The 50,314-nt window shown below is 58.1% G+C and carries 79 protein-coding genes, 3 tRNA genes and 1 pseudogene (1 of these 83 cut by a window edge); 10 read left to right on the plus strand and 73 right to left on the minus strand.

Going from position 1 to position 50,314, the window contains the following annotated elements:
* Positions 1–1,296 precede the first annotated feature (1,296 nt).
* The 16 genes and pseudogenes from NO887_RS18575 to NO887_RS08415 form a co-directional block, all read right to left on the minus strand.
* Positions 1,297–1,785: pseudogene (locus NO887_RS18575) on the minus strand (archaellin/type IV pilin N-terminal domain-containing protein); the annotation flags it as partial.
* Positions 1,786–1,787: 2 nt separating this feature from the next.
* Positions 1,788–2,378: an archaellin/type IV pilin N-terminal domain-containing protein gene (locus NO887_RS08345; RefSeq protein ID WP_256397120.1), complete on the minus strand. Its 591-nt coding sequence runs from the start codon at positions 2,376–2,378 to the stop codon at positions 1,788–1,790.
* A 106-nt stretch (positions 2,379–2,484) separates the two neighbouring features.
* Positions 2,485–2,602, minus strand: a tRNA-OTHER gene (locus NO887_RS08350).
* A 162-nt stretch (positions 2,603–2,764) separates the two neighbouring features.
* Positions 2,765–3,718, minus strand: a complete 954-nt coding sequence (locus tag NO887_RS08355) for a hypothetical protein (protein ID WP_256397119.1) — start codon at positions 3,716–3,718, stop codon at positions 2,765–2,767.
* A 54-nt stretch (positions 3,719–3,772) separates the two neighbouring features.
* A complete protein-coding gene (locus NO887_RS08360; protein ID WP_256397118.1) occupies positions 3,773–4,180 on the minus strand; it encodes a hypothetical protein in 408 nt (135 codons plus the stop codon).
* 44 nt (positions 4,181–4,224) lie between these two features.
* Positions 4,225–4,641: a hypothetical protein gene (locus NO887_RS08365; RefSeq protein ID WP_256397117.1), complete on the minus strand. Its 417-nt coding sequence runs from the start codon at positions 4,639–4,641 to the stop codon at positions 4,225–4,227.
* Positions 4,638–5,048: a hypothetical protein gene (locus tag NO887_RS08370; RefSeq protein WP_256397116.1), complete on the minus strand. Its 411-nt coding sequence runs from the start codon at positions 5,046–5,048 to the stop codon at positions 4,638–4,640. The genes NO887_RS08365 and NO887_RS08370 overlap by 4 nt, the downstream gene beginning before the upstream one ends.
* A gap of 20 nt (positions 5,049–5,068) precedes the next feature.
* Positions 5,069–5,437, minus strand: coding sequence for a hypothetical protein (locus tag NO887_RS08375; protein WP_256397115.1), 369 nt, complete (start codon positions 5,435–5,437; stop codon positions 5,069–5,071).
* Between the two features lie 268 nt (positions 5,438–5,705).
* Positions 5,706–6,527, minus strand: a complete 822-nt coding sequence (locus tag NO887_RS08380) for a hypothetical protein (RefSeq protein ID WP_256418023.1) — start codon at positions 6,525–6,527, stop codon at positions 5,706–5,708.
* A complete protein-coding gene (locus NO887_RS08385; RefSeq protein ID WP_256397113.1) occupies positions 6,524–7,264 on the minus strand; it encodes a hypothetical protein in 741 nt (246 codons plus the stop codon). The genes NO887_RS08380 and NO887_RS08385 overlap by 4 nt, the downstream gene beginning before the upstream one ends.
* 143 nt (positions 7,265–7,407) lie before the next feature.
* Positions 7,408–7,884: a DUF6884 domain-containing protein gene (locus NO887_RS08390; RefSeq protein WP_256397112.1), complete on the minus strand. Its 477-nt coding sequence runs from the start codon at positions 7,882–7,884 to the stop codon at positions 7,408–7,410.
* A 4-nt stretch (positions 7,885–7,888) separates the two neighbouring features.
* Complete coding sequence (locus tag NO887_RS08395) at positions 7,889–8,086, minus strand: hypothetical protein (RefSeq protein WP_256397111.1); 198 nt, start codon at positions 8,084–8,086, stop codon at positions 7,889–7,891.
* A complete protein-coding gene (locus NO887_RS08400; protein ID WP_256418024.1) occupies positions 8,086–9,327 on the minus strand; it encodes a hypothetical protein in 1,242 nt (413 codons plus the stop codon). The genes NO887_RS08395 and NO887_RS08400 overlap by 1 nt, the downstream gene beginning before the upstream one ends.
* Positions 9,320–9,733, minus strand: coding sequence for a hypothetical protein (locus NO887_RS08405; protein WP_256418025.1), 414 nt, complete (start codon positions 9,731–9,733; stop codon positions 9,320–9,322). The genes NO887_RS08400 and NO887_RS08405 overlap by 8 nt, the downstream gene beginning before the upstream one ends.
* A gap of 67 nt (positions 9,734–9,800) precedes the next feature.
* The gene (locus tag NO887_RS08410) at positions 9,801–10,286 is read right to left on the minus strand and encodes a hypothetical protein (RefSeq protein ID WP_256397108.1); all 486 of its coding nucleotides are present in this window, start codon (positions 10,284–10,286) and stop codon (positions 9,801–9,803) included.
* A gap of 49 nt (positions 10,287–10,335) precedes the next feature.
* Positions 10,336–11,013 carry a hypothetical protein gene (locus tag NO887_RS08415; RefSeq protein WP_256397107.1) on the minus strand — a complete coding sequence of 226 codons (678 nt, stop codon included), beginning with the start codon at positions 11,011–11,013 and terminating at the stop codon, positions 10,336–10,338.
* 140 nt (positions 11,014–11,153) lie between these two features.
* Between NO887_RS08415 and NO887_RS08420 the strand changes: the two genes are divergently transcribed.
* Positions 11,154–11,732, plus strand: coding sequence for a DUF192 domain-containing protein (locus NO887_RS08420; protein ID WP_256397106.1), 579 nt, complete (start codon positions 11,154–11,156; stop codon positions 11,730–11,732).
* 1 nt (position 11,733) lies between these two features.
* Here NO887_RS08420 and NO887_RS08425 read toward each other — a convergent pair whose 3' ends face one another.
* The 5 genes from NO887_RS08425 to NO887_RS08445 are packed head-to-tail and all read right to left on the minus strand — an operon-like array spanning position 11,734 to position 14,055.
* A complete protein-coding gene (locus NO887_RS08425) occupies positions 11,734–12,429 on the minus strand; it encodes a hypothetical protein (protein ID WP_256397105.1) in 696 nt (231 codons plus the stop codon).
* 26 nt (positions 12,430–12,455) lie between these two features.
* Positions 12,456–12,752 (minus strand): hypothetical protein, encoded by a 297-nt coding sequence (locus NO887_RS08430; protein WP_256397104.1) that lies wholly within the window; start codon positions 12,750–12,752, stop codon positions 12,456–12,458.
* Positions 12,749–13,375: a hypothetical protein gene (locus NO887_RS08435; protein ID WP_256418026.1), complete on the minus strand. Its 627-nt coding sequence runs from the start codon at positions 13,373–13,375 to the stop codon at positions 12,749–12,751. Before NO887_RS08435 ends, NO887_RS08430 begins: the two co-directional genes overlap by 4 nt.
* A gap of 6 nt (positions 13,376–13,381) precedes the next feature.
* A complete protein-coding gene (locus NO887_RS08440) occupies positions 13,382–13,675 on the minus strand; it encodes a hypothetical protein (RefSeq protein WP_256397102.1) in 294 nt (97 codons plus the stop codon).
* Positions 13,672–14,055 (minus strand): hypothetical protein, encoded by a 384-nt coding sequence (locus NO887_RS08445; RefSeq protein WP_256397101.1) that lies wholly within the window; start codon positions 14,053–14,055, stop codon positions 13,672–13,674. The genes NO887_RS08440 and NO887_RS08445 overlap by 4 nt, the downstream gene beginning before the upstream one ends.
* A gap of 172 nt (positions 14,056–14,227) precedes the next feature.
* Here NO887_RS08445 and NO887_RS08450 point away from each other — a divergent pair, with 172 nt between their 5' ends.
* Positions 14,228–14,929, plus strand: a complete 702-nt coding sequence (locus tag NO887_RS08450) for a S26 family signal peptidase (RefSeq protein ID WP_256397100.1) — start codon at positions 14,228–14,230, stop codon at positions 14,927–14,929.
* A gap of 3 nt (positions 14,930–14,932) precedes the next feature.
* Here the strand turns inward: NO887_RS08450 and NO887_RS08455 are convergent, their stop codons facing one another.
* The 7 genes from NO887_RS08455 to NO887_RS08485 all read right to left on the minus strand — a co-directional run bounded on the left by NO887_RS08455 (position 14,933) and on the right by NO887_RS08485 (position 18,537).
* Positions 14,933–15,055, minus strand: a complete 123-nt coding sequence (locus NO887_RS08455; protein ID WP_256418027.1) for a hypothetical protein — start codon at positions 15,053–15,055, stop codon at positions 14,933–14,935.
* Positions 15,056–15,067: 12 nt separating this feature from the next.
* Positions 15,068–15,394 (minus strand): hypothetical protein, encoded by a 327-nt coding sequence (locus NO887_RS08460; RefSeq protein WP_256397099.1) that lies wholly within the window; start codon positions 15,392–15,394, stop codon positions 15,068–15,070.
* Positions 15,395–15,398: 4 nt separating this feature from the next.
* A complete protein-coding gene (locus NO887_RS08465) occupies positions 15,399–15,869 on the minus strand; it encodes a hypothetical protein (RefSeq protein ID WP_256397098.1) in 471 nt (156 codons plus the stop codon).
* Complete coding sequence (locus NO887_RS08470) at positions 15,866–16,186, minus strand: hypothetical protein (RefSeq protein WP_256397097.1); 321 nt, start codon at positions 16,184–16,186, stop codon at positions 15,866–15,868. Before NO887_RS08470 ends, NO887_RS08465 begins: the two co-directional genes overlap by 4 nt.
* Positions 16,187–16,268: 82 nt before the next feature.
* Positions 16,269–16,976: a hypothetical protein gene (locus NO887_RS08475; protein ID WP_256418028.1), complete on the minus strand. Its 708-nt coding sequence runs from the start codon at positions 16,974–16,976 to the stop codon at positions 16,269–16,271.
* Between the two features lie 116 nt (positions 16,977–17,092).
* Positions 17,093–17,473 (minus strand): hypothetical protein, encoded by a 381-nt coding sequence (locus tag NO887_RS08480; RefSeq protein ID WP_256397095.1) that lies wholly within the window; start codon positions 17,471–17,473, stop codon positions 17,093–17,095.
* Positions 17,470–18,537 (minus strand): transcription initiation factor IIB, encoded by a 1,068-nt coding sequence (locus NO887_RS08485; RefSeq protein ID WP_256397094.1) that lies wholly within the window; start codon positions 18,535–18,537, stop codon positions 17,470–17,472. Before NO887_RS08485 ends, NO887_RS08480 begins: the two co-directional genes overlap by 4 nt.
* Positions 18,538–18,746: 209 nt before the next feature.
* On the opposite strand from NO887_RS08485, the gene NO887_RS08490 reads away from it, so the two are divergent.
* Positions 18,747–18,914: a DUF1931 domain-containing protein gene (locus tag NO887_RS08490; protein WP_256397093.1), complete on the plus strand. Its 168-nt coding sequence runs from the start codon at positions 18,747–18,749 to the stop codon at positions 18,912–18,914.
* Between the two features lie 39 nt (positions 18,915–18,953).
* Here the strand turns inward: NO887_RS08490 and NO887_RS08495 are convergent, their stop codons facing one another.
* From NO887_RS08495 to NO887_RS08560, 14 genes are all read right to left on the minus strand, one after another.
* Entirely contained in the window at positions 18,954–19,475 is a 522-nt protein-coding gene (locus tag NO887_RS08495; protein WP_256418029.1) for a hypothetical protein, read from the minus strand.
* Positions 19,476–19,658: 183 nt separating this feature from the next.
* Positions 19,659–19,949, minus strand: coding sequence for a hypothetical protein (locus NO887_RS08500; protein WP_256397091.1), 291 nt, complete (start codon positions 19,947–19,949; stop codon positions 19,659–19,661).
* A gap of 31 nt (positions 19,950–19,980) precedes the next feature.
* The gene (locus tag NO887_RS08505) at positions 19,981–21,294 is read right to left on the minus strand and encodes a hypothetical protein (protein WP_256397090.1); all 1,314 of its coding nucleotides are present in this window, start codon (positions 21,292–21,294) and stop codon (positions 19,981–19,983) included.
* Complete coding sequence (locus tag NO887_RS08510) at positions 21,291–21,617, minus strand: hypothetical protein (protein ID WP_256397089.1); 327 nt, start codon at positions 21,615–21,617, stop codon at positions 21,291–21,293. The genes NO887_RS08505 and NO887_RS08510 overlap by 4 nt, the downstream gene beginning before the upstream one ends.
* Before the next feature lie 5 nt (positions 21,618–21,622).
* A complete protein-coding gene (locus NO887_RS08515; RefSeq protein WP_256397088.1) occupies positions 21,623–21,964 on the minus strand; it encodes a hypothetical protein in 342 nt (113 codons plus the stop codon).
* Positions 21,965–21,969: 5 nt separating this feature from the next.
* A complete protein-coding gene (locus tag NO887_RS08520; RefSeq protein ID WP_256397087.1) occupies positions 21,970–22,329 on the minus strand; it encodes a hypothetical protein in 360 nt (119 codons plus the stop codon).
* Between the two features lie 41 nt (positions 22,330–22,370).
* A complete protein-coding gene (locus tag NO887_RS08525) occupies positions 22,371–22,940 on the minus strand; it encodes a hypothetical protein (RefSeq protein WP_256418030.1) in 570 nt (189 codons plus the stop codon).
* 7 nt (positions 22,941–22,947) lie between these two features.
* Positions 22,948–23,874 (minus strand): hypothetical protein, encoded by a 927-nt coding sequence (locus tag NO887_RS08530; RefSeq protein ID WP_256397085.1) that lies wholly within the window; start codon positions 23,872–23,874, stop codon positions 22,948–22,950.
* 25 nt (positions 23,875–23,899) lie between these two features.
* Entirely contained in the window at positions 23,900–24,232 is a 333-nt protein-coding gene (locus NO887_RS08535) for a hypothetical protein (RefSeq protein ID WP_256397084.1), read from the minus strand.
* Positions 24,233–24,262: 30 nt separating this feature from the next.
* Positions 24,263–25,393, minus strand: coding sequence for a hypothetical protein (locus tag NO887_RS08540; RefSeq protein ID WP_256397083.1), 1,131 nt, complete (start codon positions 25,391–25,393; stop codon positions 24,263–24,265).
* 46 nt (positions 25,394–25,439) lie between these two features.
* Positions 25,440–25,841: a hypothetical protein gene (locus NO887_RS08545; protein WP_256397082.1), complete on the minus strand. Its 402-nt coding sequence runs from the start codon at positions 25,839–25,841 to the stop codon at positions 25,440–25,442.
* A 28-nt stretch (positions 25,842–25,869) separates the two neighbouring features.
* A complete protein-coding gene (locus NO887_RS08550; protein WP_256397081.1) occupies positions 25,870–26,211 on the minus strand; it encodes a hypothetical protein in 342 nt (113 codons plus the stop codon).
* 170 nt (positions 26,212–26,381) lie between these two features.
* Positions 26,382–26,915, minus strand: coding sequence for a Lar family restriction alleviation protein (locus NO887_RS08555; protein ID WP_256397080.1), 534 nt, complete (start codon positions 26,913–26,915; stop codon positions 26,382–26,384).
* Positions 26,912–27,571 carry a hypothetical protein gene (locus tag NO887_RS08560; RefSeq protein WP_256418031.1) on the minus strand — a complete coding sequence of 220 codons (660 nt, stop codon included), beginning with the start codon at positions 27,569–27,571 and terminating at the stop codon, positions 26,912–26,914. The genes NO887_RS08555 and NO887_RS08560 overlap by 4 nt, the downstream gene beginning before the upstream one ends.
* A gap of 112 nt (positions 27,572–27,683) precedes the next feature.
* Between NO887_RS08560 and NO887_RS08565 the strand changes: the two genes are divergently transcribed.
* A complete protein-coding gene (locus tag NO887_RS08565; protein ID WP_256397078.1) occupies positions 27,684–27,848 on the plus strand; it encodes a DUF5786 family protein in 165 nt (54 codons plus the stop codon).
* Between the two features lie 37 nt (positions 27,849–27,885).
* On the opposite strand, the gene NO887_RS08570 is transcribed toward NO887_RS08565, so the two are convergent.
* The 9 genes from NO887_RS08570 to NO887_RS08610 form a co-directional block, all read right to left on the minus strand.
* Entirely contained in the window at positions 27,886–28,431 is a 546-nt protein-coding gene (locus NO887_RS08570) for a response regulator (protein WP_256418032.1), read from the minus strand.
* A gap of 71 nt (positions 28,432–28,502) precedes the next feature.
* A tRNA-Ser gene (locus NO887_RS08575) sits at positions 28,503–28,586 on the minus strand.
* Between the two features lie 74 nt (positions 28,587–28,660).
* Positions 28,661–28,987 (minus strand): DUF7964 domain-containing protein, encoded by a 327-nt coding sequence (locus NO887_RS08580; protein WP_256397076.1) that lies wholly within the window; start codon positions 28,985–28,987, stop codon positions 28,661–28,663.
* Between the two features lie 9 nt (positions 28,988–28,996).
* The gene (locus NO887_RS08585) at positions 28,997–29,314 is read right to left on the minus strand and encodes a hypothetical protein (protein ID WP_256397075.1); all 318 of its coding nucleotides are present in this window, start codon (positions 29,312–29,314) and stop codon (positions 28,997–28,999) included.
* 161 nt (positions 29,315–29,475) lie between these two features.
* Positions 29,476–29,580, minus strand: a tRNA-Gln gene (locus tag NO887_RS08590).
* Between the two features lie 107 nt (positions 29,581–29,687).
* Positions 29,688–29,966 (minus strand): hypothetical protein, encoded by a 279-nt coding sequence (locus tag NO887_RS08595; protein ID WP_256397074.1) that lies wholly within the window; start codon positions 29,964–29,966, stop codon positions 29,688–29,690.
* A 2-nt stretch (positions 29,967–29,968) separates the two neighbouring features.
* Positions 29,969–30,646 carry a DNA-binding protein gene (locus NO887_RS08600; protein WP_256397073.1) on the minus strand — a complete coding sequence of 226 codons (678 nt, stop codon included), beginning with the start codon at positions 30,644–30,646 and terminating at the stop codon, positions 29,969–29,971.
* Positions 30,647–30,681: 35 nt separating this feature from the next.
* On the minus strand, positions 30,682–31,692 hold the full coding sequence (locus tag NO887_RS08605; RefSeq protein ID WP_256397072.1) for a replication factor A: 1,011 nt from the start codon (positions 31,690–31,692) through the stop codon (positions 30,682–30,684).
* A gap of 189 nt (positions 31,693–31,881) precedes the next feature.
* Positions 31,882–32,379, minus strand: a complete 498-nt coding sequence (locus NO887_RS08610; RefSeq protein ID WP_256397071.1) for a hypothetical protein — start codon at positions 32,377–32,379, stop codon at positions 31,882–31,884.
* A gap of 139 nt (positions 32,380–32,518) precedes the next feature.
* Between NO887_RS08610 and NO887_RS08615 the strand changes: the two genes are divergently transcribed.
* Together NO887_RS08615 and NO887_RS08620 are read left to right on the plus strand one after the other, a co-directional pair.
* Positions 32,519–33,013 (plus strand): PPC domain-containing DNA-binding protein, encoded by a 495-nt coding sequence (locus NO887_RS08615; RefSeq protein WP_256418033.1) that lies wholly within the window; start codon positions 32,519–32,521, stop codon positions 33,011–33,013.
* A complete protein-coding gene (locus tag NO887_RS08620; protein WP_256418034.1) occupies positions 33,006–33,278 on the plus strand; it encodes a hypothetical protein in 273 nt (90 codons plus the stop codon). Before NO887_RS08615 ends, NO887_RS08620 begins: the two co-directional genes overlap by 8 nt.
* A gap of 4 nt (positions 33,279–33,282) precedes the next feature.
* On the opposite strand, the gene NO887_RS08625 is transcribed toward NO887_RS08620, so the two are convergent.
* The 6 genes from NO887_RS08625 to NO887_RS08650 form a co-directional block, all read right to left on the minus strand.
* The gene (locus NO887_RS08625; RefSeq protein WP_256397068.1) at positions 33,283–34,668 is read right to left on the minus strand and encodes a DNA methyltransferase; all 1,386 of its coding nucleotides are present in this window, start codon (positions 34,666–34,668) and stop codon (positions 33,283–33,285) included.
* Between the two features lie 2 nt (positions 34,669–34,670).
* On the minus strand, positions 34,671–34,889 hold the full coding sequence (locus tag NO887_RS08630; protein ID WP_256397067.1) for a hypothetical protein: 219 nt from the start codon (positions 34,887–34,889) through the stop codon (positions 34,671–34,673).
* Positions 34,886–35,725, minus strand: coding sequence for a GP88 family protein (locus NO887_RS08635; RefSeq protein WP_256397066.1), 840 nt, complete (start codon positions 35,723–35,725; stop codon positions 34,886–34,888). The genes NO887_RS08630 and NO887_RS08635 overlap by 4 nt, the downstream gene beginning before the upstream one ends.
* Before the next feature lie 18 nt (positions 35,726–35,743).
* Positions 35,744–36,013, minus strand: a complete 270-nt coding sequence (locus NO887_RS08640; protein ID WP_256397065.1) for a hypothetical protein — start codon at positions 36,011–36,013, stop codon at positions 35,744–35,746.
* 68 nt (positions 36,014–36,081) lie between these two features.
* Positions 36,082–36,699 (minus strand): hypothetical protein, encoded by a 618-nt coding sequence (locus tag NO887_RS08645; RefSeq protein WP_256418035.1) that lies wholly within the window; start codon positions 36,697–36,699, stop codon positions 36,082–36,084.
* A gap of 8 nt (positions 36,700–36,707) precedes the next feature.
* Complete coding sequence (locus tag NO887_RS08650; protein WP_256397063.1) at positions 36,708–36,983, minus strand: hypothetical protein; 276 nt, start codon at positions 36,981–36,983, stop codon at positions 36,708–36,710.
* On the opposite strand from NO887_RS08650, the gene NO887_RS08655 reads away from it, so the two are divergent.
* Entirely contained in the window at positions 36,983–37,210 is a 228-nt protein-coding gene (locus NO887_RS08655) for a hypothetical protein (RefSeq protein ID WP_256418036.1), read from the plus strand. The two genes, NO887_RS08650 and NO887_RS08655, sit on opposite strands and share 1 nt — an antisense overlap.
* Positions 37,211–37,600: 390 nt before the next feature.
* Here the strand turns inward: NO887_RS08655 and NO887_RS08660 are convergent, their stop codons facing one another.
* The 4 genes from NO887_RS08660 to NO887_RS08675 all read right to left on the minus strand — a co-directional run bounded on the left by NO887_RS08660 (position 37,601) and on the right by NO887_RS08675 (position 39,312).
* Complete coding sequence (locus NO887_RS08660; protein WP_256397061.1) at positions 37,601–37,879, minus strand: hypothetical protein; 279 nt, start codon at positions 37,877–37,879, stop codon at positions 37,601–37,603.
* Positions 37,880–38,001: 122 nt separating this feature from the next.
* Positions 38,002–38,379, minus strand: coding sequence for a hypothetical protein (locus tag NO887_RS08665; RefSeq protein ID WP_256418037.1), 378 nt, complete (start codon positions 38,377–38,379; stop codon positions 38,002–38,004).
* A 62-nt stretch (positions 38,380–38,441) separates the two neighbouring features.
* On the minus strand, positions 38,442–38,930 hold the full coding sequence (locus tag NO887_RS08670; protein WP_256397059.1) for a hypothetical protein: 489 nt from the start codon (positions 38,928–38,930) through the stop codon (positions 38,442–38,444).
* A 136-nt stretch (positions 38,931–39,066) separates the two neighbouring features.
* Positions 39,067–39,312, minus strand: a complete 246-nt coding sequence (locus tag NO887_RS08675) for a hypothetical protein (protein ID WP_256397058.1) — start codon at positions 39,310–39,312, stop codon at positions 39,067–39,069.
* A gap of 110 nt (positions 39,313–39,422) precedes the next feature.
* Here NO887_RS08675 and NO887_RS08680 point away from each other — a divergent pair, with 110 nt between their 5' ends.
* Positions 39,423–39,725: a hypothetical protein gene (locus NO887_RS08680; RefSeq protein ID WP_256397057.1), complete on the plus strand. Its 303-nt coding sequence runs from the start codon at positions 39,423–39,425 to the stop codon at positions 39,723–39,725.
* Here NO887_RS08680 and NO887_RS08685 read toward each other — a convergent pair.
* From NO887_RS08685 to NO887_RS08725, 9 genes are all read right to left on the minus strand, one after another.
* Entirely contained in the window at positions 39,722–41,092 is a 1,371-nt protein-coding gene (locus NO887_RS08685; protein WP_256418038.1) for a hypothetical protein, read from the minus strand. The two genes, NO887_RS08680 and NO887_RS08685, sit on opposite strands and share 4 nt — an antisense overlap.
* Positions 41,089–41,415 carry a hypothetical protein gene (locus tag NO887_RS08690; protein ID WP_256397055.1) on the minus strand — a complete coding sequence of 109 codons (327 nt, stop codon included), beginning with the start codon at positions 41,413–41,415 and terminating at the stop codon, positions 41,089–41,091. The genes NO887_RS08685 and NO887_RS08690 overlap by 4 nt, the downstream gene beginning before the upstream one ends.
* An 85-nt stretch (positions 41,416–41,500) precedes the next feature.
* A complete protein-coding gene (locus NO887_RS08695; protein WP_256397054.1) occupies positions 41,501–42,370 on the minus strand; it encodes a DNA adenine methylase in 870 nt (289 codons plus the stop codon).
* 38 nt (positions 42,371–42,408) lie between these two features.
* A complete protein-coding gene (locus NO887_RS08700) occupies positions 42,409–42,966 on the minus strand; it encodes a hypothetical protein (RefSeq protein WP_256397053.1) in 558 nt (185 codons plus the stop codon).
* Between the two features lie 13 nt (positions 42,967–42,979).
* On the minus strand, positions 42,980–43,348 hold the full coding sequence (locus NO887_RS08705; RefSeq protein ID WP_256397052.1) for a hypothetical protein: 369 nt from the start codon (positions 43,346–43,348) through the stop codon (positions 42,980–42,982).
* A complete protein-coding gene (locus tag NO887_RS08710; protein WP_048075977.1) occupies positions 43,341–43,607 on the minus strand; it encodes a hypothetical protein in 267 nt (88 codons plus the stop codon). Before NO887_RS08710 ends, NO887_RS08705 begins: the two co-directional genes overlap by 8 nt.
* The gene (locus NO887_RS08715) at positions 43,604–43,963 is read right to left on the minus strand and encodes a hypothetical protein (RefSeq protein WP_256397051.1); all 360 of its coding nucleotides are present in this window, start codon (positions 43,961–43,963) and stop codon (positions 43,604–43,606) included. Before NO887_RS08715 ends, NO887_RS08710 begins: the two co-directional genes overlap by 4 nt.
* A gap of 2 nt (positions 43,964–43,965) precedes the next feature.
* Entirely contained in the window at positions 43,966–44,433 is a 468-nt protein-coding gene (locus NO887_RS08720; RefSeq protein WP_256397050.1) for a hypothetical protein, read from the minus strand.
* A 79-nt stretch (positions 44,434–44,512) separates the two neighbouring features.
* Complete coding sequence (locus tag NO887_RS08725; protein ID WP_256397049.1) at positions 44,513–45,973, minus strand: DUF6610 family protein; 1,461 nt, start codon at positions 45,971–45,973, stop codon at positions 44,513–44,515.
* 173 nt (positions 45,974–46,146) lie between these two features.
* Between NO887_RS08725 and NO887_RS08730 the strand changes: the two genes are divergently transcribed.
* Both NO887_RS08730 and NO887_RS08735 read left to right on the plus strand, forming a co-directional pair.
* A complete protein-coding gene (locus tag NO887_RS08730; protein ID WP_128904732.1) occupies positions 46,147–47,421 on the plus strand; it encodes an IS4 family transposase in 1,275 nt (424 codons plus the stop codon).
* A 55-nt stretch (positions 47,422–47,476) separates the two neighbouring features.
* Positions 47,477–48,007, plus strand: coding sequence for a dihydrofolate reductase (locus tag NO887_RS08735; RefSeq protein ID WP_256397047.1), 531 nt, complete (start codon positions 47,477–47,479; stop codon positions 48,005–48,007).
* A gap of 12 nt (positions 48,008–48,019) precedes the next feature.
* On the opposite strand, the gene tmk is transcribed toward NO887_RS08735, so the two are convergent.
* The 3 genes in view from tmk to NO887_RS08750 are tightly spaced (at most 2 nt apart) and all read right to left on the minus strand, a layout consistent with a single transcriptional unit that may run on beyond the window.
* Positions 48,020–48,649, minus strand: coding sequence for a dTMP kinase (gene tmk / locus NO887_RS08740; RefSeq protein ID WP_256397046.1), 630 nt, complete (start codon positions 48,647–48,649; stop codon positions 48,020–48,022).
* A gap of 2 nt (positions 48,650–48,651) precedes the next feature.
* A complete protein-coding gene (locus NO887_RS08745) occupies positions 48,652–49,878 on the minus strand; it encodes a hypothetical protein (RefSeq protein ID WP_256418039.1) in 1,227 nt (408 codons plus the stop codon).
* A protein-coding gene (locus NO887_RS08750; RefSeq protein ID WP_256418040.1) for a class I SAM-dependent methyltransferase crosses the window boundary here: on the minus strand, positions 49,875–50,314 show its 3' portion. The gene runs 394 nt beyond the window's last position; only the last 440 of its 834 coding nucleotides appear in the window; its start codon lies off the right edge, out of view — the gene reads right to left on this strand; it ends in the stop codon at positions 49,875–49,877. Before NO887_RS08750 ends, NO887_RS08745 begins: the two co-directional genes overlap by 4 nt.

Here is a 50,314-nt window from a genome sequence, read left to right on the forward strand (position 1 = left end):
CAGTGTCGGATTGTGTTGGTGTCATACTTCCAATCCGGCTTTTAGTCTAGTGAAAGTGACTATTTCGCTCCGTTAGTGATAGATGCCGGATACGTCTGAACTGATTTTGAAACCGTGCAACGGGCTACTTGAAAGTAGACTCTCAGACTTCGAACACATAGTCGTGAGATGGGAGCTGGACACATTTGTTCAAAATTTGGGGAAGTTAGGATACAATCCTGCGGCGTACATCTGTAACAACCCTAATTGCGAGAAATTCGACTATGAGAGTCGAGTAGCAGGAGAAACCGCTTGCGGGATGTATCTGTCTCAGAATTACCCGCTATCTGGCACGGAACAAGAGGAGTTACTGGAGAAGGGAATGGAGGCAGTGGATGTCTCCCTCCATTCTGTTTCGGTCCCGCTTGAGACAATCGAGATTGTCGTCGGACCAGAAGATCTTTCGGAGGAGTTCAAGATTCTGGGGTGGTATTGTAGCACCGAATGTGCCCGTACAAGTGATACTCCGAGTGGTTATTTTGCGGTGACTTGTTCTGTATATGTTCTCCATCCCCCAGATATCAAGCGAACGTCTGTCGCCCCTGATATCCACCGAGTCTTAGGCCCCACGCCAGACCGGCCTCGGCATCGGGTTGCGGATTTTTTGGCTGGTATTGAAACTCACCATTAGAACGCCGGCACGACCTCGTACGATGATGTATGATTGTTCGGTTGTACGAGACGCCCCTGTGGTCGAAAAAACTGTTCCGCAAACGTTGGGTCTCGGTGCTAGATAGCTCGTTAGAGCCGGACCGCTTCGCCGTTTTTGCTGAAGAGGTCCGGGGCACGGAGTTCGACCTGCGTCGTCGCGCCTGCGGGCGACACGATGTCGAGGGTTGCCTCCTGACCCTGGCTGAAGGCCGTTCCGTCGTCGAACGCGCCCGCGGCGGGGTTGATCAGGATAGTGTAGTCATCCTGGTCGTTGAGGACAGGTGACGACTCAAAGTCTCCGTCTTCACCGACAGCGAACTCGTTCGCTCCGAGGTCAGTGACACTGCTTCCCCCCGTAGTCGTGGTACTCTCGGCTGCGCTGCCGGAGTCCACAGTCTGGGTGACCTGTGTGTCGAGAACGGAACTGTCGCTGGTGTCTTGGAGGTCAACAACGAATTCGTCTCCAGCCGAGAGCGACCCTCCGGTGTTGATCTCGTTGTCTCCACTACCGGCCGAGTCGAAGGTGAACGACTGACCGTCAAGGTCGGCTCCTGTCACCGTCGTGGTGTCGTCCGCAGTGGCGGAAACACCGCCAGCGTGGTACTCGAGAACCAGATCCTGATCGGTGTCGGCTGCGTCAAGACCGTCGATGTTGTTGTAGCTGATGGAGATGGAGACACTGGTGTCACTTGCACCGATGGCCGGAGCGGACAACTGAGTCACCTGCGAACCGCCGGATGTAGAGTCAACGAAAACCAGATTCTCCTGCCCACCCGGCCCGACGGCTTGGATGGTGGTTTCAGAGAGATCGATCTGACCCGCACCGGGAGCGCCCGTGACTCCGAGGCGAATCTCGTCGAGCGTGCCTGTACTACTGTCGCCGACAACACCAACCTCGCTGTTCACGTTGACACGCTCTGAGACGAGGTCCGTGCTTTCTTCGCCCGTTGCTTCGGCCTGCGTCTGAAGGAAGCCGGCCGTGTTGATGAGCACGCCTGCGGCGATCGCAGCGACGAGAACCATCGCGATGAACACGATGAGCGTGCCGATACCGACCTGGCCTCGGTCCTCTGTGTTAGTGATGAACTCGAACATCGTTACAGCCTCACCGAATTTTCGACGACGGTACTCGGGATACGGATCTCCGTGGTGGTTGACGCCCCCGAAGCCGTTGTGAACGAAACGGAGAGGGAGTCACCCTCTGCGAGCACGTAGCCCAGTTCGTCCCCGTCAGCGACTCCGATGTCGTTGTCGGTGGTGAGCGCGATGGAGACCTCTGCTCGGTCACCATTATCGGTCAGCACGTTGTTGCTGCCCCCAGTGAAAATGTCGATCGAGGCGGAGCTATCGTCAAGCTGAATGGTTTCTTGTCCGTCTGCCCCAATCAACTCTGCCGATACTTCGTCCAAGTCGATGTTACTGGCACCTGGCGACTGGGCGACCACGAACTGCAAGTGATCGACGTCACCGGCACTCGGGTCGTCGAGGTACCCCGACTGACTCACGATCTGGAGCCGGTCGCTGACCTGCTGTGTACTCTCTTCGCCCGTTGCTTCGGCCTGCGTCTGAAGGAAGCCGGCCGTGTTGATGAGCACGCCTGCGGCGATCGCGGCGACGAGAACCATCGCGATGAACACGATGAGTGTGCCGATACCTACCTGCCCTCTGTCTGTGTCTTGTGTCGTCATGTTGTTGTCATTGTGCCCGTCCGTTGAACGGGTGGTTCACTACCATCTGCCGTAGTGGGCTAGTCATGATCTGCCACTCCGGAGTGCGTCGCTGTCTGGCTACATAGGGGGTCGCTGGGGTTCGAACCCAGAGCTGCCTCGCGTGAGTTGGAAAGGCCGGACGATTGTACAATGTTCGAAGTTGTCTCACAGCTAAGGTGTTCTGCCGTTTGAACTACGGCCCCTGTTGCGGTTGCCCGAGGTGATCGGGCGTCTTCTATCTATTTGATTCCCACACCCCAAACGGGATATATAAATAAAATCTAGAGGCGGCCTCTCTACCCAGTCCGGTCTACTTCGATCCGATTTGGAACGCCCTTAGGCCGTTTCATATCTGCGGGTTGGAATTATTCGAAGAGGTCCGCAAGGGCGATTCCTGAAACTCGGTGGAGGGCCTCCCAGTAGGTTTCCGGCTCTGTGCTTACTCGCTTGAACGTAATCCGCATATCTGCGCTGTAGCCCTTCGCGTTTTTCCACTGGATATGGAGTCGGTCTTGGCCCCACCGGTTGTCGTCTTTGATCCTGACGAAACCGTACGGGTCGCCAACCATCTTCGGATTAATGAAGTCGGCTACCTCTTGAGCACTGTAGATACCTTCGTCGCGAGCGGTGTTGGTGTCGATGGGGAACTTGAAATCGTCCTGGCGGTCGCACTTGAAGCGTCCCGACACGGTGTGTGGGTTGAGCGTGTCCGTCTTGTCGTCGTATGTCAGGACTGTTGCCCGGTCTGGTTCAGGGGTCTCTCGAACGAATCGGAAGGGCTGAGAGCAGTCTGTGTTGAGACATCGCTTGATTTCGATCGTCTTGGTTCCCTGCTCTTCGATGCGGATCGGTTTCCCCGTTCCATCGTGCGTACAGCTGGGACAGGACCGAGTGTCTGTGTCTGGGAGATACGAGTGAAGCATCTCCAAGCCGTTCGTTTTCAGCTTGTAGATATCCCCGAACTCGCCGAGGAGGTGTGCTTTTCGAACGCCGCCTGTTTCACAGTCTGCGAGTGTGTCGACCCACGCGACGCCACCGGCTGAGCCATCGGTCATTCCTGCTGCGAGCTTCCCATGCGTACCGTCTTCGCCGACGACGATGAGGGGGTTCTTCCCGAGGATGGTGAATGACTCGTCGACGACGACGTACTCCGTCCCGGCGATCCAGAGGACGTCCCCTTGCTCACAGTTGAAGACTTGTTCGGGAGTGGTGATTGTTTCTTCAACCGCCGATTCGTCTACTTCAGGGGCGGCGATGGTCGTATAGTCGATATCTGAGAGCGTTACAGCACCGCTTGATTGGGTTGTTGATCCGGTCATATCTCTTCTCACCTATTCCGAACTCCGCATCACTCGATCTGGTGGATAAAAACTTCAGGTCCAGTGGTTCAGATCGCTTTGTCCGTCGCCGGAGTCTGAGTCTGTTTCTGTGTCTTCATCGTCCGACTCCGGTTCGGGGTTGTCCGTCGGGTCTGCGTCTTGGTCGCCGCCTGCCTTCCTGACGTGGGTGATCTGCTCGCCGTTGTTCTTTGCGGTGATCTCGTCAATCGCGGTGGAGAGTGCGTCCTCGAGTGTGGCGTTGTCTGTGAAGACTGGGCGGAATGGCTCGTAGTTCGCGAGGCCCATCACGGTCCATCCTGAATGGGTGGTTGCTGGATTCGTCGGGTAGATCGCGATCGAGTAGCGCGTTTCCCCTTCCGCACGGAGCAGCGAGATGTGCTCCTCGATGTTCGTGGAGACCACCCAGCCAGACGGAAGATCGGGAATGTCGTGGTGGGCCATGTTGTTATCGGGAAACTGGTGTCTGAGGGTTTGACCTTATTGCTCTATATCTCCCCGAGGACGCACACGAGGTGATTCGCTGCGGGGGTATCGCTGTTGTGGATGTGGAGTGAATTCATGTTGTCCACCCAGGCGTACTCTGCGAGTGCCTTGAGAACTGGGAGTAGTACCGTGTAGGCGTCGAGCTCAACGAATTCGGTCGTGATGAACGATGTTCGGTTGCCGACCTCGGCTATTGCTGGCTCGAATGGGGTCTCGTCGAACAGGTCGGTTGGGAACTGTTCTAAGCCCCCTCGGTTGACGATGATGCTCAGCTTTGTATTGCGAGTGGGGTTCGAGACGTGCTTGAAGTTAACCGACACAGCTTCCGGCTCGTGAGTGATCGTGACGCTCTGCTCGGTCTCTTCGTAGGTGAATTTCCGGTTCTCGTTGTCGGAGTATGGGTAGGTGGTCATGGTCATGGGATGATCGTCGCGACGACGTGGGAGTGATGGTCCGATTCGACCGTCTGGACGTTGAGCCAGCAACCACCGGGATACTCCCAAGCGTAGTTCGCGACTGTCGAGAGGATGTCGACCAGTTCTTCGTACGAATCCACGTTGTGGAGTTCGGTCGTGAGGAAGAAGTGAGCGGAATCCTCGTGGACCGTGTCGATCTCGAAGTCGGTCTCGGCGAACGGCCCGACGAGGTGGTCTGCGATCAGGTGTTCGTATGCGACGACGCTGAACTTGGTCGGGGCGTCTTCATACGCCTTATCGAACGTCACCTCTAGCGGCTCATCTCGGTGTGAGAGCCGGACTGAGTGTTCGGTTTCGGTGTAGTCGATACAGGTCTCGGTGCTTGTTGCTGGGTGGTGTGCTGAACTCATGAGAATTGATTCGGTGCGGGCTACAGATCGACGCTGGTCTCGTTGATGGCCTCGACCAGGTCGTCATGGATCCGGTCTGTGAGATCGAGTTCGTCCGCTTCGAACCGATCCAAAGCGTCGAGTGCGATGTCGGCTTCGTCGGAGCTGGTGATCATGATGGTCGGGTTCTGTTGAGACCGACCTTCCCAGAGTCGCTTGAAATTCGACACCTGCTCGGCGTTGCCGTACTCTCCGCCGATCGCCTCTTTGAGGAGGCTGCTGAGTGCGTCGTCGACGTCGACAGCCTCCTTTCGGGTGACTTCGACCTCGATGTATGCCTCCGCGTCGGTGCTGACCTCAGCTACGTTTCTGTCGAGTGTCTCGAACGCTTCGACGGTGATTGTATCCATGTGTGGTGTCTCCTTAGACTCCCCTACATCTCCTTTCGGGGGCTACAAACTCTCTGAGGTATCCAACTGGCTCTTCTCGGCCACCGTGGTCAAGTCCTCGGTCAGTATCGCACTCGCAGCGGGAATTGACGAAACGGTGGTGTACGCAGACTTCGACTCGAGCCACTCGGTGAGATCGTCCGGGTGGCTGGGATCGACGAGAGGGGCTGTCGCCTTATCCTTCTGTGGCAACGAATCGCTTGAATCGGATGCGGTTAGTCTGAGTTGGTTATGCGACAGTCCGAGCTTCAGACTTTCCTTGGGGACGCAGTCGGGCGCGTCTGTGGCCCAATTGCCACTCACCAGATCGTGTCTGACCAGATCCCACGGCGTGTCTTTCTGTGTCGGGGAGGTAGTTCCGAATCGGGACTGGTAGGTGGTGGAGGAGAGAGATGAGGTCGATAAGGCCGTCTCTCGGGTCTACGTACTTGCGTTTTGTTCCGCCGAGAACGGAGAAGTCACCGGGATTGTCCCCGACACTGTGGCCGCGAATCCCGAGCATTGGCGACTCGTCGTCCGGGGTGTATGACCGTATCTTCTCCCCGTTGGTGTAACCGACGACTTTCTCGGTTCGGAGGTGGTACTTGTCGTCTCGATTGGCCCCGCGATCGTTTAGCGAGAGCTTGAATCTGACCAGCGAGCCGCCTTTGCCGTACTCCGCATCGTAGGCGGGTCCGTCTGCGAGATAGCTCACGTGAGTGGCATCGTGGGTGACGAGCTTCCACTGGCCAATTGTGTCCGGAAGCGCATCAACGCCGTCTGGGATTCTGTTCGTTCGGTATCGCCTTTCCTCCGGGTTGAGGGGCGTGACGATCGATTGCTCTCGAAGAAATGCTGGGTAGTGTTCGATGATGTGCGACTCGACATCTTCGTACAGGTCTGCGAGGGGGGTCTTGGACTGAGACGCCGTGGTCGGTGTAGGTGTAGTTCTCTTTCCCGCGTTGGACTGTTCGGACTGTTCGTCCGTTTCGTTCTGTTTCTGTGGTGTATTCTGTGATGACGGGGTGTCTGTTGTCGAAAACGCCGAGAGAGACTCTTGTGTGTCGGTCATTCACCCTCTCCGGTGATGTCGTGGTGCGTGGCGAATGCGAAGAGGAGTTCTCTGAACGCCTCCGGGCTCACATTGTGATGGTCGAGCTTGGATTTCTGGTCGATCGTGTTCGAGAACTGGGTGAGGATGCCACCTGCATCGATGGGATACCGGCCAAGCGCGTGTTCGACTCGGGGAAGTCGGAGCAGCTGCCGGTCAAAGGCGAGCTCGGTGTCGAGGTCGTCCCGCATGAACTCGGCCATCCGCCTCACGGCTTGGCCCCACTCTGGGTAGGTCGTATCACCCCGCCCGTTCACCCAGTCTGAGTCAGTGATCTCGGTACGGATGTACGGTAACAGTTTGTCTAGCCGGTCCGTTCGGTCGTGATCGGTGACGTCGAGCGTCTCGACAGGGGCGACCTCGGTGGGTTCATCGGGGCCGTCGCCGGCAGGGACGAATCCGACTCGGTCGGGGATGTCGTCGCTGTAAGAGTGCGAGTGGGCGAGGACCCCGGCGAACTGAAGGCCGTGGTCTGCTGAAGGTCCGTGGTAGAGCCGGTATGATTCGGTGTGGCCGTCCGTCTTTGCGCCGACTAACAGCGGCTCGTCCATCTCGTTGATGGTAACGGCCGTTCCCCACGAACTGAGGGCGGTGAACGCCTCCAGTACGTGAGCGGACGCTGATTCGCTGATCTGCTCTACCGAGGTGGGGACCCCGGCTAACTCGAAGTCGCCGATCGTGGTGCTGGATTCACTCATGAGTATTCTATCTCTGATGGGCTCTTTTCGAACCCCTCCACCTCTAATCCGGGGGAGAAAAACTCACCCCCGGCGTGGTGGGTGGGTGTCTCTTGTCAATTGCGTCCGCTATCAGATTGTAACGATTGACAAGACCGGTTCTGCTACTCGTTGTCGAGTTCCGCGAATGTGGTCTGCCCAGTCGGATCGGTTCCGTCTGCTAACTCCTTGAGTTTCCCGCGCTGGTCGAATAGTTGGACCCCCTCAAGCGGGTCCCAGATCGTCACACTGGCGTCGAGGGCGTCTTTCAACTTCTCTGCGTAGTCTCGCCCCATCAGGATGAGAACCTTGTCTGCGTGGCCCACGTTGCCTGCGACCTCCTCGGCCAACTCCCACTGTTCGTCTTCGGGGAGTTCTGAGATCTGCTGGTCGTACCACGGGAGCTTTTCGTCGGGTTCGACGTAGCCGAACTTCCCAGAGAAGATCGCCCACTCATCGCAGTTCGCTTCGAGGGCGTCTCTCCGGGAGTCGAACAGCCAAGAGTCGTAGAGGTGTTGTGCCTCGATCTTGCCTTGGAAATCGTCGTCGACGCTCTTCGACTTGCTACACGCCGTTATTCCGACTACTGTTTGGTCTGACATGGTGTTAGTCCTTCTTTCGGCCGAGGAGGAGGAGTCCGAAGAGCGTCCCCCACGCGAGGATCTGTCCAGAAGTGCCAGCTACTCCGAAGATGACTGGTAGAAACAGAAAGAACAGGATTGCGATGCTGATCGCTTTCAGCCAGTCGGCGTCTCCCGACCGAGCGGCGTGATAGACGACGGCGAAGAGGGGCCAGGGAGCCATTATTCTGGAGTGTACTTCTGAAGCTGGTCATATATCTGTTCGTGTTTTGGCAGGGACTTGAGGATCTTCTCGATCTCTCGTTGTGACCCGGTGTGTGTCTCTCCGTCTCCGAAGAGCGTCCATGCGAGTGTGTCGGCGGTCACCCGCTCGTCAGCGAGACGCTGGATCTTCCGGCTGGTCTTCTCGCCGATTCCGTCGAGGGATTGGAGGGTCGTTTGGAGCCGCGGTTCGGGGAGTGGTGATTCGAGGACCGTCCTGTCTGGTTCGATGACCGTTGGGTCCGGTGGGTGGTCGATCGTCGTGATCTCGATGTCCGAACAGCCGAACCTCACGTCGCGAGTGAACGCTGTATTCGGGGTGGGCGGTGTCTTTTTCGACCCGCTCATGTAGCACGTGGGACCGTCTCGGTACCGCGAGTTGGAATTCGGATTCATCCCGATCTGATAGTAGCCGCCTCGCGGATTTGCGACGACGACTGCGGTCACTGGAACTGTCTTCTCTCCGAGCGTCCCTCGCGGGATGACCGCGTGTGTTTCGTATGGCTCGGAGATGACGTCGAGCCGGGTCGCGTACTCCGGCGTCTCGATCTTGTCGCCGGGAGAGAGGCTGTCGAACGCTTCTTGATGTTGTTCTTTGGCCTTCTCTTGCGCCCGTTTTTCGGGATTCAGATGTTCGAGTTCGCCGGCTTCCCAGTGGGTCAGCGCCTTCGCTGCGCGTTGGCTGTCGTGGTCCGTTTTGGGGACGAATACCTGATACGAGCCGAGTCGCTTCGTCTCGGTGGTGTCTCGGCTGTGCTTGGCGTGTCGGAAGAGCTCTCGATACTCCACCTCGACGGTCGCGTCGACGGTCCTGGTGTCTGTGAGGCGTCCAAGGACGAATCCGCACCCCATCGGTGTGTTCATTCCCCCACCGGTCACGAGAAGTGGGTGACCGTTGAGCTGGTCCAGTAGTCCTGCTACCTCGTTGCGGTTGTCGATCTCCGCGGTTGGCCCCATACCGCCCGACCCGGCGAGGTGAGTGAACGTTACTGAAACTGTCCCCTCTGGGATACACAACGAGACGCTGATCGTTGATCCGTCGGTGAGCGCGCCGATCTGGCTGTCGGGATACTCGCCCTCGGTAGATTCGAACTGGCTGTGGCTGGGGACACTGATCGGTTCGGGCGGTGTATCTGCGGGCTCTGGCTTCGTTCGGGCTGTCTTCCCGTCGAACTCCGAGAGCGCGGGTTGGGAGTCACTCATTGAAGAGTGGGGGGTATTCGACGGGGCCATCAGTGACGATACCCTCCGGGGTGAGCTTCGCTGGCGGCCCTCGGAAGTACAACTCGGCGGTGTGGCCTACCTCCTGGGCGATACTGAGCGTCGTGATGATGTTGTGGTCGTCGACGTCGTTCGCGACTGTCCACTCGGAGGCAGGCGCGGTCAGCGTGATCCCTCGCTCTGACCCCCTCGCGGGAATCGACTCGACGATGATGACGGGCTCGTCCTGCGCTTTGAAGCAGAGAGTGATCTCACCAGTCGTGTCGGCGTAGTACGGCTCCATCTGGTACTTGACTTGGGAGTCGCCTCCAATGTCCGTGTCTACCTGCTCGCCAACTGTTTCTCCGATCGCGACGAATTCCTCCCGGCTGAGCCCGGTCTGGCTCATCGGTGGCTTCCGCTGTGCTTGGGCATTATTACACATCTTCTACTACCACTCGGAGGCTAAAAACAGACTACTCCGCTGCTGAAAACCGGCTCAACTGCTGATTGTTCTGCTGTCGCCGCTCGATCTGTCTGGCTTCCGAGCAGGGGATACAGAGGTATTCGCCAGCGAGTTCGGTGTCGTCCGGAACTTCCGTGTACTCGTCGATATCTGCGACGTCTTCCCAGCAGTCGACACAGACATCGCGAAACTTGAGGTCGGATGTGAACTCCGGAGAGAGTGGGTACACTCCGGTGGTCGCGATCACGTCGTAGGCCGTGATGTAGTGGGCTTCCTTGAACACACCGTAGAGGTCGCCTTCGATGTGCTCTTCGTGGTAGGCCTCTGCGTCGAATTGGGTGTACACTTCCGCGAGAACAGCTCGGTGCTGTCTGTTCCAGTGTGTAGCGATCGCTTTCGCCATCTCGGGGATGCTAGCCTCGGGAAAACTCACCCCACAGTGAGCGCAGGAGCAGCTTTCGAGCGGGAAGTTGATCTCTGATAGTCTCTCAGTCATGGGTGGCGAATCGGGGTAGTGGTTGTATTGAACGTTGGACCCGCTCTATTTAGCTCTCGGTGTTCGGCGATTCTGCCTCTGTCTCATGAGGCTCCTGGAAGAGCTCGGTTGGTTCCTCCTCTTCGTTGATCATCAGCGTGTCGAGGTCCGTAATCGCTGAGAAGCGGTCCATCGCCGCTGCCGGGGTGAGCTCTTCGTAACAGGAGTGGAGGGCTTCCCACTCGTCTTCGATACAGTGCCGGGTGTGGACGTGGTAGCTGTAGTGGTTCGGGATCGACTCCCCCTGCTTGCTGGGGGCTTCGATGAGGAACTCTTCGTTTGTCGGGTCGAACGGATTGGGGTGCTTCTTGACGATGTGGACCGGGAACTGGTCGCGATCGTCGATGAGTAGCCGACCGTGTTCTCCCGTGTCGATATACAGATCCTCAAGGCCGGTCTGAGGGCACGTCTTCGTCGCGACCGCCAGATCGAGAACGTCGGTGGCTTCTCTGACGATCTCCTTCAGATCAGTCCCAGTTGACTGGTGTTCCCACGGCTGTTCAGCCCCCGCTCGGTGTTCCATTTCGAACTCCTGATCTGACGGGACCACCCTCACGAACTGCCCCGTCTCGGTGTTGTACAGTTTGAGGTTCGCGGGTGAGAGTTCCGCAAGACAGATGAGGTACTCTGGACTGGGAGCGAGCACGGCGGCATCGGTGTCGTCTGGGTGTGAGTGGTTAGAATCCATAGATGGAGACTCCTTTAACAACAGGACACACACAACGTGTGGTATAAACTCTATCCCCCGTCTGTGTTTTACCCTCAACACTTTTGATGGGGTGGTGTGAATCGGTGGGTAAGAGACAGCGGCCAGCCGCTGTATCAACAATGAGTGACGAACACACGAATTCGAACGGAGAAGTGGATAGTGACGACGCTGCTGAGCCGGAGGAAGCGGTGGAGTCTGAAGATGGACACCCCTCCTTAGTGCTCGTTCTAGCGGGGGTCGCGGGATTCGGCATCCTCATCGGAACTGGCGCTCTCATTGGGGTTGAAGCGTACACCGTGGATTGGGATGGTGAAGTCGAGCTGGTCTCGGAGGGCGAGACTGTTGAGACGTTCTCTGTCGTTCACGCGGACACGCAGTCGGAGAAAGAGTCCGGGCTCGGTGGTGTCTCAGAACTTGAAGCAGGTACGGGAATGCTGTTCCTCCATGACGAGATGCGGACGTTTACCTACGCGATGCCACGGATGGAGTTCGACATCGATATTCTATTCATCGATGATTCGTGTGTCATCCAGGCGGTTCACGAGGCGGACGCGCCGACCGGAAACGAGACCGGGGTCGAGCCGCATCATCAGTACCGAGGTGTTGGGAAATACGTTCTAGAAGTCCCCAAAGGGGCCGCTTCTGGTGTTGTTGAACCGGGCGATTCCGTGCGGATCGACGGCGGTTGTGAGGCATAACTCACGCTGACGAACGCGGTGAATCGTCGAACGCCGGCTTCGTTGTCCCGGTGATCTCTTTGTTCCATCTGTTGAGCCGGTTCTGGAAGATACAACCACGGGGGGCAGAACGTTTCTCGGGGGCCAGTTGTTCGGCCCACCAGACGCCGTCGACATCGAGGTCGCTGGCGTACCAAATCGGCAGTAGCCCTTCTATCAGGACTGGTGAAGCGTGTTCCGGCGCTTGTCTGAACGCTTTGTTCCAGTAGTCCACTCCTTTCGCGGCAAGTGTGAGGATTGGTTCCTCAGCGTATCTCGACTGTCTGGATGCCGCTTCTTCCTGAGCAGTACCTTCGTCTTTGACTTTCAGATACCGCTCGTCGCCGTTTTCGTCGGTGAAGGTCACACGATAGCCGGTGACCTCGGTGATGTATTCCGCATCGAGACACCAGGCCCGTTCGGCTTCTAACTCGGCAGTTGGGTCGACGTAGTAGAACTCCGCTTGTCCGTTTGAGAGCTCGTAGGTATGGAGGGTTTCGTGGGTTGCTGTGCCGTCTCCTCGGATGATCCCTTCCCACACGTCTGGGTGGACTGAGATAGAGAGTTCACCCCCTTCCTGTGAGGTGTATGGGACGGCTCGCTCTTCATCGAGGTTCCCGACATGGTAGACTGTCGGTAAGGAAATCGTCTCACCGTGGGCTGCGTTTCTGTGATTCATTCTGTGGGTTCTGGGGCAGATCGGGGTTAGTACCCGAAGACCGGCGTTCCGGTTTCGGCTGTCTCTGGAGTGACCCGAAAATCGCGGACTTCCTCTTCTGTGAGGCTCTTCGTCTCGTCAAATCGCAGATCGGCCAATTTGAGTCTGTCTTGAAGATCTACCACAACCCACGCCTTCGGGTAGTGTTTGTCTCTGGGGTCAGGCGTGTAGACGAGCTGGTAGAGGTGGAACGTTGCTCCTCCGTAGGATGCTGATGTGGGGACGTTCTGATGCTCGGTCGTCTCTCGACAACGCTCTGTGCCTTCGCTAGCCTGTGTGGTCATTCCTCGGTCACGCCTGTCGTTTCGCGGGCGACTTTCTCTCGTGCTTCATTGAGAGTGTCGCAGGGTGTCGTGTCCACGGTCTCGTCGTCGTCTCCGTGGTGGTGTTCGACGAGGATGTCTGGGTGGTTGTCGTCGTCTTCGGAGGTCGTCCAGATGATGTACTGCTCGCCATCTTTGTTCTCGTACGCCTCGACGCAACTGGCGATCGTGCTGTCGGGCTTCTCCGGCATCTCGACCCAGCCGGTTTCGTTGAACTGTTTACACCGCCCGATCCACTGGCGCTGTGACTCAACGATTGCGTCGACGCCTTCTATAGCGGTTACTGCTGGGTGCTTGCTCACTTCTTTTGAAGCGGCTTCTACCGCAATGAGGGACTTGGAGAGGCCGAGCTGGGCTTCGACGCGGCGGAACTCTGCGGTGCCGTTGATGATCGAGAACAGGACGTCTGTCTCGTAGGGTTCCGCAATCCCCGGTGTGTAGAACTCGACGGTCAGCGTGATCGTCGACGGCGAGCCCAACTCACCGCCCGATGACTGATAACCAGTGATTTTTGGCGGGTCGGGGAGGTGGGTCGGCGGTGGTCCGGTCTGTTCTGTCTGCTTGAGGGTCGTGGTGTCGCTCATGTTGGATTACGCATGTCCGGCCGGCGTGTTCTCGATGCTGTCTAGGGTAGTCGTCTCGGTGCTCGTGTCCGGTAGGAGCTTGATTACCCCGAGCGCGAGTTGGTTCTGGAACTCTTGTGCGTCGATTTCGTCACACTGCCCATCTTCATCGACAGTGACGACGCTTCCAACGAGCTTTGGTTCCTCTCGCTTTCCACGGATGTCGATAGTGTGGATTCGTTTCTCTTCGCCGGTACGGGTGTGTTCGTACCGAGTAATGCTACTCCGCTTCAGTTCTTTCAGCGACTTGATGTTGGTCATTCGGTGGTTCTGTTTGGGAGGTTGAGCGCGATCGGGTAGATGTCCGGCCCCACTTCGTCTTCGACTTCTTCTGCGACCTTTCGGTGGGCGTTCATTACGGCGCGCTGGAGGGGTTGGTGACCGTATCCGAGTTCTCCTAATCCGATGGAGTGAGCGTCGTACGAAGTCTCGATCACGAAGCAGTCTGCGTAGGCTGCGTAGATTCGGATGTATCCTTCGTGGACGGATTCGAGGTGTCCTTCCAGCTCCTCATCGAGGAAGTAGGCCTGGTACTCACGGAGGAGAGACATGAAGACCTCGAGGTCCGGCTGGTCATCCTCCGTCTCGAAGGCGGCTTCGAGTGCCTGTTGTGCTTGGGCCTGCGTAACCGGCGTTTCCATCAATTCCATAACTCACCCCTCTCGGTTTCTAAAAATTCTCCCTTGGCGGCTTCTGTAGGTAGCTATCCCCCCGTCAGGGTGCCGCTCGGTCTGCTCACACCCTGTGTCTCTACTGAGGCGCGGCGGAAAGTTGAGCCAAAGATACTTGATAAGTGACTGAGTACGAGTTGTAATGAGCCAAGACGATGATGGGTCAGGGTTTGTCTATCCCGATCCGGATTCCGATTCGGAGTCTGAGGCGATAGAATATCCCGAAATGGAGTCGCCTACTGATGGGGGCGGTGGTAAGTCTACTATCGGGTTGTGGATCCGCGACGGAAGTCTCGGGTTCGGGATCGTGATTGTAGGGTTGCTTCTACTTACGGTGGCTGCTGGCGTTTGGCCGCCGATGACTGTAGTTGAAAGCGGGAGTATGGAGCCGAACATCAACCAAGGAGACATGACTATCGTGTCGGCTCCTGATCGGTTTGTGAACGAGAACGCTGACGAGAACGGCGTCGTCACTCACGACTTCGCCGTTCAGGAAGGGGTCGAGAACCTCGGCGGATACGGGACGGTGATCGTGTTTCAGGATCCACAAACGAACGGTCCAGCAACGATCCACCGTGCCATGTTCCACGTTGAGGAGGGTGAAGACTGGTTCGAGCGGGCGAATGAATCGTTCCTTCACGGGGCGACATCGTGTTCTGACCTCCGGAACTGCCCTGCTCCAAATGCTGGCTACATCACGAAGGGAGACAACAACCCGTACTATGACCAAGCTATCGGCCTGTCCCGGCCGATCGACGGTGACTGGATAAGCTCGGTTGCTCGCGCGGATGTCCCCTACGTAGGCTGGATCCGACTGATCTTCTCCGGTCGGCTCATCGTCTAGCTGCTAGGACTCACTATACTCGATTTCGAGACCGTCGTCTGTCCACTCGAAGTCGTGAATTGACGCATCGCTGGGGATGTCAGCGGCCTCGAGGAGCGATTCTATCGGGAGAGTAGTGGTTGTCATGGGTTGGGCGTGTTAATCGAAGTGGTAGCCGACCTGGGCGCTTCCGTCGTCGTTCTGTTCGATGTCCTCCGTACAGATACAGCTCCCACCGAGTTTCTCGATGAGGTCTGCGAACTCGTGGACTGACGAAACGTTGAAATCGGCTCCCGTCGGGTAAGGGAGGTCGTGGCGGTGGGAAGTGACGACCGTTAGTAGGTCGAATTCGTCGTTCATCTCGATCAGGGTTCCGATGGTCCGGTTCATCGGTGCGCCCTGTAAGTCGAGATCGCGGTGGATCTCGCTGGACTCGTCAACTGCCTCGGTGAATTCGTCGATGTCGGTGTATACTCCGTTGTGCATGGGTCTAGGGGGAACAGGATTCGATCTGGGTGCGGTCGTGTCGCTGCTTGATTTCGCTTGGGGATTCGTAGGTCTGTGCGATCGCGGTGATGATCGGTCGAATCACGTCTGTGTTCAGCCGTCGGTCTGTGCCTTCTAACGAGTAATCGCTGTCACTCGCTTGTCCGTCTTCAGGGGGGAGCGTCCACTCATCGACAGTCCACGCGAGCCACTCGCCGCCTTGGGGGTCTCGGATGTAGACACAGCCGTCGTCGACGACCGTCGCGAACAGCGGGAGTTCGTCCCGGTGATCAACGTCGCTCTCGTACCACTCGACGAGCTGGCGAATGAACGCCAGAACCTCGTTGGGGTCGGCGGTCTCGGTCAGGTCCTGCTCGACCTCTCCGTCATCGACGACGTGGACTGCCCGGTCTTCGGCGATGTGCGTATGCCGAGAATTCACCGAACGGTGTGGCGGGGTATCTCGGGCAGTCACGCTACTGCGTCCATGGTTGCCGGGTCGATTTTCCCCTGCCGCCAGTCCTGATACAGTCCAGTGATCGGAACGCTCCACTGGCCGCTTCGGGCATCTTGCGGGTGGTTCACCGTGGGGTCGGCGAGGACGAGCCGATCGACGGCTATGTCGATGGATTCGATCTGGTGGGCCTTTCCGTTCGCGAGGTAGACATCCCCGCTTTTCAGCCCCATCTCATCGATCAACGCTTGCGTGTAGTTGATCGGGTTGATGGCACTATGGATATCTTCGTCATACCAGTGGGTGAATCCCTCCTCTGGTGATTTTACCTTCTCCATCTCAACCCCATCGGTGGACAAAAACACCGGCGCTGCGGTCTCTGTAGTCGATCAGGTGGGTGCGATGAAGCAGCTGTGAATGCTACAGTGAAGGCGTCTTTGGTGTTAATGAGTCCGCTTCGAATTCCTCAGGTAGCCGTAGAACACCGTCTTGATCCTCAATTAGTGGGAGTGTGGTTTCGTCTGAATACTCATCAGACGCTACGTATTCCCGCACCTGATCGCTATAACGGCTATATATTTTATCAGAGATTGCTTCTCCAATTCCATTTACTCCTTGTAGCCGTTTTTTATCCGCAAGTATGATCGATTCAAATGAATCAAACTCAACACCTAGCTTCCTTCTAATACTCCGAGTTACCGGCAGTTGCGCCTTCGATTTGTCGATGATGGTCTTTAATTGACGGATATTAACGTCATCGACCACCTCCTTTTTGCCGTCATCGAGTGTGAAATACTTATGTGAGTAATTATTGTCGCCCTCTCCGGTTCTTAGCCTTACTGATTCAAAATCTTGAGCGACGTTCTGTAGCCAATCGGGAATCTTGTAGGTGTCAACCACGTTGTCGCGGTTGGGTAACTGTTCAGTTGATGTCGCTGTTCTATATTTAATAAGAACCAGAAAATGTTGTCTGAATGTGTTATGGATGCTCGCCAGATCTCCCGAGGTGAACCTGTCGATGGTCTCGTCTGAATAAGTATCTACTAGCTCGATTTCACAGTGGCCTGCACTATCTGGCTTTTTTGCCCGGAGTTCCTCTACGACCTCTTCTGCTTTTTTTGATTTCATATATGAACAGCACACCCTTCTAATGTATAAAACCACACTGCCCCTGTTAGAGTTGCTTGTGTCTGTTTCTCGGTATTCGTCGGGCGTGTTGTTGGCTGGCTGAAATTCTCAGCGGTTCAGGCGGGTGACTCGGTGCGAGTGAAGGAATCCTGTGACCGGGCCTGACTCTTTGCATCACCGGGGTCCATCTGTGTCACGCGGCCATCGACGATGACCCGGTCTGTGTAGATGAGAACCTCCTCTCCGCTATCTGTGACCCACGTTTCATCCGGACTGTCGTACTTCACGTGGGAGAGCTCCCAGCTATCCAGAGTCTCTTCGTCGGGGAGGTCGCTCACGTACGCATACCGGCTGTGATCCTCGGGATACTCGACGGCGTCTGCCGCGTTCGCGAGGGCCTTCTTCGCTCCATGCGGGAACGGTCTGTACGGCGAGTAGATCGTCTTGAATTCGTCTCGCTCAGGCGGGCTGTCGTCTAGGTTGTTGGCGTGTGTCATTTGTCGGTAGGGTCCGGGCTTAGTTTCGATTTGATTTCGGCGGAGTTCATCGATTCGAGCTCTTCGAGCGTGTACTCACAGGTGGGGTCGGCGTCGAGGAAGAGCTTGTAGGTGTTCCGGACCGTCACTTCGCTCGCTAGTCCGGATTCGTCGACGGTGTTCTGTGTCATCTGCGTTCCGAGGGTGATGCTGGCCGCATAGAGGGCGACAGCAGCGAGCGCACTCGGCTTCCGACCGGAGATGTGGTTCGTCTCCGAGAGATGGTTGGTCAGTCGCTTCGCTTCTGTGACGACTCGCTCTGAGGCATCCAGTTCGTTCGCGAATCGCGGGATGTAGACCTCGGGCGTCGTCGGCTTGATGGGGAGCTTCAGTTTCTTGTCGATCGCGGACTGGGCTCGTCTGATGGCTGCCCGTTCGACTCGTGAAACGTGAGCGAACTCGTCGAAGGTCCGGGGGATGCCCTCTAACTGCGCGGCTAAGTAAGTCGCACCCGTTGCGACGGCTTCGATGGATCGTCCGAGCAGGACTTTCTGCTCGGAGGCTTGCCGAAAGATGACTGCGCCCGTTTGTGCGATGTTAGTCGGTAGCCCCAGTGCAGAGGTCATCCGCTGGATCTCGGTGAAGCCCTTCTTGTTGTTGCGATCGCGGACGTCCTGCGTTCGGAATCGCTCGTCCCATTTCCGGAGTCGAGACATCCGCCTCCGCTTTCGCGTGGAGATCCGATTCCCGTTTGCGTCTCTGTCCTGCCAGCTGATCTGAGTCGAGAGGCCCTTATCGTGTAAGGCCTCGGAGACCGGTGCTCCGACTCGGCTGTTGTCCGTTTCGTGATCGAAATTCCGCCAGTCGGGGCCGTGGTCGATTCGGTTTTCCTCGACGACCATCCCACAGTCAGCACAGTGACGCTCCCCGGCGGCCTCGTCAGTGATGATTGTGCCCTCGCAGTCAGGGCAGGTGGTTTCGTCTTGGCGACTGCTTGCCGGCTCTTGGCGTGTTTCTTCGGGTGAAATGGCCGACGTGGTCGCGGCTTCTTGCGATGCGGTTACTACGGATGTTCGGTGAGTCATTAGTGGGTGATTGGAGTGATCTGTCTGGGATCTACGGTGGTGCTTCTAAGGAAACCCCTTCGCACAACTCCGGGGGACAAAAACAAGGAATCATATCTATTCTATCAGGAAGTTCCCCCGCTGTCGTCATTTGATATTCCGCCCGTTTCGGCCCCATCTATCTCCTATAAACAAGGTTTATATTGAGGGGCATCAGAGTATAATTCGCAATGTCTGACCTAATCGTCAAAGCGGCCGTAAAGGAAGCCCTGGATGACAGCAACGTGGCGGCGGACTTCTACGACGCACTCGATGCGGAAGTCGAGGAACTGATCTCCGACGCCGCGGCCCGAGCTGAGGCGAACGATCGGAAGACGGTCCAGCCGCGCGACCTGTAGATACCGGTCTACTACCCTCTTGTAGTTGCGGTTTCGGCGCTAGTATGGTGGTGAGTTGAGTCCAGCTCTGCTGTTTGAGGGCTCGGTGTACTTCGCGATCAGTTCGGCATCAGTGACCGTTCCGTCTTGGCCGATGGTCGTCTTGATGAAAAAGCCCTTGAGTAGAGTGCCGTCGCTATCACCCTCGATCTCCTCGTTGTCGTCGTCGTACCATCGCTGGCACGCAGTCACGATCGGGGCAGGCGGCGGTTGAAGATGGGAGACTGCCGGCGTGCGAATCGACCTGCTCGTGAGGGGGTCGATTAGCGTGTCTGTATCCGGAATGTGAAGATTCCAGTAAAGCGTCGTCTCGTCTTCTGGCCACTCTTCACAGAGGGCGGCCATGTCTGCGATAATTTCGTGTGTGGCTCGCTTGGTGTCTAACGGAGCAGTTGTCCGGTGGTGGATGGGGGCGATATTGACCCACCTGATGTTGACTCCGTCACTCGTCGCGTTCCTGAACGCTTCGAGGACAACTTCCTCTTCGACTGCGATTGTATATTCTGTTTTTGCGGGGTTCATACGTTTCCTATCCACGCTAAGCGGGGCGCAGGTCTTCGACTCGCACTGTACCTATCTGACTGGTTCTGTTCTTGGTGACTCACTAACAGGTATGTCACAGTATTATAGTTTCGCTCAAGTAGGGTCTTGGAATCTACTTCCAAGTATTTGTTGTTTCTATGAAAAGTCTTGGCCGACCGGTGACTATTGCTGGTTGGTCGGTTTGCGCTGTGGGAGACGGGGTTTGATCAGGCCGAACGTGTAGCGCCCGATGATGATGATGCTCACGAACATCGAGATGATGACGACTGTGGGGTCCTCGCCGCTCGCGATGAGGCCAACCGACGGGACGATGACGTACGTCCCCAAGATGATTCGGTGGGCGACGTCGTCCGCCCGCATCATGTAGTTCATCGAGTACGCAACGGTCCCCGCGACGGTCCCGGCGATCAGAATGCCGATTGCGAGAGTGAGAAGCGTTGTGAGTGGTGTCATGGGTGTGTTCTGCGTGGCTGTGGGTTTGAACTTATGGGTGTGCCCGCGTCGGGCCGTCTGCCGGAGATTCCGTGTTCGAGCGAACGAACTTCCGGAATCGTGAATGCGCCACGACTGGCGAGCAGTGTTCCGGCGTCGGGATAGACTCGGTGGTCTTCCGGCCGGTCTCCCCCACCTGCTCGATCCGTGTCACGCGAAAGTCCGTGCTTTTCGACGGCCCGGCGATCTCGATGAACACGTTTGTCTCTTCGTCTGAGGGCGTCTCTTTGCGGTAGCGGACGTGGAACTCGGTTCCATACCGAACGCCCGGTGACCGATCAAGGACCCACCCAGCCGGTGTTTCGAGCAGCTGCGCGTCGAACGCTGGGTGAGCCACGCCGCCGGGACTGTGCTGTCGCATCCAGCGGACGGCCTTGTCTCGAAGGTCGCTGGCCGAGGTGGTCGATTGGACCTTACCGTCAAATCCGTCCGGCACCATCGCGGCGTCTGCGCCTGAGACCCGGCTGTCGAACACCTTCAGAAACGAGTAGTCGCTGGGGTTGTGGTGGAGTTCGACTCGGCGTTCCGGCGTCGTCGTGCTTCGCCAGACCTCACGCGACAGCCTGGCGTGTGGATCGTACTCCCAGCCGTTGATCGCCATCGGAGCGCCCGGACAGAAGTCCCACGATGGGTCGAACGGTGACTCCGACTCCGGGTGGTACTCGACCGCGGCTGGCTCCCACGCAAGATACGGGTCGTCCGTGTCTTCGTGAGACTTCTCGAAGTAGAACTGCTTGAGGTGTGCGCTGCCCTGCGTGTGCCACCGCCCTTGGAGTATCCGGATGAGCTCGCTGGTCTCAGCGGTCTTCGTCGTCCACTCGTATCGCTCTGGGCGGTGAAGCACGATATCGAACTCTTTGTCACCGGCATGTCTCGCCCAAATCGCGTAGTCCCACTCCCACCCCGAGGGGTGTTCAGCAGGGCCGTCGCCGCTCGTCGCGTGGAGCACACGGTCGGCGTCGTACAGTGGCTCCAGTTGGGTCCACTCTGGTTGGGCTTTGAACCACGGCTCCTCGGTGGTGGCTTCTCCAAAGCTCGCGAGCCCGACTTGGTTCTCGAAGAGTGTGTCCAGCGTGATGCTGTTCGCGAAGTCCTCGTGAGCATCGATCGCGACCGTCTGTCGGGTCACCGGAGGGTTCTCGCCCGGCACGTTCCGTGGGTCGTCGATGCCGGCTTTCAGTTGGTCGATGGCCGCCTGTTTCGAGTCGGCCTCCCAATACTGGGCGTCGAGAAAGCGGGCTCGAACGATCGCCCAGCAGTCGTCTGCGAACGGCGGCCGGATCGAAATCGGCCACGTCGTGGTCATCGGCCCGTTGGGCGGCGTCGGCCCATCAGCTCGCGGGCCTGATCGAAGATTGCTTCTCGCTTTCCACGCCGGGACTCGCCAGTCGCCGTTACGGCGAGCGTGTACGGCTTCTCGTCGGCGTTGGGCAATCGGACCACGCGGATGGTCCCGCCGGCTGGGTGGCTCCATAGCGCCGTCTCTCGGCGTGGCGTGTCGGCTCCGCCGCCGACGAGGTGGGCGTCGAGGTTCCAGTCGTTCGGCGGTGTGCCGTTGATCGGGTCGAACCGTTCGCCGTCTTTCGGGTAGGGTCCCCCGCGGCCGTACTCGGTCTCTGTGGCTGGCATGGTCGCTACTCGTCGTCCTCGCGAAGGCCCCACGGATCCTCGTGAACACGCAGGTCGTACTCACTCAGGTCCTCCCGGAGGAATTCGCTCGGGTAGTACGTGTACCGTTCGTCGTCGAGGATCCACACCACGAGGCCGTGGTCGTACACTTCCAAGACGTATCTGACATCGGCGACCGTCCCGCCGTTGCGCGTGTTTCGGCGTTCGATAACGTCGCCGACGTTCACCGCGACCTCGGTCTCGTCGTCCGACTCGGTGTGCGGCTTCCGCTCTGGCGTCCCCGGCTTGGGGATGGTCGTCTGGTCGTATGCTTCTCGCAGATTTTCGGGGTTAATGGCTTCTGTCATGGATTTCACTTCGCCGTCTGCGCCGTGGCTGGTTCGTTCTTGTTGAAGGACTGTTCGTCGTGGAGATGGACGTTGATCAGCTCCTCGAGCGAGCGAAGCGCGACCGCTTCGAGAATCGAGTCCGCGTACTCTGCGTCGCGGTACTGTCGGTACGTTTCGAACTCGTCGCCACACAACGTGTGGATGGCTCGGATGTCCCGCAACAGTTCGAGGGCGTCGCGCTCGCCGTCGTCCATCACCACCAGCGATTCGTGCTGGTGGGCGATCTCGTGGGCGGCCCCTACTCGCGAGATGTCATCGTCCTCCTCCAAGTAGGCGGTCGCCTCGTCCAAGATTTCTCTGAGGTACTTTGGTATGTTTCCCATCCTTCACCTCATTCGGGGGCTACAAACACTCACAGGGGCAATTACGCGAAATCCAGGTCGGCGTCGGAAGTGTCGAAACCGTCGAGCGGTTCTTGGCTGTCGCTCGCGGTCGTGGGTCGTTCGTGTTCTTCGTCGAGTGTCTGTGCCGCGTCGATCAACTCCTCCTTTGTTGGATCTGTGATAGCTGGGACGTGACTGCGTCCTCTCTCCAGCGTTGCCTCCCGGTAGTCCCAGATATAGAGGTCGAACGTCTCGGCCGCTTCGTGTTCGGTGTAGGTCTCTTTGTCCACCACTTCGATATCGAGTGGATTCCCGCTATCGGCGATGATCCCGCTGAGTAGAGCGTCCGACAGACTGTGCTTGTCGTAGATGACGGCGTCTGCGATCGCATGGAGGTAGGCCTCGACAAGCTGTTCCGCAGATGGCGTCCCCGAGCCGACGAGGTAAAACCGGTTGATCTGCGTGTGTGGTGTGAACTGATCGGCGTGGTATCCTTCGTGGCGAACGTTGAGTGTGAACGTAGTTTCTGGGGAGTCGTCTGTCATGGGGTTCTGGTGTTTTGGGCCGTCTGTGTGGTGTATTCGGTCGTACGTGGCTGTGTCTGTCTTCACGGTGTCTTCACGAGAATGTCGACTGACGGTCGACTCCCGCAGCGTCCGGCTTCGGCGTTTCCGGCGCGAGCTCTGGGATACTTGACTCGGCGAGTGCGCTCGCCACCTGGTCATCGTCGATCAGGTCGCTCGTGAGTAGGCTCAGTTCGCCGGCCAACTGGACCAACGGACACGAGTCCGCTGTCAGATTCTCCGTGCCTTTCGCCGAGAGGTACGATGTCGACTCCGTGGTTGCGAGTCCCGCTGTGTCGTGGGGGAGCGTCACCGAGTTGATCAGCCCGTTGTGGTTGCGGACGATTCGAACGAGGTCGGCGCTGACGTGAGGCGCGTGGATGTTCAGATTGACACCGCCTTTGAGGACGTCCTCGATCGTCGTGAGGATCTCCTTGAACTGCTCGTAGCTCTGTGTTCGCGAGGAGAGCCCACGGACGGCGAAGTCGGTCGGATTGTTGATCGACCGGAGTCCGCTCGTGTGGTCAGTCTCGTACAGGAGATGCTTGATACAGGCTCCCGTCAGCTCGTACGGCGCAACAACCGGTACAAGCAGTGTCGGTTCCGTTCGGAAATCGTAGTTCGAGTAGAGCCGAACCGCGTCCGCGATCGCGTCCCTCGCCGTCCCGGAGTAACTCGCCGGAAGCACCTCGTCGACGTGGGCGTCGTCGGCCGTCTCGAAGAGTTCCATCGGGAAGTTGCTTCCCGGTGGTCGGTTGTCGACGAGTCGGAGTGTCTGTGTCCGGCGGCGCGTTCGTTCGACTGCCTTCGGCTGTTCACACGCTTGCTTGAGCGTGACTGACCGGTGGGGCCAATAGTCGCCCGCCAAGTCCGACACGTAGCGAGAGTCATCGAGCTTGGGCACGAAGACGTTGATATCGGAGCGCGACGCGATACGAGTCCGGTCGTCGTCGTCTGCGATATGTTGTGAAAGGCCGTTCATGGTGGATGTGTCGTTGAGCGGTGGCTCACCGGATCTCGGATTCGTCGATCGTGGCCGCCCAGAAGCCGGGGTTGACCGCGTATTCGGTTTCGACGCCGAATTTCTGCGGGAGCGCCGTGATCTCGAGTGTCGAACCGATGTGGCTGGTGACGAGCCAGGTGAGCTCGTCGGCGACCTTCGCATCGAGATAGACCGAGCCGCGTTCGACGGTGAAAAACTCTCTTGGGAGGCCCCAGAACAGCCCCGTCTCGGGGTCGATCTGACTTTCGAACAACGCGGGCTCGAGGATGCCTTCCACGCGGCCCTCAGTTCGGACTCGCGTTCTCACGCCGACTTCTTCGTTCTCTTTTGTCTCCATCTCACCTCCCCTTGGAGGCTATAAACCCCCTCAAGCGGAGCCGAGAGCCGCGTTGGCTCTACCGCCGAACGTCTCCTGATCGAGGTGGTCAGTCAGCTTGTCGCGAAAGTCCACAAGGAGGTCGGTGTCGATGTCGTCGGCGTCACTCGTCGCGAGCAGTTCGTCGAGAGAATTATAGCGCGACTCGAGCAACTCCCACTCGAAGTCAGGATTTGCGTCGAGGATGTTGTTTTCGAGCCGCTTGTGGTACTTCTCGAACTGGTCCCAACGGACGCGAACGTCCTCGTCGCTCGTCATCGTCGGCGAGAGCATCCGGGCGATGTCTACCAACTCGGCCGACATCAACTGTGCCGAGGTGCTGGCGCTGTCGGTCCCCTGTGCGGTCCCCACATAGATGGGGATTCGCGAGGTGCCGGCGATCCGGCCTGACGAAGCGTGGTGTTGTGGTGTCGAGAAGTCCACCGACTGGAGCAGCGCCGGGTCCTCTCGCAGGGCCTGAATGAGCACTCTCGAAGAGCCCACACCGAAAGCGTGGACGTACGGTGCGTATCCTGCGACTTCGCGGAAGGACTTGATACAGGCCACTTGCTCAGTCGGCGTGAGATTCTTCATCCCACCGAGCGCGAAATGTCCCCGTTTGGCCTGTCGGGGGTAGTTCTCAGCAAGATACGCGAAGTGGAGGGCGTGATTCGGCTGTAGAGGCACGATCACGGTCGCCGGGAAGGTGGTCTCATCGACGTGATCGAGAAACGCCGCAACCTTCTCGGCGGTCTCTTCGATTGCCGTTCGCATCTCGACGTTGGGCGTGTTCACCGTGTCGTTCGGGATGATATAGTCAGGTCGGCGCTCGTAGGCGGCGTCGACGAGCTCGTTGATCTTCGCTCCGGACAGCGACGGTTCACTGGCTGGCTCGGTTGTCGCGGTGGCCTCTCCGGTGAAATCACCGAGCGTGGCGTTGACGGGGGTGTCTGTGTTCGATTCCGCCTCCTGGAACCCGGAGTCGATAATGTACTTTGAGGAGCTGCGGCGGACGGTCGGGATCGACTCATCGACCGGCTGGAGTCGACACGGCCAGTAGAGCCGGCCGTTCCCGCCTGAAAGGTAGATATCGACGACGGCGCTCCGGTTCGCCAGAATCCGCTGTTTCACGTCTTCTTGCATGGCTCAAATCTTCCTCTCTACTTCCCTTCGGAGGCTAGAAACGCTCTTAGGCGGCCTGTTCGGTCGCGCCAGCGTGCGTCTGCTGGTTCCGCTCGTGGTCTTCGATCAGCGTCTCGATGTCGGTTTTCAGACTCCATGTTAAGCACTCGGACATCGTGTCATATCCAGTGGCGAACTTTCGTGGCCACTGGAAGTCGTGGAGGATCGACTTGACCTCGTCGGGGAATTTCGGCGTCGAAATCCCCACGGTGATGGTGCCGTCGTTGTCGATCTCGAGACTGGCAGATCCGTGGTCACAATCGATGTGCGCGAGGCGTTCACAGAGAGCTTCGAGTGCCGCCTGCTTCCGCCGGATTGCCGCTCGCTGTTCGCTGTACTCGTCGTGGAGTGTTTGGGCGTCCTCGAAGTACAGGTCGGTGCTGCTTGCTGGGGTGTTATCGGAATTCATGGTTGTGTCGTGGTTCACTCTGTGAGTTCTACGCCGCCGGGGGGAGACGAACATCCACGACGAAGCCGTACGCCGTCGTGTCGCCGCGAACGAGCGTATCGAACTGCGCGTCGAGCCACTCGTCGAAGTCGACGTCGAGCGGAATGTCGAGATCGCCTCGCGAGGCGACCCACTCGCCGACGTTGTCGGTCCACCAGCACGCAAGCGTTTCGTCGTCCAGTGTTTGGAGTTCTTGGAGGTATTCGTCGAGGTCCTCGTCCGAAAATCGATTCGGGAGCTCTAGTTCGAGTTTCCAGCGACCGAGGTCACGTTGGATTCGCCGTCGCTGGGCCGTCGTGAAGCCGTCTGTCGGCACTTTCTCTTTGGACATCTTCTCTACTCACTCCCGGAAGATACAAACCATCAACTAAACGATGTGTGTGAATTGCGCTACAGAGGCGGGTTGTAGTCGGTCATCCGATTGATTCGACACACAAATATGGGGCAACCTTCTAGAACCAGTCGTCAGGGGCACGGGGGCGGGTGTTCCCCCTCCCGTCCTCAAAACAACGTTGCCTGCGTTTCCTGTGTCGCCGTAAACGCCGCCGGATCGGGCGCGTACAGGTGTTGGCTCGTCAGGATCACCGGCCCGTCGATGGACCGTTTCAGTGTTGCTTCCGTCGAGCCGCCGTTCCCGTACGTCTGGTCGCGCCGAATCGCTTTGAGGTACTTCGATTCGATCTCATCGAGCGGCCGCCGGCTGAGTACGTCTCGGTGGGTGTTCGTCACGAACGCGGCGATGGCGGTCTGCTGGCTGTCGGTGAGTTCGGACCAACCGTAGTTCGGCTCCGTGAACACGGCGTTCGTGGCCCCCGCCTGTCGCCACGACTTCGTTTGCGCTGGGTAGTCCCAGAGTTCGATCGCGGTCCCATCGGCGAAGATGGTCGCATACGCTGCGCTGTGGAGGTGGATGGTTTCCGCACAGGGCACACAGACGATGGCGTTGAGCCCGACGAGTCTCGCATCGACTGGCGCACAGCCACAGAACGGGCACGTGGGGCTGGTGTGGAGGAGCTGCTTGAACGAGTCGTTCATGCCGAGGCGTGTTCGCTTGCGAGTTCTCGCTCGAAGATGTCGGTCGTTGACTCGAAGAGGGCGTCCCACTCCGGGGGCGTCTCGAGAATCCGGTTCAGTTGGGCTTGGAGCTGTGCCGCCGTCTGGACGGGATCGGTGAAGGGGACGTACTCGTACGTCCAGACACTCGTGTCGTCGGTCGAAAGCCACGTGGAGTGCTCGCCGCTGGCGAGGGCGTCATCCTCGCTGGCGACGACTGGAACGCCGTCGACGGCCTCGGCGGTCTCGTACCGCTGAATGCGATCTTCGTAGAAGCGCCGTGCGCCGAAATCGAGAAAGACGATACCGGTCGGCGAGAGCGAACACACGCGACCCGTTCCACCGGCCGCCAGCTCGAAGAGATCGTGGTGGCCTTCGAACCACGGAACCGGCTCTTCGAACAGCGGGACGAGTGCGGGTTCGACGCGGTAGCCGTCGTGTTCGACGCCCTCCGTCAGCGCCGTGACCGACACGTCGAGTGGATCGATGGTGCCCACTCCGTCGCCGATCAGCGTGACGACCTCGCCGTCGACCTCGGTGATGAAGACGTTATCGCGGCCATGTTCAGTTGCGAGACGGTCGTGTCGGGTTTCGATCAGGGGAGCGTGCTCGTGATCTTCAGCGTCAATATACGTCATCTTCCACTCCCAAACGGGATTTACAAACCTTCTACTGGCCGTATCGTTGTGTCAGTTGACAGCAACACCCAAACAGATATAACACTAGGCTGTGGAGGTTGAAGTGTAAGCCATGGGATACGGAGAGTACGACGAAGACGAGTACGCACGGTTCGAAGAGATGGCCTCGTTCGAAACTGATGAGGAGCCCATTGCCGGCCAACACAATGGACAGCTTCGCACGGAAGGCGGAGAGGACACGACCGCGCTGATCGAGAGGTTGGACGAGATGCGGTGACCGGTGCTGGAGTTGTTCGTTCTCTGTGGGTAGTCCCTTAATCTGAAACGGCCGAGTTGCCCGTAACCGCATTACCAGCGAGCTGCTTCTCTAACGATTTTAACTTGCGGACTGATTCTTTAAACTCGTCAGTGTGGCAGTTCCCGAATGTGGATTTTCGGAGGGCGCGGTGCTTGGATTCGAGAGCAAGGAATTCGCGCAGGGTTGAGTCGTGTAATGCTCTCGAGAGCAACTCTTCGACAGTGCTGATCAGATCGGGTTGTTTGACTGGCTTTTCGAGGTAGGCGTCACACGGAATTTTGAAAATGTCAGTGTCGGCAGAGTTGGCGGAGACGATCGCGACTGCCGGATTGTACTCGCTTTCTCGGATCGCGACGGCTGTCTCGGTTCCTGAGAGGCCAGGCATGTTCCGATCAAGCAATACGACATCGGTGCTGTGGTCTAAGGTTTCTAGACCTGACATCCCACACTCAGCAGTTTCTACCGAGTATGTGGGCTTCAGAAGGAGCTTTTGTAGTTCGCGGAGATCGTCATTGTCGTCAATAATAAGGACCTTCTGAACTCGATCTACCGACTCTGTCATGTCTGAACCAAATTGTACATTATAATAACTGTTGTCTTCTGAGTTACCATTGATGGTTGTTATATTGTTGACGGGAGGGCTGGGATTCGAACCCAGGAGTCCTCTCGGACACCGGTTTTCAAGACCGGCGCAATAGGCCGCTCTGCCACCCTCCCCTGCTGCGTAGTGAGTACAGCCTGTTAAGGCCGTTTCGGTCGGCTGTTCGGAACGAACGTCATGTTCCAGTGGCTCATTCTTCGGGGCCTGATCTGGCGTTCTCGAGGGTTTCAACTACATCCCTGTATTCGTCGTGGTCGTGGTCTGTGTTTGTGAAGAATTCTCCTTCGAATGCACCATCCGGCTTGTTTCTCGTTGCCAGACGCTCCCACGAGTCTCCATTAAAGTGGACCCCGTGGATCGAATCCTCGGTGATAAGGACGAAATCGGAAATGGTTGGAGCGTCTTTCGGGTCGCCCATCCTCGTGGGAGAGACCGTCACGGCCTCGAGAGCGGTGGCGGCTAGTTGTTCTTTTTCGTTAAACGACAACTTTCGGTTAGGAAGTGAGCTGATGTTCATGGTGGTTGGTTAATCTGAAAGTGCAGTCTGGATGTGCTCGATACTCTGAGAGGGTTCCGTGTAGACGCCCGCCGGTTCGAGATAGGTCTGGATGGAGAGCGTTACCGCGTGTATGAGTACGGTGACACTCCGGTCGTGGCTGTCTTCGTGGATCAGCGTGAACAGATGCCAGTCACCGGTCTCGTCGACGCACGGTTCGGCGGAGTCTCCGTCCAGTATCCACGAGTTGTCGCACTCGAGAGCCGCAAGCAGTTCCTCACGCAGGTTCTGTGCCGTTTCCTCGGTCAGGTGATCGGTGTTTTTGAGTGTGGTCTCGAATTCGTTCATCGTTTGGGTGTTGGGTGGTGGTGTCATCGGTGGTGTTGTTACTGCGTAGTGAGCTAAAGAGAGGAGAGAAGGCCGCAAGAGCCAGAACAGGGATTTGAACCCCGGTGAATCTCGGTTACAAGTCGAGTGCATGAACCACCCATGCTCTTCTGGCATCGTGATAGTTCCGGGCGGATTCGAACCGCCGTCAATGGCTAACTTCCGCCGTCCGAGGGGACGAACGACGCCCAAAGGCCATTATGATTGGCCGTCTACACCACGGAACTTCGTTGGTTGGTCTGTGTTCCAACGTTGGGGACGGGGAGTATCTACTTTTCGGTGAGTAGAGAGGGCGCTCTTCCGCCCTCACACCATCTCTCGGGGGCTAGAAACTCTATTCCGTGGCCGATTCTGCCTTTTGGGCGATGAGCGGAGCGGCTTCGAGGCCGGCGATGAACGCTCGCATCCCGGCTTCATCGAACGTCTCGCCGAGGTCTTTCTGGAAGTCGTGGTCGTGTTCGCTCGGATCGACTGGCTCAATCACCAGCCGATACCGCGGCGTGCCGGGGATCTCTCGGAGGACGATTTCGCTGTCGGCGAGGTCGTCGCTGTAGCGGTTGTTGAGTCGGTTGACGTCGTCTTCGAGTGGTCGATCGGATGAGGAGTCGCTCATGGTCACACCGGGGCGGGCGCTGCGTCGGGTTCCTCGTCGGCCGAGATGAAGTCCTCGGCGATGGGCTCGACGTCGTCACGGATGATGCTTACGTCGAACTCGTACTGTTGGTCAGCCTCGCTGTCGAACGGGGCTGTACCGTTCTCGTACGCCTGTACCCGTTCGAGCGTGAACTTCGCCGCCTCGGCCGTCCACCGCTCGCGAGTGCCTGCGTCGGAGACGAGGAGGAATTCGGGCTCGACCGAGACGTAGGTCTGTCCGCGGTCGGTGGTGTAGCTGTTCGGCTTGCCCATCACCATCACGTGTTCGACTTCGGACGCCGTCAGCTCCTCGCGATCGCCGTCGGGGGCGAGCTCTTCGAGCACGCTGACCGTCTCCGGGTCGTACTGGCCGGCGTACACGTAGAAGACGCCCGTCGCGTCGCGGATCTTCGCCCGGTAGGTGGTCGGGCTGTCGTTGACCTTCGCGACTTCCATCAACGTCCCCATCATCAGGACGCGGTGGACGCCTGCGCCGGTCGGCGTCAAGTAGTAGTTCGGTGCGCGGTCGCCGTCGGACTCGATGTCTGCGGGCATTTTGAACTCGGTGTTGGACTCGTTGAACTCCGTTGCGAACATCCGGGTCGCTTTGTTCCGTTCGCGCTGGCTGCCGTTGCTGTTGTTGGTGTCGTTGTCACTCATGGGTGTAGTGTTGTCTGGTGGGTGGTTGTCGGTCGTTACGCGGCGGTCTCGGCGGGCGTTGCGTCGGCGCTGATGTCGGCGTCGTCGCTCACGAGGTCTTCGAGTGCGGCGACCACATCGTCGTCTGCGCCCGTACAGAAGGTGGCGTCGTTGACGAGGAGGTACTGTCCGAAGACGGGACCGCGAATCTCGACGTACTTGCCGAGGACCTCCGCGCGAATCTCGTCGGCGACGACGGTCGTATCGAGCGCGTCCATCGCCATCTCCTTGGCTTTCTCGAGGTCCATGCTCGTCGCTGCCTCGGTCGCTTCCTGATCGAAGACGACATCCTGTGCCGTCTCGCCGTTGTCGATGACCGCCTTGATCCGAAGGTCGAACTCGCCCTCGACGGGGCCGTGTTCGGCACACCGTCCGTTCTGGACGACGCGCGTACAGTCGTCGTCGGGACACCGCTTGATCAGTCCCGAGCCCGTGTTGATGGCGACGATGGCTCCTTCGTGAGCCGTCTCGCTGCTCTGGATGTCGATCTCTTCGTCTTCCGCGACGGTGACCTGGCTGTTCTTCGTGAACTTCACCGAGTACCGGCCTTCGTACTCGTCGGCGACGACGTTCTGAATGTGGTAGGTCTGTCCCTCCTCGAGTTCGGGGATGCCCTCCGTTCCCTCCCAGATTGTGAACTTGATTTTATCGGTCTCGTCCCCGAGCAGGCCGACCTGCGCCATGCTGTCGCTGTTGGGCGACCACAGCTGGACGACCTCGACGGCGAGATCGTGCCAGGTGCCCTCCTCGGTGATCTCTTCGACAGGGGTCGGGTCGAAGGCGTCGTAGTTCGTCTCTGCTTCCGTGTCGTTCGTCGGCGTCTCGGACCGCTCGATGCCGGCGTTGTCGCAGATCGTGTTCTCGACGCTCCGGGTTGCTTCGCCGACGGGCAGGAGGTACTCGTCGACGAGATTCTGGATCTGCGCTTCGATCTGTTCGACGTTCAGGTCTGCTTGGTCGCCGTACGTTTCCACGAGGTCTGCCGCGTTGCTTGCTACGTTGCTCATGTCTGTTGGTTTCTAGTCCGATCTTCCGAGAGAGGCTTGAGCGGAGGCTGCTTCTCCCCTTTTTCTCTCTCCTCACCCCCTCTCGGGACATACAAAACCTCTCTGCGGGGCGCGCTCTTTTCTCCACTCTTCGAATTGCGGACGTGGCGGGGGGTGGTGTTTGTCTTCTGATTTTCTTTTAAGAGCAATTCAGAACATCTTGTCGACGTTCCGCCCGTATTCGTGGAGGAATTCTTCGGTCGTGATTTTTCCTTCTTTGAACGCATCGATGGTGTCGTCGCCTGCGACCTCTCCAATGGCGAGCGTACCAGCCATGGACGCGCCGTACTTGAGATACTGCCCGAGCGTTTCGGCGTTTTGTACTCCACCCACGAACTGCGTGAGTTTTGGAGCGTTGCCTCCGAGAAGTTGTTCGGCAAGTGCACGAGCTTCGTTCGCCGCATAGCCCTTTTCGAACTTGGTATCGCCAGCCTCTGTTTCTATACTTAGTTCGGTCAAGTACAGAGATGGTGTTTGGAGAACTACCACGGTACAGGTGTAATCGGACCCCTCGAAGTCTAACACGCATCCTTCCGGTTCGTATATCAGTTCGACTGGTTCGCCTATCGGCGAGGTTCTTCCCGGTTCTGGGTCGACAGCACGAAAGCCGTCGGGCGTGTTGTCGGTGTCATCGCTAGTGTCGGACATGGTGTGATTTTCCCGTCGGTGCTGGATGTGATTAATCTTCCCCGCCGGGTCACCCACCTCGCCGGATACAAACTAACCTCCAGATCTCCACTATTGTTAACGGGAGCAGGCTTTTGTAAAGTGGTTGTGAGCGGGCTGTATGGAGTATTCGACCGTCGGTGTAGACGAGCGTCTATTCGTACGGCTACAGGATGGAGAGGAGCTTCGTGCGGGAATCGAACAAGCTGCGTCGGATGTTGGCGCAGAAGGGAGCTGGTTCATCGGGTTCGGTGGGCTTCGCAACGCGACTCTCTGGTTTTTCGACCAACAGGAGCGGCACTACGACAGTATTCACTTCGAGGAACCGCTGGAGCTGACCTTCTGTGTCGGAAACTTCGCGTGCGTCGACGGGTCGATGTTCGCTCACACTCACGTCACGGTCGCGGACATGGAGGGCAATTCGATCGGTGGCCACCTCGAGTCCGCAGAGGTGTTCGTCGGCGAGGTGTATGCGGACCTGTTCGACGAACCCGTCGACCGAGAGAGCAGCGCAACGCCCGTGCTGGATACTCGACAGTGGTTGAGTGCCGATATCGAAGCGAGCCCGGAGACGCACCCCGAGACTGGCTTCAACCTGAATCACACCGATGTGTGACTTGGAGGAATACGTCCGGCGAGTCGAGGGGTGGCTGCCCGATTCGGAGATGGTCGAGCTCCACAACGGGATCGCTGTTGTCCGGACGGTCGAGGGAGATGTCCTTGAGACAAAACAGACGAAACACGGCCTGTATCACCAGTTCACGATTGCGAACGATCCCTGCTGGCTCGACCTTCTCGCACCCACGGTTACATGCGACGAGTGTCTTCACCTGGGGGACCTGAGCGTGGAGTACGACGATGGATTTCTCGTCGTTCGGTGACCGGCTACTGGCCGGCGCGGAAGATGAGCACGTACTCGTCGGCGATCAACCCGCCTGTCTGGCCGGGAATGTTCTCCGGGGCGTTCTCGTATGGGAGTGTCTTCGAGGGGATGGACCGCGGAAGACTGTGTTCGAGGTCGAGCTGGAACTGCTGGGCAATTTCGATGGTGATGACGTTCATCGGAATGGGGACTCGCGAGACCGTCCGATTGCCTAAGACGATCGCAACGGGCTGTCCTGGCTTCACGACGCGGGCCATCTGTTCGAGCGTCTCGGCGTAGTCTGCGAAGAAGTGGAGCACGTCGTCGTCTCTCCCATCTACGTCTTTCAGCGCGTCGACGGTGGCCCGAAGCGTTGGCGACCACTCGCTGACCGTGGCGAACTCGATGTCTGAGGTGGTTTTGCTCCCACCGAGGCCACTCGGGTCGACGTCCGTCATCTGGTCGAGCTTGAGCGGCGTCGCGACGGCTGCGGGGTCGGTGCTGAAACCGCCGTACGCAACGGTGGTGGAATGGTCACCATAGGGGGGGCTAGAGACAACAGCATCGGCAGAATCTGGTGCGAGAACGCTTGTATCGCGACAGTCCGCGTACTTGATTGTCGCGGTCGTTTCATCTGAAACCTGCGTAGCGTAGTCAACAAGCCCGTAGAAGTTCTCCCTGAGAGTCTCAATGAACGTCTCCGTGAACTTCGGATCGTGGCTTTCGCGGTCGGCCTCTGGGATCCGGTGGCGCTTAAACTCGGAATCTCGCTGATAGCTAATGTTCCGCGCGGCCTGTGCGAGAGCGATCCGGATGAACCGGATTACCTCGTGGTCGTATTCTGCTCGCAGTTCACTTAACTGCCGGCTCATGGCCGTGATCTTCGCTAGTTGCGGTTCAGGGAACCAACCCTTTCGGACTCCGTATGCGTTGTAATTCTGGTCTCCCGAGTCTTCCGTGTAGATGTCGCCGCCGTGTTTGGTCCGGTGTTGGCTCGCTGCGGACTGGTAATTCTCCTCGATGAACTGTTCGCGAGTCGCCCAGTCTGTCCCGAGACACTGGCGAATTGCGGACTCGAGTGTATCGAGATCGGGAACCGTTGATTTGGTTCGCGAGAGGAGACACGCGAACGGGTTAATATCGGTCGCGATAGCGTTCAGGCCGTGTCGCCGGGCTTCAGCCGCTGTCGTGCCGCTCCCGGAGAATGGATCGAACACCAGATCGCCTTCGGAGAGCGTCCCTGTGTGCGTCCAATGTTCGAACAGCGCGTCCGGAATCTGGGGGATCATCCGGGCGGGGTACTTGTGGAGGTCGTGGGTGCCGTAGTCGGTCGTCGCACCCTTGAACGACCAGTCTCGGTCCTCGAGGCCGGGGCGATAGTCGGTGGTGGCTGTTAGGGTCGATTGCATGGTTAGGCGAGTTCGGGGAGGACCTCTGGAGCGGGCCTCGCGAACGCTCCGACGTCGACGCCGGCTTTCTTCGCACACGAGGTACAGACGACCGCTGTTCCAAGCCCGTCGTCTGAGCGGCCGCTGAGGACCTCGCAGGCGTTGTCTTCTTTCGAGAAGCCGTGGTCGCATCGGTTACATTCGGGGCTGTTCGTCGTTTCGTGGTTGGTCTGTAGAGTCATTGGTTTGAGCCTGAAAACGTGGTAACGTAGATGTCTGGGCCGTTTTCGTTGATACAGAGTTTGCAGTCGCCGCATTGGATCTCGCCGTCCGTCGCGTCGTACGGGCAGAGGACGTGTTCTGGGCCGGCTGGTATCTCTTCGACGTCGTCGACCACCTTGTACCGCCGATGACCGTAGTCGCCGTCGTTGGACCGGTTCACAGTAAAGCCGTCTGCCTCATCCCAGTTGAGCCACGACGAGGCAGAATAGGTGTAGATGTCGAATTCGGGGAGTTGTCTTGCGATCTCCGTAACTTTGAGGATGTCGTGTCGGCTCGAAAAATCCCCGGCCTCGTTCAGCCGAATCGTCGTAACCGGATTCTCTTTTCGTTCGACGTGAAGCCTGAACGCATCCGCCCAGGTGACCGGATCGAGATACGACCAGATTATCTCCTGTTTTCGCCGGAAGTGGAGCGGCATGGGAAAATCTCGTTCGTTTCTCGCGGCGAAACAAGTCATTTCATCTACTTGACAGAACTCAGTCCCGAGATTGACGCAATCCGTGGCCGCGCTCATGTTGACGATCGCAACATGTGGGGCAATCTTCGCGTTTCTGTAGCTCGTGTAGGTGCCGAGGATATGTGACCACGCTTTCGCCCGATCGACGGCGTACTCGGCCTCGCGGATCCGGCGGCGGAACCGATCGATCCCCTCGACGGCGTCGACGTCGAAACTGTACGCCCAGTTCGGCGCGATATACTCCGCCAGCTCGTCGTCCGCCGGGGGCGCGGGTCGGGCCTCGGCAATCCGCTGGGCGCGGTTCTGGCCGTTCTGGAAGGAGTTAATACGCGCTTGCATGGGACTCGGGAAGTGTGTCTAGTTGGCCGACGTGAGGTCGTCGGGGCCAGCTGCCTCGAGACGAGTCGTCCCGCCGCGGCTGATCGGGAGGTCCTGTGTCGAGATGCCGGTGAACTCGGCCCAGGTCCACCACGTCTCATCGACAGTCGTTGTCTGGCCGTTCTCTCGCTTGTAGACGGTTGCGGAGACGCCTTCGGTACCGCGCTTGATTTCGGTCCAGATACGCGGGTCTTCGTCCTCGTCGTCGGTGCTATTCGGGGATGCTTCGGTGGCGGTGTTGGCTTCCATTTCTACTCTCTCTCTCGGTTTCTTCGGAGCACAAAAACTCCCTATGGCGGTGCTGCTGACCGGTGTGGCTACTCTAACTGGGCCGCCCGCTTGGACCGCCACTGCTCGCACTGGGGGGCGATCGTCGTCGCGAGTCGACAGTCGTCGTCCGGGTGCGCGTAGCCGTAGTCGATGAGGTACGATTGGCCTCGATACACCCCCCAGTTTTCATGAGCGTAGATGTCGGAGGTCGTGAACCCGAGCTGGTCAAGCTCCTGCCAGGCACGTTGGATAGCCGGGCCTGCCACCGTCGTCTCGTTTTCCGGGGCGGCCCGCGGGTATACCCCCCATCGATGCCCGTCCTCCGGCGTGGCGAGACAGGGCAATGTGACTGTCGAGAGTGCTGTGGGCGTCGTTGAAATGTGGTGTTCGAGCGCGTTCTGGAGCGTCCCGCTCGTGAAGCCAGTCCCCCATTGGGGGATCGCCAACTTGGCGACGGTGGTGTCCGGCAGCGACGGGATCGCGACGACGAGCCGGCCAGCACCCGCGCCGAGGAACTCGGTGCCGTCGGGAAACATCTCGCGAACGTCGGTCCAGATGACGGTCTCTCGGTCCGCGATCGTATCGAGGATGTCTGCGAGTGTCGTGGCGTACGCGGGTCGGTCGTCGAGTGACTCAGCGAGCGACTCAAACGCGGAACTGGCCATCGATCTGCTCAGTTGGGCTCGGCCGACCCAAGCCGGTCGCCGACGTCGACGGTCTCGGCGTCGGTCGCCGCCAGCGAGGCGAGCCCGTCGAGGACCGTGAAGTCAGCATCCTCGGGGATCATGTACGTGTCCGGGCCGGCCCAGACGCTGTCGTCGTTCCGTTTGGAGAACGGAAGGACAGTCGCGGTGACGGTGGATTCGGCGCACCCAGACGAGACCTGGAGCGTGGTCGGTTCCGCAAAGACGAGGATCCCTTCGGGATCGTGGATGAATTCGGCACTCATTGGTTGGGACGGTGGTTGTCGACGCGCTGTTGTTCGAATCGCTGCTCTGCGGTATCGGCCTCGGCGTCTTCGACGAGCTGACGGTGGAGTTCCTCGTCGTCGACGCCAGCAAGTGGGCAGTCGGCCTCGTGGTCGCGACCGTCGTGGATGACTCGCTCGCAGTCTGGACACTCCGGAGCCGGTGGGGCGTTCCACGGCGCTCGCGAACTGTTCGGATTGATGTGTGATGGGAACGGCAAATTTCAGTCTCCTCCACCATCCTCGGGAGCTACAAACTCTCCAACCGGGTCGCTCGCCGTGGAGGTTCGACTGAATCGAGCGCAGATCGACTGAGTCGAATAGAGTTCAACTGAGTCGAGTTGACTTCGATTCAGTATGGCTGGCTTCGATCCAGCCGATTGGGGTGTGGCAGATTCGATTGAATCGGGTATGGATCGACTGAGTCGAATTGAGTTCGATTCAGTATGGCTTGCTTCGATACAGTCGGGTTGATTGGTCCCGAACACCCCCGCACTAACTGTGAGTTCTGTATCGGGACTGGGGCAGGGAGGAAGGATGGCAGGGGATGATGGGTGTCGGCCAGACCCCACAGGGGAGAAGAAGTGGGGTGGCCGCTGTTAGACCTGGTACTCCATCTTGACCAGATGACCGCACAGGAGGCACTCTTCGACCCCGCTTTCGATCTGGAAGTCTTTGCTACCGCAGTCAGGACACGCTTGGTCGATGAGCTCTTCGCATTCGGGGCACTGGAGCCGGAAGGCGCTCCCACCTTCGGTCTTGACCGTCGCGTTCTCTAACGTCAGGTACTCGTCACACTGCTTGCTCGGACAGAACGCCGGGAGCGTCCCGAGTCGCAGGAATCTGTTCTCCTCAATGGACAATTTCTCCCCTGCCATTGCGTATAACTATACACAAGCACCCGACTTAAAGTTTACTATCGAATTGGTTGGTATATCAACGCACAAGCACTCAAAAAGAGAGAAATTGTTAGAGTTTTCCAGCAAATTGCTGTCGTCATCTAAAGATAGGAAGCACGTAATATGCCCTTCTGTTTCGGGGTGAACCTGACCTCACTTTGAGGGGTGATGAAGACGGTTCGGAGCTGTTCTCGTCCGGTATTAGATGTGGGCCACTCGGGGAGGGTGTTCGTATCTGTGGGGGTGATGATTCGGTACTGCTGATCTGTCTCCGTGTCTTCGAGGAGGGTCTGTATCGATTCGATCTGGTTCTTTGAGGTAGCGACCTCGAGGTGCGGGTTGGATTCCGGCTCGGTGTTGATCACTTCGATGCCGTTTCGAGCGAGTCGATCGGCGACCAGCTGAATGTCAGTTTGGTGTGGACTGGTGGTTTCACTCGTTTCGATACACTCTGGTTCGGGGGTGTTTCTTGCGGACATTTTTCTATAATCCACCCCGTTCGATGGATAGAAAACCACCTCTTAGGCAGGCAACGGTCGGTTCAGTATTCGCTGTTGGTAAAATAGAGCAGTGGGAGGATGACGAGAAATGAGAGCAACGCAATTGCTCCGGTGAGCATCGTAAAGCCCCACTGGACCGCGAAAATCGTGACGCCGATACCTACGATCACAAGCGCGATCGTCTCTCGACCGAGGAAAGAAATGAATCCAGAGACGCCGCCGGCATCAGGTGCGTCGGTGGTGTTTTCGTCTGTCTTTGGCTCGGAATCGTCACTTGGTGTGTCTTGAGACTCGTCAGAGTCCCGGTTAAACTTCGTTTCGTGCTTGCGGATCGTCCAGTCGGTTAGTCCTTCACAACTGAGGCACCGTGTGAGGCTGATAAAGGAGTCGTCTGGGAGGCCGTAGCTAACAGATTCGACTTGGCTTGGCCCACAACTACAGCGTTCTAACTGCTTGTGCGAGACGCGATCTCGGCCACCCTTTGGTTTGGTTTTTGTCTCCGCTTCTGCTTCGGCGTCTTCCATCTGCATACTGATTCCGACCACTACTATATGTAGGCTTTCCCGTCCCTTCCTGTCTCTGGGGGATTCGCGTGGTAGTTGACGGGAACGCCTATGGTGATTGCTGGTTGGAACTGACTCGTGGTGCCCACCTGCGCTCGGGCACTCAGTCGTCGTCTAACAGGAGTATGGTGTAGGGGTTGGGGTTATGCTGGACTATGTTGAGGACGAACCGCTGTTCAGCTGCTTCGAGGAGATCTTCGATCAGGATACCTTCTGAGATCTCGATCGTGTAGTCCTCGTTAAACGGCGTGCCGGTGACAGACTCGAATTCGTCTTCGAGACTGAGTTCGTCGACGACGCTTCGCCAGTAATCGAATTCGAACGTCTCTGCTGGTTCTACTAGGGTCATTTTTGGATACCTCTCACCACCCATCGGAGGTCACAAACTCTTCTGGATGGGTTCTGGATGTCGATCTGACCGGAATTGCTATACCTGATTGCTGTGACGGCGGTAGTTGTATGAGCGAATCGAGCGCGGATAGTGCTGCTGTGGATAGTCTGGGGCCAGACAATGCGTGCGAGCTCGTGTTCTTTGGATTCAGCGAACAGGCTGTCGAGGAGCTTCGAGAGGGTATCGGGCTTGCGGGAGTAAAAGTCAACAATGTGGGCTTCACCACTATCGACCAGGAGACGCAGTCGCCGTCCGTGACCATTCAGGGGCTGGACATGCAGAACTCCCGGCTTCTGGCGACAACGCTATCGGAGGCTGGCCTTGGTGGCCTCGTCGAGTCTGACCCCATCGTCATCATCGAGCCGAACTAACTGTACGCGAAGAGGTTCCCGTTTTCCCTGTCCTGTGACGCTGTAGCGTTCGTTGAAAGCCCGTGATCGAACGTCATGAGTGAGACACTAGCCGGGGTGTGCTCTTCGAGCGTTTCGAGCGTGGTGTGATCCGGCCGTGCTTTCGAGGATTGGGCCATGAACGCGACCCCATAGTACCAGTTCTCGTCGAACATATCGCGACTCTCGCCGACGTAGTCGTGGGTGTCGATGTTCGCTGGGTACGGCTCGCCGTTCGGGAAGTAACGCTCTACTAGCCGGCGATCGTGGACTACGTTGTCTGCTTCGTTCTTCACGATGACGCCGCCGTGCATGTCGATCTTGACCTGATAGCCGTCCCACGGGCACATCTCACGACTGTTCGCGTAGACGACCTCGTAGGGGTGGATGCTTTCTCGCGTCCAGTCGCCGAGCTGCCTTGGGAAGCTGACGGGCGCAGGTCCGTATCGCTGATCCCGCAGGCTGTCGATCTCATCGGCGTCTCGAAGGTCGTATGCGGACTGGAAGTGCGCCGGGTTGAGCGACTCCATGGCTTCGACGGCGAGGCTGATGATCTCCCGGCTGGTGACGACTCGTTGCGGGACGTCAATCTCGTACAGGTAGTCGTTCTCGCCTTGGTTCGCGTCGGTGAGCGTTCCGGGGATGGGGGCAGTGAGATAAAAACAGTTGTACCCCCCTCGCCATTTTGCCGTGATATACGTCGACTCGCCGTTACACCACTGTATCTTCGTGATGAGGTTGTTCTGGAGGTGATTCGTGTCGCGGTCGTATTCGTCGGTCTCCGAGAGCGTCCAGCCGTTGACTTCCTTGGGGATGTCGATGTCGGTCCCTTCTGTTAGCCGCTCTCTGTACTCATCGAGATCACTTCGCGAGAGCAGTTCGAGTGGGTCCCGTCCGGGCTTCGCAGAGGCGCTCTTCCCCGATGAGTTGCTGTAGGTCGGGTCAAACGAAAGCGAGACGCCGAGTTCGCTCACCCGTGTGAGCTCCGTTTCGTAAGTGGCTGTTTCGTCGGGGTCCGGCCTCCGCCCCCAACCGTGCCGTGGCTTCTGGACTTCTGCGCGCACCGTGTCGCCTAACTGGTAGACGTTGCCGTCTGGGCCTAGGACTGCGAGGGCGGTGTTGTTCACCTCCTCAAGGACCCGAGAACGCCGGGAGAGATCGTCGACGTCCAGGCGGGTAAAATCGAAGCCGCCCCACGTGAGGTGCTTGGCTGCTTGGGTGATCGTTTTGCCGTCGTGGTTCTCGAATACTCGCGGGTCCCCACACCAGATTGCGCTCCGGAGTTCGGATTCCGTAGTGATCCCGTCTCCCGTTAGCAGCTGGTCGATGCTGGCGTGTCGATCGCTCATTCTGATTCTGGCCTCAGTTCGCCGTGGTTGATGAGGTGGGATAGTTCGTCTTTGAATTCGGAGATGGCTTCTTCACTGAACTCTTCATCGTCTTCTGCGTCCCACTGTCGGCGGGTGTTCCACGTGTTGCGGCCGCGGAACTTCCGGCCCTTCTTTTGGATCCTGACGAGTGATCGGGTGTATACGGAGACACGCCAGCCTGCGAGGCCCTGCTTACGGAACAGGTCTCCGTCAGCCCCGGAGTACGGAAAGAACCCGAGGTCTGCGAGAACCCTGAAGGGGGTCCCTTGATCCCAATCTGCGTCGGAGAACGACTTGCTCATTTCAATTCACCTTCTACTCTATTCGAAGGGCAGAAACTCTCTCTGTGGGGGTTAGTGTCCGTCTGAGCGAGGCTCCGGTGTGTCGTTACCCGGTGAAATCTGCGAGTGTTTTTCGCTGGCGGTCCTCGTTTTGGACGTTCGTGATCAGGACCTCATCGACTTCACCACGACCACTGGCATCGCTATTAATCGCTCGTGTGGCTCCTACATATGTCGTTGAGAAGGACTCAAAGTCTTCGTATAATTCCGCGACGGGCGGGGAATTCGAGATGACAACCGAGATATCTTGGTTGGAGAGTTTAACAGCGACATCCCGTAATCGCCGTTGGTCATCTCGGTCAAACCCCTCTGCGTGGTACGAATTGAAGTCGGCTGTCTTCGAGACTGGTTGATACGGGGGGTCAAAATATACAAGATCGCCGCTTTCGGCGGTCTCTACGATGTATTCGAAATCTGTGTTGTAGATCGCTGTTCCTTGGAGTCTGCGGGAGGCTTTGCGAATCCGCTGTTCTTGTACCCAGTTGGGGTTCGTGTAGTCGCCAAATGCGACGTTGAATTCGCCGTCGTTATTCTCCCGGTAGAGGCCGTTGAAGCACGTTCGGTTGAGGTATATGAGGAGACTTGCTTCTCGAATGCGGTCCTGTGTAGTCAGGTTCTGTTTTGAGAGAAAGTCGTTGAATTCCGTCCGCATTTCGTAGTAGTAGTCTTTCGAGTGGTCGTGGGTCCTGTTCTCTTCGATGAGTGCTGCCGGGTGGTCGCGGGTGATCTCGTAGAGCGTAGTGAGGTGGGAGTTGAGATCGTTGACTGTCCCTGTGCTAGGATTGAGGTAGAAGAAAACCGCCCCGCCTCCAATGAATGGCTCGTGATATTCGTTGTATGTCGTCGGGAACAGGCCAGTAATCTCCGATAACAATTGACGCTTCCCGCCTGCCCACTTCAAAATTGGATCCGTCATTTGGCCTTGTGAAGTGGACTGTATCTTCTGGGGATTCGTTACTCTGCCGGCGGGGTGTAGAGGGTCTTGTCCCGGAGGTAATCTCCGTGGAGCGACCAGATGAGCTCGCGTTCGGCGGTGGTCGGTTCGTCAAGTTCGGCGTCTCGGTTCACGTAGCCCACACCGAAACTGATGGGGAACGGATCGACGTTGTTGCGCTTGAGGTTGTACTTCGTAATCTCCTCGGGGTCTTTCCCAAGCCGGTGTGCGAGCTCGACGATGTTGACGAGTTCTTCTGGGGCGACCTTCCCGGCTTCCGTCTCAACGGCGTCGTAACTGACTACCATCGGGTCGGGGTTGGTCGGGTGGATGTACTTGATGAGGATTTCGTCGCCGTCCTCCTTGACAGTCGCCGCATACATGCGCTGATCGAAGCGCGTCATCGACATGTGCTGGCCGTACTGTGCCCAGGTCTCTGGGATGGGTTCGCCGTCGACGAGGCCGTCGGCTGGCCGTTCGGGGATGACGATCTCGTCTCTGCTCGACCGCTGGCTTTTCTGGACGGTTGGCGATAGGCCATTGCTTCCAGCCTCTGTTCTCTCGGTTGATTCGGTCATGTCTGAGTGGATGTTATAGCGAACCGCGGGCGACGTGAGCGACGACTTCCCCATCGAGGAGGAAACACGGCGGATCGATTCCGGGCTTGTATGGTCGCCCGTCGAAAACGAGACCGCGCTCTACCGCACGGGTGTTGAGTGGGTGTTCGTGTCCAGAGTTGTTCTCGTGGACGAAGAGTGTGGCCGTCTCCATGTCTTCCGGGAGATCGACGAGGTCGAACGCGAGCCAGCCACAGCTATTGGTGCCGTCTATCTGGACTGTCTCGGCGCTCCACCGATCTCCATCGTGACAGGAGATTTCGTGTGTTTCGTCAGGGTCGCGATCGAAGTCGCGGTGTCGCCCTCTCCACACACGGATGGTTACTGTCTCGTCGTTAGACATCGGCGCTGCGATCAGCTCCGATTGTGACATCGGTGTCGGTTATCTGGAGACTTGCTGGTAGCGACGTTCGGATACTGTCTTCGATGAGTGGGAGTTCGTAGCCATCTCCGATGACTGTTGCGGTCACCCCTGTGTCTCCTGTGCTGGTGTCGACGCTTACGGGGGTGTTGTTGCCTATCTCTGTGATGAGGTTGGCGACGTGTTCGCGCATCGCGATGCTTCCGGACTCGATCGTGTACGTCACCTTGTCGGTGGTCATGCGCTTGCTTGGTCAGAGACGAAGACGAAGTCCCCGATGTAGTCGGCTTCGTTCTTGAGGGTGTGGGCGGCCTTGCTGATCTGTGGGTACTTCGGCGAGCTGACGACGAGCAACTCTGTTTCTTCAGAGACGCCGATATCCCCGATGGTCTCGTATGCGCCTTGGTAGTTGTACGACGCTTCGTCGACGGCACTGATGACGTATCCGCTGATATCTTTGTGTCGCTTCTCACCATCGATTGCGGAGTCGGTTCCGAACCAGAGTCGGATGCTGCCCTCGCCTTCGGCTTGGAAGTCGTTCGCACCGAATATTTCGAGGAAGCCCGATCCGTCTGATTTGAGGATTTTGAGGTACATGGTTACTCGTAAAGCACGTCGTCTACGGGCTCTCCGTTCGAGAGGAGTTCTTTGAGATCGGTCGGGATACCGCCGATGTCGATGATCTTGATGCTGAACGGCCCGGACCAGTTCTGGACCCAGAACGGCGCTCGCTCGTGGTCCTTGAGCTCGTCCGCCTCGAAGTCGGTCGGGCTGATCAGCACCCCTTCGTCGTTTACCGCGTCCTCGACCGGGACGAGCCACGAACGCTTCCCCTCCGTTTCGACCGGTTCTGCGCGGCCCCGGATCCACTCTTGGGGGGTGAACTTCAGTTCTACGTACGGGCCGTCGATATTGTCGACGTCCTCGACGGCTTCGATGGAGAGGCGCTGTTCTGAAAGGCCAGTCACCCGGCTTACCTCCCGAAGTGCTTTCTCCGGGTTCGGCGCAGAGACGTTGACCTTCTCTGCGACTGCTACAGTGTACTGTTTGCTGGATTCGGTCGACATTCTTTCTAAGACTCCTTCACCTCCTCTCGGGTCATATAAACCTCTCTGGGGGTCGTTCGGACTGCTGGAGATGTTTGGGTCAACGACGCTCGTCGGCAGGTCTGAGCGTACAGATGTGTTTTCCGTCGGGCCAGCCGTATGCCCCAGTGTGTGCTGAATCCAAGAGGAGGTCCGGGGAACGGCCTTCTGTATGAGTTCGGCAGGCATCTGAACAGTAGCAGTGGATTGCTGGGAATACCCGGTCTGTCTTGAGAGCTGGTTCGCCGCTGTTTGGGACCGAGTCGTAGTTTCGGGGGTCGTCCTGTATCTGGTGTTCGTAGGAGACGACCTGTGCCGTATCGGTCGATGACTCTCGTTCGGTCTCTCGGTGAAAGATGTGATTCCCGCATCCGGGGCAGATTGGTTCGATGTGGTGTGCTCTCGGCGTCGTGTACTCAGTCGAGCCGGAGAGTGCCCCATCGGGCGTCCAGTTGAGGTTAGAGAAGAGCGCGGCGATCGGTGAGAGCGGTTCGATGATGGTGGCTTGGGTGTCGTCCGTTCGGTAGATGGGTTGGGCTTTCCGCTCGGTATGTGGCGGCGGGGAAAGCAAGAGTTCACGCGCGTCGGAGGTCGTGTTGAGTCTGATACTCTCGCCAGCATCGGCCGTGAGGAGTTCGTCTCGGGTCTGGATGTCTGTCGGGTCGGTATCTGGCCACACGCCGTGGGTGATCCAGTAGTGTTTCGCGTTCAGGAGTGAGTACCGGATGAGGTCTCTCTTCGGCGGGTACTGGTCTCTGAGGTTACGGTGCCACCCGCCGTTGGCCGAGGCGTAGTCGCCGTGGTCTTCGGCGTATCGCTGATAGCCGTTCCAATCAACGCCGCCGATGTCGGCCGGTGGCTTCCCGGTGATGCTCTCTTGGGTCAGATTGACGATTTCAGCGTGGGTGGTAAGCGGCGTCCCCCCGAGGATGTGGATCCTGTTCTCGACCGATCGCCACTCGTCGTACGTCGCGATATCTGTGGCTTGGATCGGCGATGAGCCGTTCGGGTAACCAAGGACGAACTGATCTGGGATGTCCGGGAGAATGCCCTCGCATTTGGGGACGATAATGATGTTCGTATCTGGGTATGAGCCCCAGATTTCGTTGGCCGCATCGATGTGTTCCCGGAGGGAGGCCCGATCATAGATATCGCCGACGACCGCGATCTCAGGTTCGTACTCGAAGACGCGGTCGATAAATCGGTCGAGGTCGGCGTCGAGATACTCGTTATCGAGAAAGTGGACCGGGAGCGAGACTTCCTCGGGGATCCACTGATACGACGAATCTTCACGGTGGCCGATGCCAAACCCGAGACGGGCGGCGTCGAATACGTAGGGGTAGCGTCCGGTGAATACGACCCAGTCGGCGTTGCGAGCTTCGCGGATGGTCTCTGGAAGCGGCTCACTCGTCGGTGTCGATTCCAAGCCAAGCTTTGGTCGGGTGCTGTTGTAGGTAGACTCGGTGGTCGACTCGGGGACGGTCGCGCCGTAATCACCTAATCCTGCTTGGCTACTACTCATCTACAATCACTCTACAAGCTGCCCTCGGAGGCTAAAAACCTCGAGCGGGGCGGGAACCTATTCATCCGTCTTCAGTTAAGCAAGAAACCGCGTGATAGCGGAGGCTTATCGAGACATCTTTCGGAAGGAATGAGGAAGCCGAGTTTGTGCCCAACGGCTCCTCATCTCGGATTATGCGTCGGCTCACTACACTGTTTCCCTCTGAGTTTCTCGAAGAGCACGCCGAGGAACTCGGCGTGGTCGAACGTGACCGCAAGCTTCAGATCCCTGCCTTTGTCTGGACATTTGTGTTCGGTTTCGCCGCAGGCGAAAGCCGAACACTCGCCGGGTTCAGACGATCTTACAACTCAACTGCCGATGAGACAATCTCGCCCAGCGGGTTCTATCAGCGGTTGACGCCGACGCTTGCGGAGTACCTCCGCGACCTCGTCGAGCGCGGTCTCGACGAGGTCGCTGTTCCTGATGCTGTTGACGCTGATATCGACCGATTTAGAGACGTGATGATCGCCGATGGAACGGTGTTGCGGTTACATGAGTTTCTTTCAGATCAGTTCGAAGCCCGCCATGAGGAGCAGGCTGGAGCGAAGCTCCACCTGCTCCACAATGCCACAGAGCAGACGATCGAACGGATCGATACTGCTGACGAGAAAACACACGACAGCACCTTGTTCAACACAGGGCCGTGGCTTGAGAATCGCCTCATGCTGTTCGATCTCGCCTACTTCAAGTACCGCCGGTTTGCGCTGATCGACGAGAACGACGGCTACTTCGTGAGTCGGCTGAAGCAGAACGCGAACCCGGTGATTACGGCAGAATTACGGGAATGGCGCGGCCGCGCCATTCCCTTAGAGGGCAAGCAGCTCCGAGCTGTTCTCAACGATCTCGATCGGAAGTACATCGATGTAGAAGTCGAAGTAGAGTTCAAACGAGGGCCGTATAATGGGACGCAGTCGCTAGATACGAAGCGATTTCGCGTCGTCGGCGTCCGCGACGAGGACGCCGACGACTACCACCTGTACATGACGAATTTAGCGAGGAAAGAGTTCTTTCCGGCGGATTTAGCGGAGATCTACCGCTGTCGGTGGGAAGTTGAGTTGCTGTTCCGGGAGCTGAAGACACAGTACGAACTAGACGAGTTCGACACGAGTGACGAACACGTGGTGAGGATCTTATTGTACGCAGCGCTGCTGTCGCTGCTTGTAAGCCGCGATCTGTTGGATCTAGTCACTGAGCAGGCGGATGATGAGCTTGTGTTTCCGACAGAGCGCTGGGCGGCGACCTTTCGGTCGCACGCCCAGCTTTTGCTCCACGAACTCGGTGAGTTCCTCGGCTACTCACCACCGCCGCTGCTCGACCGGCTGATCGAAGACGCTCAAAAGGTCCACAAGCAACGACCAATCTTACAAGAGACACTCGCTACCGCTACACAACCGAGGTGTGAGTCTTAACTGAAGACGGATGGGAACCTATTTGTAGGCGCTCTGTGTCATCAGAGTAGGTAGAATGTCCACTGACAAAGCGAATGCGAGGAGGGCGGAGTGTGAATGGGTCCATATCGCCGCAGTCGCGGAAAACGGAGTCATCGGGAGCGACGGCGGTATCCCGTGGGACCTGCCGGAGGACATGGAGCGGTTCAAGGCCGAGACGATGGGCCACCCCGTCGTCCTCGGGCGGAAGACCTACGAGAACATCGCTGACGGCCTTGGTGGGCCGCTACCTGGGCGATTGAACGTTGTGTTGAGTTCCTCCGATGTCGGCGGCCCGGAGTCCGTAGTTACCGTCCACGATGTGGATTCCGCGATCGCCGCTGCTGAAGCTCGAGCTGATGAGACTGGTGTCAGTCGATGCTTCGTTGCTGGTGGGTCTAGTGTCTATGAACAGTTCCTCCCGATGGCAGATACGCTGTTGCTGACCGAAGTTCACATGGAGGTTGACGGTGAGAGCCGGTTCCCTGAGATAACTGCGGGGGACTGGACTGAGGTATCCCGACAGGGGCACGGGCGGTACGACTTTGTCGAGTATCGCACCGTGTGACGCGGGGCTGGCCTACAGTGAAGTGGAGTCCGCGTCGGCGATCGCGTCTATGATGGCGTCTGTAACTGTCTCTTCTGCGTGGTTTCCCTCGACGACGGAGAGTGGTTCTCCCTGCTCTGCGAGCGTCTCGATCGTCGTGTGGTAGTTCGCCTGTATCTTGGCGAGGAACTCACGCTCTTCGAAGATGTCCGTCGAGTCCCGGTCGCCCATCCGGTTGAAGCACTCGTTGAGGTCGACGTCGAGATAGACAGTCAGGTCGGGTGTGAGCGCGTGCTTGTTGATGGTCTGAAGCCAATCGAGAGGCGAGCCCGCTTCCTGCTGGTACGCATACGAGGAGAGGTAGTAGCGATCCGTGATGACGGTCTTCCCGTCGTTGAGGGCCGGTTCGATGGTGGTCTTGATGTGGTTTACTCGATCAGCGGCGAAGAGAAGTGCGAGTGCCTGCTGGCTGAGTTCGATGTCTCCGGCGAGACCCGTTCGGATCAGCCTGCCGATTTCGCCGTCTGTTGGCTCTGCGGTGACGAGGATGTCGTCTTCGGTGAGACCGTCGTGTCGCTCGACGAGCTCGTCGGCGACAGCTTGGGCCTGTGTCGTCGTGCCAGCGCCGTCCACGCCCTCGATTGAAATGAATCGTCCAGTCATGTTCAGAAGAAATCGTCGAGACGCCTTCGCACTTTCTGATCTCGGCTCCCAATTACGCATTTTCCCTCGCCTACCGGGTCGAATATGAGTCGTTCTTGACGTTCGTATCCGAGCCTCGCTGACATCGAACTACCGTGAAAAGTGATTTCCAGGACCTCACCACCCGGTTTTAGGAGCCAGTTGAAGCCTTCCTTAGCGAGTCGTGAGTGGCCAATCTGTGTCTTCTCCTCCGGGCCGGGGGTTTCGAACGGGAGGGTTGTGAGGTCGATATCATGTGTGCCGTCCTTCGATACCATGTTTTTTTCGTACCGTAGATTTGCCTGATAAAGTGACCAAGGCGGGTCGAAAACGACTCGGTCGATGCTACCCTGTTCGAGGTCGGGGTGGCTTGCGAGCTCTGCGACGTCCATCTCGAAGTCGAGGTTGGGACGTTCGCCGCTGATGTCGTTACGGAGGATTTTGCCTCCGGGGGGTGGGGTAAGCTCCGTCTGCCCGGCACAGGCGTTGAGGATAATTTCGCCTTCCTCGAATGAACTCTCGACCCAGTCTCGGATGGTCTTGTCCTCGAAGGTCCACTTACTGAATGGCTGTACAGGGACGAAATGTGTTGGAACCGCCTGTGCGCCGCGTGGTCGCCTTTCGGTGTATTCGTGGCCAGAACCACTCATTGGTTCGTCCGGGTGTGTGGCGGCGTCGTGCGGTCCAAAGAGCGTGGGTTCTGCGTCTACACTCTCGAGAGTCGGTGCGATCTTCGCGATGTCGGTCGCGACCGGTCCGTTGGGTGGGTCCAGTTGCTCTAACAGCGGCGTGGTCTCTGTGGCGTCGACGTCGATCGCGACGGTGAGGTCGCCCACGCTGAAGTACGTGGTCTCACCGACGGTTTTCAGGACGCCAGTTGGAAGCGGCGTGAGGTCGCCGGCTTCGATCGCTCCGGCGAGGTCACAGATGTTGTCGACGAAATGGTCGGGTAACTCCGGGTCGGAGAACCCGTCTGAGAGTCCGTTTGCTTTGTGGCAAGGGGCGAGTGTGAACGTGTCGCCGCCATTTTTGATGTCGGTGACGGTGTAGACGGTCTCTGTCTCGTGGCAGACGAATCGGGAACCGGGGAGGGCGTGGTGGCCGTACCAGATTCGGTCATTTTCGATTCGGCTCGGCCAATAGGCATCGAGTTCCGCGGGGCGGTCCTCGATGTGCTGTCCGTCTGTGGGTTGGGTAGTGGTTGTACTCATGCGTGATCCGAGATAGTTCCGAGTGTTTCCTGGTGATCCGGTGCGATGACGGCGTTTCGCCGTGTCTCGTATGCTTGCTTGGCGGTCTCGGTGACGTCGATACCGACTGCGCGAGCTTGGGTGTCCCACAGCTGCTCGGCGGCGATCAGGGCGGGGCCTGAGCCGGCACACGGTGCGAGGACAAGCTCACCCGGTTCGACGAGAGCGTCCATCCAGACACGGTACGGTGAGACTGGCTTGACTGTGCCTTGTCCGTATTCCTCTGTGGGTTCGTTCCACCGCGGGTGCCGGGCGGGTTGCCAGACTGATTCAGGGAGCGTCCGGTCGGTTTCGCCTTTCGTCGCGAATATGATCGGATAGCCCGCCTCGATGCCGTACTTCCCGGTCGTGGAACAGTCTGGTTCGCCGGATTTTGTGTGGTAGCAGACTCGGCCTT

Source organism: Halorubrum laminariae (genome assembly GCF_024494655.1).
Classification (GTDB): domain Archaea; phylum Halobacteriota; class Halobacteria; order Halobacteriales; family Haloferacaceae; genus Halorubrum; species Halorubrum laminariae.

Coding starts and splice junctions, on each gene's coding strand:
- NO887_RS08345 (WP_256397120.1), bottom strand. CDS start 2,378: ATGACGACACAAGACACAGACAGAGGGCAGGTAGGTATCGGCACACTC.
- NO887_RS08355 (WP_256397119.1), bottom strand. CDS start 3,718: ATGACCGGATCAACAACCCAATCAAGCGGTGCTGTAACGCTCTCAGAT.
- NO887_RS08360 (WP_256397118.1), bottom strand. CDS start 4,180: ATGGCCCACCACGACATTCCCGATCTTCCGTCTGGCTGGGTGGTCTCC.
- NO887_RS08365 (WP_256397117.1), bottom strand. CDS start 4,641: ATGACCATGACCACCTACCCATACTCCGACAACGAGAACCGGAAATTC.
- NO887_RS08370 (WP_256397116.1), bottom strand. CDS start 5,048: ATGAGTTCAGCACACCACCCAGCAACAAGCACCGAGACCTGTATCGAC.
- NO887_RS08375 (WP_256397115.1), bottom strand. CDS start 5,437: ATGGATACAATCACCGTCGAAGCGTTCGAGACACTCGACAGAAACGTA.
- NO887_RS08380 (WP_256418023.1), bottom strand. CDS start 6,527: ATGACCGACACACAAGAGTCTCTCTCGGCGTTTTCGACAACAGACACC.
- NO887_RS08385 (WP_256397113.1), bottom strand. CDS start 7,264: ATGAGTGAATCCAGCACCACGATCGGCGACTTCGAGTTAGCCGGGGTC.
- NO887_RS08390 (WP_256397112.1), bottom strand. CDS start 7,884: ATGTCAGACCAAACAGTAGTCGGAATAACGGCGTGTAGCAAGTCGAAG.
- NO887_RS08395 (WP_256397111.1), bottom strand. CDS start 8,086: ATGGCTCCCTGGCCCCTCTTCGCCGTCGTCTATCACGCCGCTCGGTCG.
- NO887_RS08400 (WP_256418024.1), bottom strand. CDS start 9,327: ATGAGTGACTCCCAACCCGCGCTCTCGGAGTTCGACGGGAAGACAGCC.
- NO887_RS08405 (WP_256418025.1), bottom strand. CDS start 9,733: ATGAGCCAGACCGGGCTCAGCCGGGAGGAATTCGTCGCGATCGGAGAA.
- NO887_RS08410 (WP_256397108.1), bottom strand. CDS start 10,286: ATGACTGAGAGACTATCAGAGATCAACTTCCCGCTCGAAAGCTGCTCC.
- NO887_RS08415 (WP_256397107.1), bottom strand. CDS start 11,013: ATGGATTCTAACCACTCACACCCAGACGACACCGATGCCGCCGTGCTC.
- NO887_RS08420 (WP_256397106.1), top strand. CDS start 11,154: ATGAGTGACGAACACACGAATTCGAACGGAGAAGTGGATAGTGACGAC.
- NO887_RS08425 (WP_256397105.1), bottom strand. CDS start 12,429: ATGAATCACAGAAACGCAGCCCACGGTGAGACGATTTCCTTACCGACA.
- NO887_RS08430 (WP_256397104.1), bottom strand. CDS start 12,752: ATGACCACACAGGCTAGCGAAGGCACAGAGCGTTGTCGAGAGACGACC.
- NO887_RS08435 (WP_256418026.1), bottom strand. CDS start 13,375: ATGAGCGACACCACGACCCTCAAGCAGACAGAACAGACCGGACCACCG.
- NO887_RS08440 (WP_256397102.1), bottom strand. CDS start 13,675: ATGACCAACATCAAGTCGCTGAAAGAACTGAAGCGGAGTAGCATTACT.
- NO887_RS08445 (WP_256397101.1), bottom strand. CDS start 14,055: ATGGAAACGCCGGTTACGCAGGCCCAAGCACAACAGGCACTCGAAGCC.
- NO887_RS08450 (WP_256397100.1), top strand. CDS start 14,228: ATGAGCCAAGACGATGATGGGTCAGGGTTTGTCTATCCCGATCCGGAT.
- NO887_RS08455 (WP_256418027.1), bottom strand. CDS start 15,055: ATGACAACCACTACTCTCCCGATAGAATCGCTCCTCGAGGCCGCTGAC.
- NO887_RS08460 (WP_256397099.1), bottom strand. CDS start 15,394: ATGCACAACGGAGTATACACCGACATCGACGAATTCACCGAGGCAGTT.
- NO887_RS08470 (WP_256397097.1), bottom strand. CDS start 16,186: ATGGAGAAGGTAAAATCACCAGAGGAGGGATTCACCCACTGGTATGAC.
- NO887_RS08475 (WP_256418028.1), bottom strand. CDS start 16,976: ATGAAATCAAAAAAAGCAGAAGAGGTCGTAGAGGAACTCCGGGCAAAA.
- NO887_RS08480 (WP_256397095.1), bottom strand. CDS start 17,473: ATGACACACGCCAACAACCTAGACGACAGCCCGCCTGAGCGAGACGAA.
- NO887_RS08485 (WP_256397094.1), bottom strand. CDS start 18,537: ATGACTCACCGAACATCCGTAGTAACCGCATCGCAAGAAGCCGCGACC.
- NO887_RS08490 (WP_256397093.1), top strand. CDS start 18,747: ATGTCTGACCTAATCGTCAAAGCGGCCGTAAAGGAAGCCCTGGATGAC.
- NO887_RS08495 (WP_256418029.1), bottom strand. CDS start 19,475: ATGAACCCCGCAAAAACAGAATATACAATCGCAGTCGAAGAGGAAGTT.
- NO887_RS08500 (WP_256397091.1), bottom strand. CDS start 19,949: ATGACACCACTCACAACGCTTCTCACTCTCGCAATCGGCATTCTGATC.
- NO887_RS08505 (WP_256397090.1), bottom strand. CDS start 21,294: ATGACCACGACGTGGCCGATTTCGATCCGGCCGCCGTTCGCAGACGAC.
- NO887_RS08510 (WP_256397089.1), bottom strand. CDS start 21,617: ATGCCAGCCACAGAGACCGAGTACGGCCGCGGGGGACCCTACCCGAAA.
- NO887_RS08515 (WP_256397088.1), bottom strand. CDS start 21,964: ATGACAGAAGCCATTAACCCCGAAAATCTGCGAGAAGCATACGACCAG.
- NO887_RS08520 (WP_256397087.1), bottom strand. CDS start 22,329: ATGGGAAACATACCAAAGTACCTCAGAGAAATCTTGGACGAGGCGACC.
- NO887_RS08530 (WP_256397085.1), bottom strand. CDS start 23,874: ATGAACGGCCTTTCACAACATATCGCAGACGACGACGACCGGACTCGT.
- NO887_RS08535 (WP_256397084.1), bottom strand. CDS start 24,232: ATGGAGACAAAAGAGAACGAAGAAGTCGGCGTGAGAACGCGAGTCCGA.
- NO887_RS08540 (WP_256397083.1), bottom strand. CDS start 25,393: ATGCAAGAAGACGTGAAACAGCGGATTCTGGCGAACCGGAGCGCCGTC.
- NO887_RS08545 (WP_256397082.1), bottom strand. CDS start 25,841: ATGAATTCCGATAACACCCCAGCAAGCAGCACCGACCTGTACTTCGAG.
- NO887_RS08550 (WP_256397081.1), bottom strand. CDS start 26,211: ATGTCCAAAGAGAAAGTGCCGACAGACGGCTTCACGACGGCCCAGCGA.
- NO887_RS08555 (WP_256397080.1), bottom strand. CDS start 26,915: ATGAACGACTCGTTCAAGCAGCTCCTCCACACCAGCCCCACGTGCCCG.
- NO887_RS08560 (WP_256418031.1), bottom strand. CDS start 27,571: ATGACGTATATTGACGCTGAAGATCACGAGCACGCTCCCCTGATCGAA.
- NO887_RS08565 (WP_256397078.1), top strand. CDS start 27,684: ATGGGATACGGAGAGTACGACGAAGACGAGTACGCACGGTTCGAAGAG.
- NO887_RS08570 (WP_256418032.1), bottom strand. CDS start 28,431: ATGACAGAGTCGGTAGATCGAGTTCAGAAGGTCCTTATTATTGACGAC.
- NO887_RS08580 (WP_256397076.1), bottom strand. CDS start 28,987: ATGAACATCAGCTCACTTCCTAACCGAAAGTTGTCGTTTAACGAAAAA.
- NO887_RS08585 (WP_256397075.1), bottom strand. CDS start 29,314: ATGAACGAATTCGAGACCACACTCAAAAACACCGATCACCTGACCGAG.
- NO887_RS08595 (WP_256397074.1), bottom strand. CDS start 29,966: ATGAGCGACTCCTCATCCGATCGACCACTCGAAGACGACGTCAACCGA.
- NO887_RS08600 (WP_256397073.1), bottom strand. CDS start 30,646: ATGAGTGACAACGACACCAACAACAGCAACGGCAGCCAGCGCGAACGG.
- NO887_RS08605 (WP_256397072.1), bottom strand. CDS start 31,692: ATGAGCAACGTAGCAAGCAACGCGGCAGACCTCGTGGAAACGTACGGC.
- NO887_RS08610 (WP_256397071.1), bottom strand. CDS start 32,379: ATGTCCGACACTAGCGATGACACCGACAACACGCCCGACGGCTTTCGT.
- NO887_RS08615 (WP_256418033.1), top strand. CDS start 32,519: ATGGAGTATTCGACCGTCGGTGTAGACGAGCGTCTATTCGTACGGCTA.
- NO887_RS08620 (WP_256418034.1), top strand. CDS start 33,006: ATGTGTGACTTGGAGGAATACGTCCGGCGAGTCGAGGGGTGGCTGCCC.
- NO887_RS08625 (WP_256397068.1), bottom strand. CDS start 34,668: ATGCAATCGACCCTAACAGCCACCACCGACTATCGCCCCGGCCTCGAG.
- NO887_RS08630 (WP_256397067.1), bottom strand. CDS start 34,889: ATGACTCTACAGACCAACCACGAAACGACGAACAGCCCCGAATGTAAC.
- NO887_RS08635 (WP_256397066.1), bottom strand. CDS start 35,725: ATGCAAGCGCGTATTAACTCCTTCCAGAACGGCCAGAACCGCGCCCAG.
- NO887_RS08640 (WP_256397065.1), bottom strand. CDS start 36,013: ATGGAAGCCAACACCGCCACCGAAGCATCCCCGAATAGCACCGACGAC.
- NO887_RS08645 (WP_256418035.1), bottom strand. CDS start 36,699: ATGGCCAGTTCCGCGTTTGAGTCGCTCGCTGAGTCACTCGACGACCGA.
- NO887_RS08650 (WP_256397063.1), bottom strand. CDS start 36,983: ATGAGTGCCGAATTCATCCACGATCCCGAAGGGATCCTCGTCTTTGCG.
- NO887_RS08660 (WP_256397061.1), bottom strand. CDS start 37,879: ATGGCAGGGGAGAAATTGTCCATTGAGGAGAACAGATTCCTGCGACTC.
- NO887_RS08665 (WP_256418037.1), bottom strand. CDS start 38,379: ATGTCCGCAAGAAACACCCCCGAACCAGAGTGTATCGAAACGAGTGAA.
- NO887_RS08670 (WP_256397059.1), bottom strand. CDS start 38,930: ATGCAGATGGAAGACGCCGAAGCAGAAGCGGAGACAAAAACCAAACCA.
- NO887_RS08675 (WP_256397058.1), bottom strand. CDS start 39,312: ATGACCCTAGTAGAACCAGCAGAGACGTTCGAATTCGATTACTGGCGA.
- NO887_RS08680 (WP_256397057.1), top strand. CDS start 39,423: ATGAGCGAATCGAGCGCGGATAGTGCTGCTGTGGATAGTCTGGGGCCA.
- NO887_RS08685 (WP_256418038.1), bottom strand. CDS start 41,092: ATGAGCGATCGACACGCCAGCATCGACCAGCTGCTAACGGGAGACGGG.
- NO887_RS08690 (WP_256397055.1), bottom strand. CDS start 41,415: ATGAGCAAGTCGTTCTCCGACGCAGATTGGGATCAAGGGACCCCCTTC.
- NO887_RS08695 (WP_256397054.1), bottom strand. CDS start 42,370: ATGACGGATCCAATTTTGAAGTGGGCAGGCGGGAAGCGTCAATTGTTA.
- NO887_RS08700 (WP_256397053.1), bottom strand. CDS start 42,966: ATGACCGAATCAACCGAGAGAACAGAGGCTGGAAGCAATGGCCTATCG.
- NO887_RS08705 (WP_256397052.1), bottom strand. CDS start 43,348: ATGTCTAACGACGAGACAGTAACCATCCGTGTGTGGAGAGGGCGACAC.
- NO887_RS08710 (WP_048075977.1), bottom strand. CDS start 43,607: ATGACCACCGACAAGGTGACGTACACGATCGAGTCCGGAAGCATCGCG.
- NO887_RS08715 (WP_256397051.1), bottom strand. CDS start 43,963: ATGTACCTCAAAATCCTCAAATCAGACGGATCGGGCTTCCTCGAAATA.
- NO887_RS08720 (WP_256397050.1), bottom strand. CDS start 44,433: ATGTCGACCGAATCCAGCAAACAGTACACTGTAGCAGTCGCAGAGAAG.
- NO887_RS08725 (WP_256397049.1), bottom strand. CDS start 45,973: ATGAGTAGTAGCCAAGCAGGATTAGGTGATTACGGCGCGACCGTCCCC.
- NO887_RS08730 (WP_128904732.1), top strand. CDS start 46,147: ATGCGTCGGCTCACTACACTGTTTCCCTCTGAGTTTCTCGAAGAGCAC.
- NO887_RS08735 (WP_256397047.1), top strand. CDS start 47,477: ATGTCCACTGACAAAGCGAATGCGAGGAGGGCGGAGTGTGAATGGGTC.
- tmk (WP_256397046.1), bottom strand. CDS start 48,649: ATGACTGGACGATTCATTTCAATCGAGGGCGTGGACGGCGCTGGCACG.
- NO887_RS08745 (WP_256418039.1), bottom strand. CDS start 49,878: ATGAGTACAACCACTACCCAACCCACAGACGGACAGCACATCGAGGAC.